This window comes from Nocardia sp. NPDC004260, from assembly GCF_053603155.1.
In genome coordinates, this window is the sequence record NZ_JBSGEZ010000039.1 from 1 (window position 1) to 57080 (window position 57080).

General features: G+C 69.3%; 50 protein-coding genes (1 of these 50 running past the window's edge). 25 read left to right on the forward strand and 25 right to left on the reverse strand.

The window, feature by feature from the left end; genetic code table 11:
* Positions 1-857, forward strand: an 857-nt coding sequence (locus ACWEO7_RS22375; protein ID WP_452425827.1) for an ABC transporter permease, incomplete at its 5' end; no start/stop codon positions are given.
* Positions 858-916: 59 nt separating this feature from the next.
* Here ACWEO7_RS22375 and ACWEO7_RS22380 read toward each other — a convergent pair.
* The 3 genes from ACWEO7_RS22380 to ACWEO7_RS22390 all read right to left on the reverse strand — a co-directional run bounded on the left by ACWEO7_RS22380 (position 917) and on the right by ACWEO7_RS22390 (position 2961).
* Positions 917-1651 carry an anti-sigma factor family protein gene (locus tag ACWEO7_RS22380; protein WP_452425828.1) on the reverse strand — a complete coding sequence of 245 codons (735 nt, stop codon included), beginning with the start codon at positions 1649-1651 and terminating at the stop codon, positions 917-919.
* Positions 1648-2184 (reverse strand): sigma-70 family RNA polymerase sigma factor, encoded by a 537-nt coding sequence (locus tag ACWEO7_RS22385; protein WP_452425830.1) that lies wholly within the window; start codon positions 2182-2184, stop codon positions 1648-1650. The genes ACWEO7_RS22380 and ACWEO7_RS22385 overlap by 4 nt, the downstream gene beginning before the upstream one ends.
* A 132-nt stretch (positions 2185-2316) precedes the next feature.
* Positions 2317-2961 (reverse strand): YqgE/AlgH family protein, encoded by a 645-nt coding sequence (locus ACWEO7_RS22390; RefSeq protein WP_039803016.1) that lies wholly within the window; start codon positions 2959-2961, stop codon positions 2317-2319.
* Between the two features lie 137 nt (positions 2962-3098).
* Between ACWEO7_RS22390 and ACWEO7_RS22395 the strand changes: the two genes are divergently transcribed.
* Positions 3099-3860, forward strand: coding sequence for a lysophospholipid acyltransferase family protein (locus tag ACWEO7_RS22395; protein ID WP_452425832.1), 762 nt, complete (start codon positions 3099-3101; stop codon positions 3858-3860).
* On the opposite strand, the gene ACWEO7_RS22400 is transcribed toward ACWEO7_RS22395, so the two are convergent.
* Positions 3854-4165, reverse strand: a complete 312-nt coding sequence (locus ACWEO7_RS22400; protein ID WP_355071301.1) for a GNAT family N-acetyltransferase — start codon at positions 4163-4165, stop codon at positions 3854-3856. The genes ACWEO7_RS22395 and ACWEO7_RS22400 overlap by 7 nt on opposite strands.
* A 159-nt stretch (positions 4166-4324) precedes the next feature.
* Between ACWEO7_RS22400 and ACWEO7_RS22405 the strand changes: the two genes are divergently transcribed.
* Entirely contained in the window at positions 4325-5914 is a 1590-nt protein-coding gene (locus ACWEO7_RS22405; RefSeq protein ID WP_452425833.1) for an alpha/beta hydrolase, read from the forward strand.
* A gap of 473 nt (positions 5915-6387) precedes the next feature.
* Positions 6388-7506 carry a glycerate kinase gene (locus ACWEO7_RS22410; RefSeq protein ID WP_452425835.1) on the forward strand — a complete coding sequence of 373 codons (1119 nt, stop codon included), beginning with the start codon at positions 6388-6390 and terminating at the stop codon, positions 7504-7506.
* Here the strand turns inward: ACWEO7_RS22410 and ACWEO7_RS22415 are convergent.
* Positions 7503-7853, reverse strand: coding sequence for a winged helix-turn-helix transcriptional regulator (locus ACWEO7_RS22415; protein WP_452425837.1), 351 nt, complete (start codon positions 7851-7853; stop codon positions 7503-7505). The two genes, ACWEO7_RS22410 and ACWEO7_RS22415, sit on opposite strands and share 4 nt — an antisense overlap.
* A 93-nt stretch (positions 7854-7946) precedes the next feature.
* On the opposite strand from ACWEO7_RS22415, the gene ACWEO7_RS22420 reads away from it, so the two are divergent.
* The 3 genes from ACWEO7_RS22420 (at position 7947) to ACWEO7_RS22430 (ending at position 10356) form a co-directional block, all read left to right on the forward strand.
* Positions 7947-8876, forward strand: a complete 930-nt coding sequence (locus ACWEO7_RS22420; RefSeq protein WP_452425839.1) for an NAD(P)-dependent oxidoreductase — start codon at positions 7947-7949, stop codon at positions 8874-8876.
* A gap of 144 nt (positions 8877-9020) precedes the next feature.
* On the forward strand, positions 9021-9809 hold the full coding sequence (locus tag ACWEO7_RS22425) for an ArsR/SmtB family transcription factor (protein WP_452425840.1): 789 nt from the start codon (positions 9021-9023) through the stop codon (positions 9807-9809).
* A 100-nt stretch (positions 9810-9909) separates the two neighbouring features.
* Positions 9910-10356, forward strand: a complete 447-nt coding sequence (locus ACWEO7_RS22430) for a nitroreductase family deazaflavin-dependent oxidoreductase (RefSeq protein WP_355071310.1) — start codon at positions 9910-9912, stop codon at positions 10354-10356.
* Between the two features lie 2 nt (positions 10357-10358).
* Here the strand turns inward: ACWEO7_RS22430 and aroQ are convergent, their stop codons facing one another.
* Complete coding sequence (gene aroQ, locus ACWEO7_RS22435; RefSeq protein WP_452425842.1) at positions 10359-10814, reverse strand: type II 3-dehydroquinate dehydratase; 456 nt, start codon at positions 10812-10814, stop codon at positions 10359-10361.
* A gap of 50 nt (positions 10815-10864) precedes the next feature.
* On the reverse strand, positions 10865-11464 hold the full coding sequence (locus ACWEO7_RS22440) for a hypothetical protein (protein ID WP_452425844.1): 600 nt from the start codon (positions 11462-11464) through the stop codon (positions 10865-10867).
* Positions 11465-11966: 502 nt separating this feature from the next.
* Between ACWEO7_RS22440 and ACWEO7_RS22445 the strand changes: the two genes are divergently transcribed.
* On the forward strand, positions 11967-13520 hold the full coding sequence (locus ACWEO7_RS22445; protein WP_452425846.1) for an NTF2-like N-terminal transpeptidase domain-containing protein: 1554 nt from the start codon (positions 11967-11969) through the stop codon (positions 13518-13520).
* Here ACWEO7_RS22445 and ACWEO7_RS22450 read toward each other — a convergent pair whose 3' ends face one another.
* The 3 genes from ACWEO7_RS22450 to ACWEO7_RS22460 are packed head-to-tail and all read right to left on the reverse strand — an operon-like array spanning position 13521 to position 16540.
* On the reverse strand, positions 13521-13889 hold the full coding sequence (locus ACWEO7_RS22450; protein ID WP_452425848.1) for a DUF3054 domain-containing protein: 369 nt from the start codon (positions 13887-13889) through the stop codon (positions 13521-13523).
* A 37-nt stretch (positions 13890-13926) separates the two neighbouring features.
* Positions 13927-15015, reverse strand: coding sequence for a lysylphosphatidylglycerol synthase transmembrane domain-containing protein (locus ACWEO7_RS22455; RefSeq protein WP_452425849.1), 1089 nt, complete (start codon positions 15013-15015; stop codon positions 13927-13929).
* A gap of 4 nt (positions 15016-15019) precedes the next feature.
* On the reverse strand, positions 15020-16540 hold the full coding sequence (locus ACWEO7_RS22460; protein ID WP_450022164.1) for an adenylate/guanylate cyclase domain-containing protein: 1521 nt from the start codon (positions 16538-16540) through the stop codon (positions 15020-15022).
* A 199-nt stretch (positions 16541-16739) separates the two neighbouring features.
* On the opposite strand from ACWEO7_RS22460, the gene ACWEO7_RS22465 reads away from it, so the two are divergent.
* The 4 genes from ACWEO7_RS22465 to ACWEO7_RS22480 all read left to right on the forward strand — a co-directional run bounded on the left by ACWEO7_RS22465 (position 16740) and on the right by ACWEO7_RS22480 (position 20648).
* A complete protein-coding gene (locus ACWEO7_RS22465) occupies positions 16740-18029 on the forward strand; it encodes an AI-2E family transporter (RefSeq protein WP_452425851.1) in 1290 nt (429 codons plus the stop codon).
* Positions 17989-19182 carry a MacS family sensor histidine kinase gene (macS, locus tag ACWEO7_RS22470; RefSeq protein WP_379249350.1) on the forward strand — a complete coding sequence of 398 codons (1194 nt, stop codon included), beginning with the start codon at positions 17989-17991 and terminating at the stop codon, positions 19180-19182. Before ACWEO7_RS22465 ends, macS begins: the two co-directional genes overlap by 41 nt.
* A 45-nt stretch (positions 19183-19227) precedes the next feature.
* On the forward strand, positions 19228-19893 hold the full coding sequence (locus ACWEO7_RS22475) for a response regulator (protein ID WP_450022140.1): 666 nt from the start codon (positions 19228-19230) through the stop codon (positions 19891-19893).
* Between the two features lie 71 nt (positions 19894-19964).
* The gene (locus tag ACWEO7_RS22480) at positions 19965-20648 is read left to right on the forward strand and encodes a DUF1707 SHOCT-like domain-containing protein (protein WP_452425853.1); all 684 of its coding nucleotides are present in this window, start codon (positions 19965-19967) and stop codon (positions 20646-20648) included.
* Positions 20649-20656: 8 nt separating this feature from the next.
* Here ACWEO7_RS22480 and ACWEO7_RS22485 read toward each other — a convergent pair whose 3' ends face one another.
* Positions 20657-21769 carry an alkene reductase gene (locus ACWEO7_RS22485; protein ID WP_452425855.1) on the reverse strand — a complete coding sequence of 371 codons (1113 nt, stop codon included), beginning with the start codon at positions 21767-21769 and terminating at the stop codon, positions 20657-20659.
* Between the two features lie 65 nt (positions 21770-21834).
* Here ACWEO7_RS22485 and ACWEO7_RS22490 point away from each other — a divergent pair, with 65 nt between their 5' ends.
* Positions 21835-22203: a MerR family transcriptional regulator gene (locus ACWEO7_RS22490; RefSeq protein ID WP_452425856.1), complete on the forward strand. Its 369-nt coding sequence runs from the start codon at positions 21835-21837 to the stop codon at positions 22201-22203.
* On the opposite strand, the gene ACWEO7_RS22495 is transcribed toward ACWEO7_RS22490, so the two are convergent.
* On the reverse strand, positions 22200-23390 hold the full coding sequence (locus tag ACWEO7_RS22495; protein WP_450022146.1) for a helix-turn-helix domain-containing protein: 1191 nt from the start codon (positions 23388-23390) through the stop codon (positions 22200-22202). The two genes, ACWEO7_RS22490 and ACWEO7_RS22495, sit on opposite strands and share 4 nt — an antisense overlap.
* A gap of 357 nt (positions 23391-23747) precedes the next feature.
* Between ACWEO7_RS22495 and ACWEO7_RS22500 the strand changes: the two genes are divergently transcribed.
* Positions 23748-24215, forward strand: coding sequence for a hypothetical protein (locus ACWEO7_RS22500; protein ID WP_452425858.1), 468 nt, complete (start codon positions 23748-23750; stop codon positions 24213-24215).
* A gap of 836 nt (positions 24216-25051) precedes the next feature.
* Entirely contained in the window at positions 25052-26674 is a 1623-nt protein-coding gene (locus tag ACWEO7_RS22505; protein ID WP_452425859.1) for a DUF2339 domain-containing protein, read from the forward strand.
* 333 nt (positions 26675-27007) lie between these two features.
* Here the strand turns inward: ACWEO7_RS22505 and ACWEO7_RS22510 are convergent, their stop codons facing one another.
* The 4 genes from ACWEO7_RS22510 to ACWEO7_RS22525 are packed head-to-tail and all read right to left on the reverse strand — an operon-like array spanning position 27008 to position 32965.
* Positions 27008-30022, reverse strand: a complete 3015-nt coding sequence (locus tag ACWEO7_RS22510) for an MMPL family transporter (RefSeq protein WP_452425860.1) — start codon at positions 30020-30022, stop codon at positions 27008-27010.
* Entirely contained in the window at positions 30022-30750 is a 729-nt protein-coding gene (locus ACWEO7_RS22515) for an NYN domain-containing protein (protein ID WP_452425862.1), read from the reverse strand. The genes ACWEO7_RS22510 and ACWEO7_RS22515 overlap by 1 nt, the downstream gene beginning before the upstream one ends.
* A complete protein-coding gene (trmB, locus tag ACWEO7_RS22520; RefSeq protein WP_355071330.1) occupies positions 30747-31559 on the reverse strand; it encodes a tRNA (guanosine(46)-N7)-methyltransferase TrmB in 813 nt (270 codons plus the stop codon). Before trmB ends, ACWEO7_RS22515 begins: the two co-directional genes overlap by 4 nt.
* A 59-nt stretch (positions 31560-31618) precedes the next feature.
* On the reverse strand, positions 31619-32965 hold the full coding sequence (locus ACWEO7_RS22525; protein ID WP_452425864.1) for a lipase family protein: 1347 nt from the start codon (positions 32963-32965) through the stop codon (positions 31619-31621).
* A gap of 151 nt (positions 32966-33116) precedes the next feature.
* Between ACWEO7_RS22525 and ACWEO7_RS22530 the strand changes: the two genes are divergently transcribed.
* From ACWEO7_RS22530 to ACWEO7_RS22545, 4 genes are all read left to right on the forward strand, one after another.
* Complete coding sequence (locus tag ACWEO7_RS22530) at positions 33117-33899, forward strand: SDR family oxidoreductase (protein ID WP_452425865.1); 783 nt, start codon at positions 33117-33119, stop codon at positions 33897-33899.
* 69 nt (positions 33900-33968) lie between these two features.
* Complete coding sequence (locus ACWEO7_RS22535) at positions 33969-35102, forward strand: hypothetical protein (protein WP_452425867.1); 1134 nt, start codon at positions 33969-33971, stop codon at positions 35100-35102.
* Positions 35089-36669, forward strand: coding sequence for a hypothetical protein (locus ACWEO7_RS22540; RefSeq protein ID WP_452425869.1), 1581 nt, complete (start codon positions 35089-35091; stop codon positions 36667-36669). Before ACWEO7_RS22535 ends, ACWEO7_RS22540 begins: the two co-directional genes overlap by 14 nt.
* Before the next feature lie 218 nt (positions 36670-36887).
* Positions 36888-38720, forward strand: a complete 1833-nt coding sequence (locus ACWEO7_RS22545; RefSeq protein ID WP_452425871.1) for a phosphoenolpyruvate carboxykinase (GTP) — start codon at positions 36888-36890, stop codon at positions 38718-38720.
* Positions 38721-38859: 139 nt separating this feature from the next.
* Here ACWEO7_RS22545 and ACWEO7_RS22550 read toward each other — a convergent pair whose 3' ends face one another.
* Positions 38860-39624 (reverse strand): hypothetical protein, encoded by a 765-nt coding sequence (locus tag ACWEO7_RS22550; protein WP_452425872.1) that lies wholly within the window; start codon positions 39622-39624, stop codon positions 38860-38862.
* A gap of 39 nt (positions 39625-39663) precedes the next feature.
* Positions 39664-40416: a phosphohydrolase gene (locus tag ACWEO7_RS22555; protein WP_452425874.1), complete on the reverse strand. Its 753-nt coding sequence runs from the start codon at positions 40414-40416 to the stop codon at positions 39664-39666.
* A gap of 103 nt (positions 40417-40519) precedes the next feature.
* On the opposite strand from ACWEO7_RS22555, the gene ACWEO7_RS22560 reads away from it, so the two are divergent.
* Both ACWEO7_RS22560 and ACWEO7_RS22565 read left to right on the forward strand, forming a co-directional pair.
* Positions 40520-41476: a GlxA family transcriptional regulator gene (locus tag ACWEO7_RS22560; protein ID WP_452425909.1), complete on the forward strand. Its 957-nt coding sequence runs from the start codon at positions 40520-40522 to the stop codon at positions 41474-41476.
* Between the two features lie 344 nt (positions 41477-41820).
* Complete coding sequence (locus ACWEO7_RS22565; RefSeq protein ID WP_450017866.1) at positions 41821-42024, forward strand: hypothetical protein; 204 nt, start codon at positions 41821-41823, stop codon at positions 42022-42024.
* On the opposite strand, the gene ACWEO7_RS22570 is transcribed toward ACWEO7_RS22565, so the two are convergent.
* Positions 42025-43470, reverse strand: coding sequence for an aldehyde dehydrogenase (locus ACWEO7_RS22570; RefSeq protein WP_452425876.1), 1446 nt, complete (start codon positions 43468-43470; stop codon positions 42025-42027). It lies immediately after the preceding gene.
* A 209-nt stretch (positions 43471-43679) separates the two neighbouring features.
* Between ACWEO7_RS22570 and ACWEO7_RS22575 the strand changes: the two genes are divergently transcribed.
* Entirely contained in the window at positions 43680-43991 is a 312-nt protein-coding gene (locus tag ACWEO7_RS22575) for a hypothetical protein (protein WP_355071348.1), read from the forward strand.
* Here the strand turns inward: ACWEO7_RS22575 and ACWEO7_RS22580 are convergent.
* Positions 43988-44773, reverse strand: coding sequence for a class I SAM-dependent methyltransferase (locus tag ACWEO7_RS22580; RefSeq protein WP_452425878.1), 786 nt, complete (start codon positions 44771-44773; stop codon positions 43988-43990). The genes ACWEO7_RS22575 and ACWEO7_RS22580 overlap by 4 nt on opposite strands.
* Positions 44774-44888: 115 nt before the next feature.
* On the opposite strand from ACWEO7_RS22580, the gene ACWEO7_RS22585 reads away from it, so the two are divergent.
* Positions 44889-46061, forward strand: coding sequence for a glycosyltransferase family 4 protein (locus ACWEO7_RS22585; protein ID WP_452425880.1), 1173 nt, complete (start codon positions 44889-44891; stop codon positions 46059-46061).
* A 49-nt stretch (positions 46062-46110) separates the two neighbouring features.
* Here the strand turns inward: ACWEO7_RS22585 and ACWEO7_RS22590 are convergent, their stop codons facing one another.
* Positions 46111-46386, reverse strand: coding sequence for a hypothetical protein (locus ACWEO7_RS22590; protein WP_452425882.1), 276 nt, complete (start codon positions 46384-46386; stop codon positions 46111-46113).
* Positions 46387-46457: 71 nt separating this feature from the next.
* Entirely contained in the window at positions 46458-48662 is a 2205-nt protein-coding gene (locus ACWEO7_RS22595) for a hypothetical protein (RefSeq protein WP_452425884.1), read from the reverse strand.
* A gap of 231 nt (positions 48663-48893) precedes the next feature.
* Between ACWEO7_RS22595 and ACWEO7_RS22600 the strand changes: the two genes are divergently transcribed.
* Positions 48894-50129, forward strand: a complete 1236-nt coding sequence (locus ACWEO7_RS22600; protein ID WP_452425885.1) for a polysaccharide biosynthesis protein — start codon at positions 48894-48896, stop codon at positions 50127-50129.
* Between the two features lie 63 nt (positions 50130-50192).
* Here ACWEO7_RS22600 and ACWEO7_RS22605 read toward each other — a convergent pair whose 3' ends face one another.
* Entirely contained in the window at positions 50193-51353 is a 1161-nt protein-coding gene (locus tag ACWEO7_RS22605) for a DUF3068 domain-containing protein (protein ID WP_452425887.1), read from the reverse strand.
* Between the two features lie 204 nt (positions 51354-51557).
* Between ACWEO7_RS22605 and ACWEO7_RS22610 the strand changes: the two genes are divergently transcribed.
* Complete coding sequence (locus ACWEO7_RS22610; RefSeq protein ID WP_452425889.1) at positions 51558-52742, forward strand: acyltransferase family protein; 1185 nt, start codon at positions 51558-51560, stop codon at positions 52740-52742.
* A gap of 19 nt (positions 52743-52761) precedes the next feature.
* On the opposite strand, the gene ACWEO7_RS22615 is transcribed toward ACWEO7_RS22610, so the two are convergent.
* Together ACWEO7_RS22615 and ACWEO7_RS22620 are read right to left on the reverse strand one after the other, a co-directional pair.
* Entirely contained in the window at positions 52762-53181 is a 420-nt protein-coding gene (locus ACWEO7_RS22615; RefSeq protein WP_452425911.1) for a DinB family protein, read from the reverse strand.
* A gap of 198 nt (positions 53182-53379) precedes the next feature.
* On the reverse strand, positions 53380-57080 hold the 3' portion of the coding sequence (locus ACWEO7_RS22620) for an alpha-(1->3)-arabinofuranosyltransferase (protein ID WP_452425891.1). It continues 685 nt past the right edge of the window; the window shows 3701 of its 4386 coding nt (coding positions 686-4386); its start codon lies off the right edge, out of view — the gene reads right to left on this strand; it ends in the stop codon at positions 53380-53382.

Below are 57080 nucleotides of genomic sequence, written 5' to 3' on the forward strand. Positions count from 1 at the left end.
CCCCCGGGGACGCCGTCTCATTTCAGTCCTCGCAGGACAAGCAACAAAAGCGTTCCCCGGAGGTCCCAGCCATGAACGAAGGTAGTGCTATCAGCATGTCCTACGCCCTCGCCGACTCGGCGACCATGCTGCGGCGCAATCTCGTGCGTGCCAAGCGCTATCCGAGCATGACCTTCGGCGTCATTGTGATGCCGACGGTGCTGTTGCTGGTGTTCAATTTCGTATTCGGTGGCGCGCTGGAGAAGTCGTCCGGCGGAAACTACATCGACTATCTCGCGCCGGGCATGCTGCTGATGATTCCGGCGTACATGACGGTCTCGGTCGCGGTGGCGGTCGCCACCGACACGACCAAGGGCATCGTGAACCGGTTCCGCACCATGGACATCGCGCAGTCGGCCATGCTGACCGGTCACGTGGTCGGCGCGCTGATCCAGGCGTTGATCGGCATCGCCGCGATGGCGGGCGTCGCACTGCTCATCGGCTTCCGCCCGAACGCGAACCCGGTCGAGTGGCTCGCCGCGTTCGCGCTGCTCGCGTCGGTGATGTTCGCGCTCACCTGGCTGTCGGTGGCGCTCGGCCTGCTCGCGCCGACCCCCGAAAGCGCGAGTAACTCGCCCTTTCCGCTGGTGATGCTGCCGTTCCTCGGCAGCGGCCTGGTCGCCACCGACACCATGCCCGCCGGTTTGCGTCAGTTCGCCGAATACCAGCCCTTCACGCCGTTCACCGAGACCATCCGTGGCCTGCTGATGGGCACCGAGATCGGCGCCAACGGCATCATCTCGCTCGCCTGGTGCGTCGGGCTCGCGGCGGTCGGGTACCTGTGGTCGTCCTCGATCTTCCGGCGGCAGACGCGCTGAACCGGTCGCCGACGCAGAAATCCCCCGCGGGCAGCGCCTGGCGGGGGATCGCTCGTTGCTCAGACCGTGCCGGTGAGCAGAACCTTCCCGGTATTCGCCGCGCGGATCTCGACCGAGCGGACCTGGTCGGGCTTGCCCTCGATGGTCTGGTCGATGGTCAGCTCGGTGCCGGGGCTCGCGGGCCACTGGCCGAGCTGTTGCTGCTGTCCGTTGACCCGGGTGGCGTACAGCACGAGATTCGGGTTGTAGGGCAACGGCTGGCCGGGGGGATAGCTGCAGGTCATCACGAGTCGCGTCTGGTCACCCGCCGGGATGAGCTTGAAGCTCGCCGAGACCGGAGTCGGCTCGACCGGCGTCATCTGACGTTCGGCGAACGCCTGCTCGCTGGTGCCCGGCCCCGGCGCGGTGTGCGTTCCGGACACCGTGACCGCGATCGGAACCGCGATCGCCACCGCGGCCGCGGCCGAGGCCAGCGCGATGCCGACCGACGTCCACCCGCTGCGTCTGCGGCGCCGCTCGGCCGCGTCGGCCAGCCGCGATGGCGGCGGAAACTCGGGCATCGGCGGTGGCGGTGGCTCCGGCGCGGCGTGCGCGGGCGGCTCGATCATCGTCGTCGCGATGTCGGCATCCACGAGGGCGAGCATGCCGGGCAAGCCCGCCAGCTCGGCCACGGCCGCCCGGCAGTCGGGGCAGCTCGAGAGATGGCTCTCGTACTGCAGACGCTCGTGGCGGGTCAGCGACCCGAGCACGTACGGGGCGTCCCACGTGCTGAAATCGTCGGTGATATCTGTCACTGGTTTGTCACCCCCATCTCCTGTAATGCCAGGCGCAAAGCGCGCATGCCGTAATGCATCCGGGACTTCACCGTGCCCGCGGGGACGTCGAGTTCCTCGGCGATCTGGTGGGTCGACAGTCCCCGGTAGTAGGCCCGCACGATCACCTCGCGATGATCGGCGCTGAGCCTGCCGAGCGCGTCGGCGACCAGCCAGCCGTCCAGCGCGCGGTCGGACTGGTCCGGGGTCGCCCGCTCGGGCGGGTTGTCGGTGCGGAACTCGCGCCTGCTGCGGGCGCTGCGGTGCTCATCCACGGCGAGATTGCGCGCCACGGTGAACAACCACGCCCGCGCCGACGTGGTGGACTGGTCCAAGACGTTCGGGCGTTGCCATGCCCGCAGCAACGTTTCCTGCACGATGTCCTCTGCCCGTCCCGGGTCCCGAACCAGGCCGAGCGTGTACCGCCACAAGGGGCTGGCGTGTTCGCGATAGAGAGCCCGCATCAATTCGGATTGATCGTCGGGCTGTCCCGTCTCGCCACGTTTCTTGCGCACAACTGGATACCTCTCCGCTCGAGTTGCGGGGCCGGTCGGTGGGCGCACCCGATGCGTCACCCATGCTTTCGCCGGTTCAGTTGTCGTGTCTCATGCCGTGTCTCCTTCGATCCTTTCGAGGAGTACACGTGCTCAGTTGCGTTCGAGTTCAATCGGGTGTGTCGCGAGCAGGGACAGCGGGAGCGGCTGGCGGCGCAGTACGTGCGCCCACAGGTCGGGGCGGCCGGTGCTGATCGGATCGGACGGCAGGGCCGATACCACGATCCAGTCGTCGTTCTCCAACTCGCCCTCCAGCTGCCCGAAGGTCCAGCCCGCGTACCCCGCGAAGATCCGGATGCCCTCGACCAGTGGGCCGACCCGCTCGGGGTCGGCGTCCAGGTCGACCAGGACGACGCGTCCGTCGATGCGGCGCAGCCCGGGGACGCCGTCGATCCGGGCGCCCACCCGGACCGTGCCCAGGCACAGCGCGGCGTCCCGTTTCACCGGTCCGCCGATGAACAGCGTGCGTGGGGCCGCGACCGCGTCGGTCCAGCGCGGCAGCACCTCGTGCACGGCCGTGTCGCTCGGGCGGTTCAGCACGACGCCGAGACTGCCCGCCTCGTTGTGCTCGATGATGTAGACGACGGTGCGCCGGAAGGTCGGCTCGACCAGTTCGGTGGCCGACACCAGCAGCGTCCCGGCACGAACCACCTGCTCACCGTGCCGGAAATCGCGTCGCCTGCGGTCGCCGTGCCCGCCGCGAGTCTTCCGATCGTCCGGGTCTTCTGCGCGTGCCACTCCGACATCATCGCAGCTGTTCGCCCACAATGCGCCTTCTGCGGCCCACTTGTGTGTTCCGGATTTGCCGAACGGGTCGCGGACCGGGCGTCGGACGTCACGTTGCGCCACCGCCGCCACATCGTAGAGTCCACGTCATGGAACTGCCCGAGGTGCGCCTCGAGAACAACGCCGCCGTGTACGACTTCTATCGCGAGCACCGCCAGAACCGTCTGAAGGCATGGGGTGCGTACGCCATTCTCGGCCGCCGCTACCATCCGCGCGTCACCTACGCCGACGGCGCGCGCGAAGCGCTCCGCACGGTGATCAGGCAGAACAGGCCGCTGCTGATCGCGATCAACCACCTTTCCGAGAGCGATCCGTACACCGTGGCGGCGGCCGCGTGGCGCAGCGGACTACGCCGGGTGATCGGCCGGGTGCGCGTGCTGGCCAAGGACGAACTGTTCACCGACCCCGATCAGCGGCGCAAGATCGACATGATGGGCGGCATCCCGGTGTTCCGTGGCAAGGACCACGGCCTTCGCGCGGTGAACGCCGCTGGACAACTCATGATGGACGTCTGCGCGGAGCGGATGGCCCGCGGTGACGGCATCGCGGTGTTCCCCGAGGGCACCTGCAACGACGTGGACCCCTCCCGCGTGCAGGCGGTGGGCAGCGGCATCGGGCACATCGCCTTCCGGGCGATGAAACTCGGCGCCGAGCCCGTGCTGGTGTCCATGGCGCTGAGCTACGGTCCGCGCGCGGACCCGGCGGTGCAGCCGACGAAGGAGGAGGCCAAGGGAGCCAGCTTCTACTTCAATGTCCCGGTGCTCGATTTGCCGCCCAGGCCCGGCGAAATCGCCCGGCTGGTGCGCACCGATCTGCAGCAGGCGCTCGACGGCGCTGTCGCGGCCTACTGAGGCAGGTTCAGCCGGTCGCGCGCCCAGTGCGGCACCATCACCAGGTATTCGGGGCGGGTCTCGATGAAGTGGTGGACCGCCCGGCACATGGGCAGCGCGCCGAGCTTGTCGTCGCGGGTGCTGTCGAGGGCGGTCTCGATCAACAGCCGCGCATAGCCCTGCCCCTCGTAGCGCGGATAGATCTCGGTGTGCACGAACGCGCGCTCGGAGGCCGTGTCCTGGTATTCGGCGTAGCCGGCGATCGCACCGTCGACGTAGATCTCGAAACGTTCCAGTGCGGTGTTGTTGCTGACCTCGGTCGACATGGCTCGACGCTACTCTGTGCGCCGGTATCCCGGTAAATCACGCTCACGGCGGGGCGGAATCCCGCCACCGACTTGTCTGTCCGGGCGGCCCTGCGCAGAATGCTCTTGGTCGGGTCCGTCGTCGCGCGCGAGCGGGCAGGCTCGGGGAGGTACCGGAATATGTTGAGGACACCGCGGGTTTCGCGGGTCGCGGCCGCCGTCGTCGCCGCGGGCCTGCTCGGTGGATCGATCGCCGCAGGCGTCGCGGACGCCGCGCCGGGAGTCGCGTTCGGCACGTGCCCCGAGGGTTCCGTGCCCGCCGATCGGGGCGTGCAGTGCGCCGTCGTGAGCGTGCCGATGAACTACGCCGACCCGGATGGCGCGAAGATCGAGCTGACGGTCAGCCGCATCGCGGCTACCGGCCAGCGGGAAGGCGTGCTGTTCGCCAATCCCGGTGGGCCGGGCGCGGATGCGCTGGACTATTGGGCGCGCCGGTTGGACGTGTTCCCCGCCGCGCTGGCCGAACATTACGACCGGATCGCCGTCCAGCCGCGCGGACTGCGTTGGGCGACACCGCTGCGATGCGGCACGAGCACGAAGAACGGGGAGGGGCAGCAGGTCTCGCTCGGCGGCGGCAACCGCGACGAGATCAAGAAAGCCTGTGACGCGGCGCAGCCCGGCTACCTGGACACCATCACCACCGAGAGCACCGCGCGCGACCTCGACGCCGTGCGTTCCGCGCTCGGCCTGGAACGGATCGGCTACCTCGGCACGTCCTACGGCACCTACCTCGGCGCGGTGTACGCGGCACTGTTCGGCGACCGCGTGGACCGGATGATCCTGGACTCCAACGTCAATCCGGACTGGGTGTGGACCGAGGAGTTCGCCCAGCAGCAGGTCGCGGGCAAACAGCGCCTGGACGATCTGTTCGCCTGGATCGCCGACCACGACGGCGAATACCACCTCGGCGACACGGCGTTGCAGGTCTACCGCACCTGGGTCCGGTTGGCCGCAGGCCAGGGCGGCGGTTGGTACGCCAACCTGACCCCGCCGCCCGCGAGCATCGCCGACCTGCCCGGCGTGCTGCCGGAGCCGTTGGCGGAGATCGCCCGGGACGGCTACACCGGCAGCGTAGAGCAACTCGGCAAACTGCAGAATTTGTTGCGCACCTTGGTGAGCGGCGGTGTTTCCGCGCAGGTGCCGTTGCTCGGCGCCACCACCGTGGCCACCTATACCCGCACCTTCTGGCCCACCTTCGCCCGCGCGATGGCCGACGCCGCTGCCGACCCGGCGAACGTGCAGCGTCTGCGGGCCATCGAGGGCGCGACCTCGACCGACCCCACCGGGCGGTTCGTGTTCAGTGCCATCACCTGTAACGAGAACGCCGTGGCAGGCAGGCCGGAACTGCTCGGCGCGGCGGCAGGCACCATCGCCTCCGGCGGCAACGCCATGGACGCGCGCGCCGACCTGGTGCGCTCGGGGATGGCCTGTGGCTACTGGAAACCCGTGACGAAACCGGTGCCGATCACGGGCGCCGGGCTGCGCACCCCGCCCCTGGTACTGCAGAGCCGCCACGACGCGCTGACCAAGTACGAAGGCGGCCCGGCCATGGCCACGGCGCTGGGCGGCGCGCTGGTCGTCGTGGACGGCGGCGACCACGGCACGTTCGGTCGCGGCAATCCGGCGGTGGACGAGGCCGTGCTCACCTACTTGCGCACCGGAAAGGTCGGCATCACACGGGCCGACGAGGCTCCGCTGCCCACACGCTGAGAGTCCGACCCCACGAAAGTGGTTCGTGATCGGTGTCCGACATCGCGAGCTGGGACTCCTGGCGGCGCGAAAGGCCGGTCGGCGGCCTCGGCTCCGAATTCGCGGCCCGGCTCCGCCTCCCGCCAGGTAGGCAACCCGCACTCGCCCCCGTGGCGGCCGAGCCTTTCGCCGGCGGCCGGTGGTCCTCACCACGGTCGCGAACTCGTCATCTCGATCGCGCCGCCGTTGTCCTCGCGCGCTGTCGATCCGGGGTCGATCGGAGCGCGGCGAGCGGCGTGCAGCTCCGAATATTCGTTCCCTGTCGACGCCGGTGCGATTCACGTCGCGCAGTTCAGCGATATCCGCCGGTCGGGACTCCGTTCACCGCTTTCGTGTGCGGACCACGCTTGTCCGAGGTCGGCGAAGGACCACGACGACGGCTGTGGCGGATGTGTCGTGGTGCGACCGGTCCGGTCGCGTCCGAGAATGTGAGGATGACACCCGCTGCGCGAGTCATCCTCGCTCCGGACAAGTTCAAGGGGTCGCTCGCCGCGCCCGAGGTGGCGGCGGCGCTGGCTGACGGTTTGCGGCGGAGCGCGCCGGACACCGAGATCCGGCAGCTGCCGGTCGCAGACGGCGGTGACGGCACGGTCGAGGCGTTCGTCGCGGCGGGTTGGGCGCGGGTGGAGGTGACCGCTCCGGGGCCGACGGGGGTTCCGCGTCGCACATCCTATGCCCGGCACGGTGCGACCGCGGTCGTCGAACTGGCGGCCGTGGTCGGACTGTCGATTCTGCCCGTGGGTCGGCTGGACCCGTTGGGCGCGAGCACATATGGGCTCGGCGTGGTGTTGGCGCATGCCATGGAGCACGGCGCGAGCGACATCGTGCTCGGTCTCGGTGGCAGCGCCTCCACCGACGGCGGCGCGGGCATGGTGCAGGCGCTCGGCGTCCGTGTCCTGGATGCCGACGGACAGGAATTGCCGAGCGGTGGAGCGGCTTTGGCCAAGGCCGCGAGTCTGGACCGCTCTGGCTTGCACCCTGGTGTCGCCGGTACGAAGATCACGCTGGCCTGTGACGTCGACAATCCGCTCCTCGGGCCGACCGGCGCGGCGGCGGTGTACGGGCCGCAGAAGGGCGCCGGGCCCGCCGAGGTCGATGTCCTCGAATCCGCTCTCGCCACTTGGGCGCAACTCGTCGGCCCAGAGTTCGCGCGGCTGCCCGGCGCGGGCGCGGCGGGCGGTACCGGTTTCGGCGCGCTCGCCGTGCTGGGCGCGCGGGTCCGCAGCGGTATCGAGGTCGTGCTCGAACTGCTCGATTTCCCCGCCCTGCTCGCTACCGCCACCCTCGTGGTCACCGGTGAGGGATCGCTCGATCGGCAGAGCTTGCACGGCAAAGCGCCGGTCGGCGTGTGCGCGGCCGCGCGTAAGGCCGACGTCCCGGTGGTAGCCGTGGCGGGCCGCACGCTGCTCACGCCCGACGAGATCCGGGCCGCGGGCTTCGCGGACTGCTACGCGCTCGCCGCTCTGGAACCCGACCCGGAACGGTCGATGGCAGAGGCGGCGTCGCTGCTCCGACGCGTCGGCGCGCGGATCGCCGACGACCGGCTGGATTAGCTCGCCGACGCCAGCGTGCCGGCGGCCAGTTGGTGCTTGTGCCGGTCGCCCCATTCCTCGAGCGGGCGCAGCGCCACGGCCAACTCCTCGCCGAGCGGCGTGAGCGAGTACTCCACTCGGGGCGGGACCTCGGGATAGACCTCGCGGTGCACCACACCGCTGGCCTCGAGCTGACGCAGGTTCTCGGCGAGCACCTTCTCACTGACTCCGTCGAGCAGCTTGCGGATCTGGCCGAAGCGCTGGGGCCCGATGCCGAGCACCCACATCAGGTGCATCTTCCACTTGCCGCCCACGACATCGATCGCGACCGTCATGCCGCACACTTCGTGATCCGCGTCACTGTTCATGCCCACCGCGCTCCTCTGACCTCGTTTCGAACCCCGAGGTAAGCAACCGCACCTCCACGTTCGGTCTTCCCGACTCTACCTGCGGGAACGACGATGAATTCCGGCGCCGAAGCAAGTAACCGACGAGAATCGAAGGGACACATCATGTCCGAACAGACCACCGCCCGCGCTGTCTCCGTCGTCGGCCTCGGGCCGATGGGGCAGGCGATGGTCCGGGCCTTCCTGGCCGCGGGCGTCGAGGTGACGGTGTGGAACCGCAGCCCCGAGAAGGCCGACGCCATGGTCGAAATCGGCGCGAAGCGCGCCGCGACCGTCGCCGCCGCTCTCGATGCCAACGAAGTCACCGTGCTCAGCCTGACCCACTACGCGGCGATGTACGACGTGCTCGGTCCGGCGACCGGCCACCTCGACGGCAAGGTGATCGCGAATCTATCCTCCGATTCGCCGGAGCAGGCCCGAAAGGGCGCGGCGTGGGTCCGCTCGCACGGCGCGCAGTTCCTCTCCGGCGGCGTCATGTCGGCGGGGGACAACATCACACATCCAGCGTCCTACATCTTCTACAGCGGCCCGCGTGCGGTGTTCGACGCCCACGCCGAGCTGCTGCGCCCCTTGAGCCCGCAGGAATACCTCGGCGCGGACGACGGCCTGGCGCAGATCTTCTACCAGGGGCTGCTGACCATCTTCCATCCCTGGTTGCTCGCCTTCGACCAGGCCACGGCGATGATCGATCGGTCGGGTCACGACGTCGCGGCGTTCGTCCCGTTCGCGATCCGCTCGGCCGCCGCATTCCCCTACTTCATGGAGGAGCACTCGGTCGCCAACAAGAACGGCGGCTGGGCGTCATTGGCCAGTCTGAAGATGATGGAGGCGGGCGCGCAGCACGTTATCGACGCGAGCGAGGAAATCGGCGTCGACGCCGTCCTCTCGCACACCGCCCAGGGGCTGTGGCGCAAGGCCATCGCCGCCAGCGAGCGGGCCGGAAAGCCTATTTCCACCTACGCCCTGCTGCGCGACCCCGCCTGACGTCGCGGAGTCGGCCGGGTCCTCGCACTGTCGGCGCGAGGACCCGACGGGGGTCTTCTGCTTTCCCAGGGTTTGATATGCAGCCTTGTGGTTGCCTATTGTGTAGATAGGCAGCCGCAAGGCTGCATGTTGGAAAGGTGAGCGATGGACGAGGTGTTTCGGGCGCTGGCCGACCCGAGCAGGCGGCGGCTGCTGGACAGCCTGAATGCCCGCAACGGGCAGACGCTGCGGGAGTTGTGCGCGGGGCTGGCGATGGCCCGCCAGTCGGTGAGCAAGCATCTCGCGGTGCTGGAGGCGGCAAATCTCATCACCACCCGGCGAAGTGGCCGGGAAAAACTGCACTACCTCAATGCCGAGCCCATCAACGCCATCGCCGAACGCTGGATCGACCGGTACGACCGCGAGCGCGTGAACGCCCTCGCCGACCTGAAGAGAGCACTGGAGGAACAATCCATGGGTGACAACGCATTCGTCTACACGACCTACATCAAGACCACCGCCGAAAAGCTCTGGCAAGCGCTGACCGATCCGGCGTTCACCAGCCGCTACTGGGGCGCGAGCTTCGACACGGACTGGCGTCCCGGATCGGAAATGACTTGGCGCCAGCAGAATTGGAGCAGCAAGGATCCCGAACAAGTCGTGCTGGAGGCCGAACCGTATCGCCGCTTGTCCTACACCTGGCACACCTTCGACCCGGCCTTCGCCGAGACGTTCGACATGAATCCCGACGACGTCGCCGCCTGGTCCCGCGAACCCCGCTCGAAAGTGACGTTCGAGCTCGAGCCTCGGGGCGAGACCGTCAAGCTGACCGTCATCCACGACGGCTTCGAACCGAACAGCCAAGTCCTCGAAGGAATCAGCACCGGCTGGCCCAGCATCCTCTCCAACCTCAAAACCCTCCTGGAAACCGGCGAACCCCTCCCGGCTCCATAGGCCTCTAGGAAACACGAAGAGAGCAGTGCTCTTGACTTTGTCGCGCCCTTCGTGGAACACTTCTCTCTATAGAGAGCAGTGCTCACAACAAGGAGTAGTCATGGACCTCAACACCCGCTACGTCGGCCCCGCCGGATTCGACGCGGTCTTCAACCGGATCGCCAACCTGCTGCCCAAGCTGGGCATCAGCGTGATGGGGTCGCGGCTGCTCGCGGTGCGCGGGCGCAAGAGCGGGGAATGGCGCACGACGATGGTGAACCTGATGGTGCGCGAGGACGGCGAGCGCTTCCTCGTCGCGCCGCGCGGGCACACGCAGTGGGTGCGCAACCTGCGCGTGGCGGGCGGGGGCGAGCTGCGGCTCGGCCGCAAGGTCGAGGTGTTCACCGCCACCGAGGTGCCCGATGCCGACAAGGTGCCGCTGCTGCGCCTCTATCTGCGGAAGTGGGGGTGGGAGGTCGGCAAGTTCTTCGAGGGCGTGACCAAGGACGCCACCGATGAGGAACTCGCCGCCATCGCGCCGGGGTTCCCGGTCTTCCAGCTGAAGTGAGCTCAGCGCGAGCGGGCCAGGAATTCGATGGCGGCGGCGTAACCCTGGATGCCCATTCCCGCGACCACGGCGGTCGCGATCGGAGAGATGTAGGAGTGGTGCCGGAACTGTTCGCGTGCGTGCACATTGCTGATGTGCACCTCGACGATCGGGAGTTCCGGGATCACCAGCGCGTCGCGGAGCGCCACCGAGGTGTGGGTGAGGCCGCCGGGGTTGATCACGATGCCCGACTCGGCGCCGCGCGCCCGGTGGATGCGATCGATCAGCGCGCCTTCGGAGTTGGACTGGAAGGCGACGATCTTCCGGTCGAACTTCGCCGCGGTCCGTTCGCACAACTCCACGACGTCCTCCAGCGTCGCCGACCCGTACACCTCCGGCTGCCTGGTGCCGAGCATGTTGAGGTTCGGGCCGTTCAGAACCAGGATCGGGCCCGGCGTCGCGTCCGCGGTCACAGCCATGCACGGCAAGATACCGCGTCACACCGCGCCGCCCGACCGGGCCCGACCGGCTACAGCCCCTGCGGGCCTTCCGAACGCAGGTCGTCGACCTTCCGCATGGCTTCGCGCAATTCCTCGAGCCACGTCTCCGCGTGTTTGCCCGCCAGTTTCACCGTCCAGGCGAGCGCGTCGGCGCGAGAACGGGCGACGCCCGCGTCGACCAAGGTGTCGAGCACCTTTCGTTCCGGCTGACGCAACCGGGTCATCACGGGCACGGCCAGGTGGGTGAACAGAATCCGTTCCCCGTCCACCGAGACGCCCCAGGCCACATTGCGCCGGTAGCGGTGCTGCGCTTCGTTCGCGATCTGCATCCGGGCGGGCCGGGTGGACTCGCGGAACCGGGCGACCGCTCCCTCCTTGGCCGCGCGGGGAACGTCTTCGGTCGAGGCTTCGGAATCGTCGGCGTCCGGCTTCTTCTCCGGCTGCGGAATCGGCAGCTCACCGATGACGACGATTTCGTCCCGGTCGATCTCGATCACCGGCGGGCCGGTGAACCAGTCGCTCGGCAATCTTCCGGCGAACCAATCGGGTACGTCCGACGGGTCCGGCAGGTCGGCTTGCTGCCAACCGCCCGTTCGTCCGAAACCCCGGCCGCGGTGTGCGTTTCTCATGGCGGGTCACCTACTTACTGTGGTGCGTTGCTTTCAGTGATTACAAGATTACGTCGCAAACTACGCGGGGGAGTTGCGCTCAGTGCGAACAAGGGTCCGGTTGCTTCGATCCGGACCCGTGGGGGTATTTATTGATACGAAACGTCGAGTCGGGTAGTAACCGCGCGACTTTTCGAGAAGGCCGGTACGGTAGCGGCGCCGGTTGCCGCCGACCGGCTGGACGATGATCATGAAAGGCCCCCCGAGATGCATGATCCCGGGGCAGAATTGGGATGCTGAGCATGGGTAACGTCCGCGCTACGGAGGCATCGCGGTCTGGTCTTTTTCGGGTACGGTGGTCTTGTTACTGGAGTGACAAGAGTGAAGAGTGGGCGACATGGACGTGTGGGGATCCCGCCGCTTTCGTGTTCGCGGCGCAATGGCACTCATGGGGGTGGCGGCGCTCGCGCTCGGGATCGGGTCGTGCGGGATACACGAGAAGCAGAATGAAGCGGAAGCGGTCGTGGAGCGCTTCACGGACCTGCTCGACGATCAGGACTACACCAAGGCGGCAGACCTGACGTCGTACCCCATCGCGGCCACAGCAACTCTGAAGCAAATGTTCGAGGGGTTGCATGGCGCCAAGGTCGACTACCGCAAGACCCAGTTCATCGGTCTGGACGCGCAGTCGGCGATCTTCAGCATGGACGTCGAGTGGAGCTTCGGCGAGCGCAAGACCTGGAATTACAGTCTCGAGGGCAACGTCCGCAAACTCGCCATCGGCTGGCGGATCTCCTGGGAACCCGCGGTCGTGATGCCGCAGCTGGCGCACAACCGGACGGTGCGGCTGGTGCGCACCTATCCGACGCCGGCGCCGCGGGTCAACGACATCGCCGGTGAACCGCTGATGACCGAGCAGACCATCAACGTCGTCAAGCTCGATCCCGCCAAGATGCCCGACCCGGTCGCGTCCACCGACGCGCTGGCGAAGGCCATCGAGCCGGTCGCGCCGCTGATCACCGGGCCTGCGCTGATGCAGCAGCTGGCCACCTCGCAGGGCAAGCCGATCATCGCGGTGAACTTGCGCGAGGGGGATTTCGCGATCCTCGAGCCGCGGATGGCGCCGATACCGGGTGTGGTGATGGAGAAGCAGCCACGGTTGATCTCCGCCGACCGCCGGGTCTGGTCGCCGATGCTGGACGCGCTGCGCAAGGTGCAGCAGGAGAGTCAGGAAGCGCATTCCGGGTGGGGCGTGCAGCTGTTCGAGCAGGACGGCCGGTTCATCACGCAACTCGCCGGTCAGCAGGGTCCACCGGGACCGGACATCGCGGGCACGATGGACCAGCGCCTGCAACGTGCCGCCGAGGACGCGGTGGTCAGCGTGCCCACGCAGGCCTCGATCGTGGCGATCCAGCCGTCCACGGGGGCGGTGGTTGCGGTCGCGCAGAACAGCCAGGCCAGTGAGCACGGCTCGGTGGCGTTCACCGGACTGTATCCGGTGGGCGGCAACATGGACCTGTTCCGCGCCGTCGCGGCGTCGGCGAAGAACAAGGCGCCGCAAGATGTCTCGGTGCAGGACGCGGCCGAGGCGGCGACCGCGCTCGGCGTCGGCATCGACTTCAAGGTGCCCGGCCTCGACGAGGTGACCGGTCGCCTGGCCATCGCGGGGCGCAGCGCCGAGCAGGTGCTCCAAGGCGGTGGTTCGGACGCCGTCCTGGCCAGCCCGTACGGCATGGCCATCGCCGCGGCCGCGATCGCGCGCGGGGCCGTGCCGCCGCCGATGATCGAGGCCGGACGCCCGAGCGCCACCGACGCCCGGCTCGACCCGCTGCCGCCGCAGACCGCCGACCGGCTGCGCGGCATGCTGCGCGACGCCACGAACGCCCCGGAACTGGCGAGCGTGCGCCGCTACCGCGACGTCGCCGCGTTCGCCGCGACCGCGGGTCCGGACGGGTGGCTGATCGGGTCGATGGGCGATCTGGCCTTCGCGATCCACATCAACGACGTGGACAGCAAGGACGCGACCGCGCGGATGGCGGCCAGGATGTTGCAGGCGCTGGCGACTCCGGAGCCGTGATCACCGCACGGCTTTGTACACCGCGCGCCAGCCGAGCAGGAACACCGCGAGCACCACACCGGCGACCAGCACGAAGCTGACCGCTGTGCCCTGACCGCTGACCACGCGCAGCAGCATGCCCCCGACCAGGGTGCACGCCCAGATCACGACTCCGGCGGGCCACAGCGGGGTGATGTCGAAGCGCCCGCCGCCCGCGGCGGCGCGCCACCGGAGCGCCACGACCAGCCAGCCGACGACCAACCCCGTCGCGAACGGCCACACGGTGCGCAGCAGCCCGGCAAGCACCGCTTCGTCGTGGCTGCGCCTGCCGATCGCGCAGAAGACGACGACGAGCAGCGCATCGACCACGAAGGGCACCAGTTTCCTCACGCGGGCCAGCGTAACGGCAGCCAGGACGCGGCTTCCGTCACAGCCGCCGCTGCTCGAACTCCTTCTCGAACTCCGCGTCGTCGGCCTGCGGTCTACGGAACAGGAACAGGAACACGATCCACCCGGCGATGGCGACCAGGATGAAGCTCACCATCCGATAGACGAACGCCGCGGCCACCGCCTGCGCGGCGGACAGGCCCGCGGCGGCGGTGAGACCGTAGATCAGCGTCGCATCGACGTAGACGATGCCGCCCGGCGCGAACGGGATCGACCCGACGGCCTTGCCCACGGCGAACGCGAGCAGCAGACCGGCGATGCGCGGATCGGCGCCGACCGCGTAACAGGCCGCGCCCAGGCAGGCCACGTCGGCGAAACGATGCATCAGCGCCCAGAGCGTGACCAAGACGCCGTCGCGCTTGCCGAGCTCAACCGACTCCAGCTGACCGAGCATGTCCTCGATCTTGGCGGCGCCGTGCTCTGGCGGGCGTTTGCGCAGCCGGTTGACCAGCGCCAGCAGGTTGCGCAGCAGCGCGTCGAGCGAGCCGGGATGGCGTGAGACGTGATTGCCCGCCCACACCAGCGCGACGACGGCGGCCAGCGAGAGGATCAGCTTCAGCGGGCCGATCTTCCCGCCGGCCAGCAGCGTGCCGCCGACGCCGAGCAGCGCCAGCCCCACCGCGGCCACCACGCCGGAGAACACCAGCTGCCAGGAGGCGACGACCGGACTGGCGCCCCAGCGTCTGGTCTGCCGGTAGGTGAACGCGGTGGAGAACACCTGGCCCGCGGGCAGGGTCACCGACATCGCCGTCGCACCGTAGACCACGGCGACGGACTTCCGCTGACTCACCGCGACGCCGCCCGCGTTGAGCAACTGCTTCTGCACCCGGCCGAATCCACTCATCGACAGCGCTTGCAGCCAGATCGCGGCCGCCAGCCAACCCCAGTGGATCTCGGTGAGTTTGCGCCAGGACTCGTGCAGCCGCGGCCAGAGGTACACGCCCTCGGCGATCAGCAGGGCCAGCAGAGCGGCGCCGAGCACCCATTTCAACCAGCGGAATCTGCCACGGCGGGGACCCGCCGTGAGCGGCGGCGCAGGATCGTCTGCTCGTTCCCCGTCGGCCGTCACGCGGTCAGCCTAACGAACGCGCCGTTTCGACATCGGTATCGTCGGGCGCGTCGGCCCGTTCTCGTGGCCAGGCCAAAAGCGTTTTCCTGCGTCTGCCGCGCAGCTGTACCTCGTCGCCGGTTTCCCACTGGTCCTGCTCGCTCTCCTCGGCGAAATACAGCGCACTGCCCGAGGCCAGCGTCCGGCCGGGACGTTCTTTGGCCAGCTCGGTGAGCCGGGACGCCTCGTTGACCGGATCTCCGATCACCGTGTACTCGAAGCGGTTGGCCGCGCCGATGTTCCCAGCGACGGCCAGTCCCGCCGAAACACCGATCCCGATGTCCAGGCCGGGAACTTCGCGCAGGGTCTCACGCAGTTCGCGCGCGGCGGCGAGCGCGGCGGTCGGCGCGTCCGGGCGGTCCAGCGGCGCGCCGAAGATGGCCAGCGCCGCGTCGCCGACGAATTTGTTGACGAAGCCGTGGTGGCGGTCGATCACGTCGACCACGATGCGAAAGAACTCGTTGAGCAGGCTCACCACCTCGGTGGGCGGCCGCTCGGCCGCGGTGGCGGTCGACCCGACCATGTCGACGAACAGCACGGCGACGAACCGAGTCTCGCCGCCGAGTTCGGTGCCGTAGTCCAGCGCCCGCTGTGCCACCTCTTCGCCGACGTGCTGACCGAACAGCTCCTGCAGCTGACGGCGCTTCGCCGCCTCCTCCATCATCCGGTTGAAGCCGACCTGCAACAGGCCGATCTCACTGCCGTCGAAGACCTCGACCTGTACGTCCCGCGCCCCGGCCTGGACCCGGTCGATGGCCTGGCTGAGCTGGCGCACCGGGTCGGAGATGCTCGAACCTGTGAGCATCGACAGCGCGAGCGCCTGCATGATCACCACGCCGCACAGCAACAGAATGGAGATGGCCAGCGACTGTGCGGAGAACTTCACGTCCGAGGAGATCTGGGTCACGCACAGCAGCACGATGGCGATGGTGGGCGCGAAGGTGCCCATGCCCCAGGTCATCCCCATCCTGGTACCGACACCGGGAGTGAGGGTGTGGTCGAAGGTGCCCTCGGTCAGCGCTTGGGCCGCCACCGGGCGGAGGATGCGCTCACCCAGCATGTAGGTGAAGCCGAACACGATGGTCGCGGCCATGCACTCGGTGACGATGACCGCGCCCGCCAGCGCGGGAGTGTCCCTGATGATCAGCGCGGCCAGCACGGCTCCGCCGGTCAGCCACAGCGCGAGGTGCAGGATCGCCTGGCGCAGCGGTGCGTGCAGCGCGGCCATCTGCTCCTGGCGGCTCGGCGGTCCGCCGCGCATCTGCCAGCGCATCACCGGGCGCAGCATCAGCGCGGACGCGGCCATGCTGAGCAGGCCGCCCGCCACGAAGACGACGGCCGGGATCAGCAGGCCGGTGCTCCTGGCACCGGTTGGCTCGCCCTCGGGGACGGGTAGTCCGTACTGGATGAAGGCCCACACCAGAACCGCGCCGAAAGCGTTCGCCAGCAGCATCGATGTCAGGTACAGCGGCCAGCGCGTTCGCATGGTCTGTTTGACCGCTTCCAGAGGCGCCGACACGGGGTCCAATCTAGCGTTCCGGTCCGGTCGGCCTGTCCGCGGCGCTGGCCGCCGGTGACGGCGGACAGGCTACGGCAGGGCCGATTAGGCGTACCTCCACCTGCGCTCCGGCCATGCGCGGGCTAAGGACGGACTACGTCCGACAGCGCCCATTAGGCTCACGGAGGTGACCGACCCGAAGCCAAGTCCAGAGCGGAAAATCACGCTGTCGCGGCCCGCCGCGGAGACGGTGCACCCGATCGTCCGGGTATCGGCGGAGTGGGCCTGGCGTCTGCTGGTGCTGTTCGCGCTGGGGCTCGCGGTCACGGCTATCGTGCAGAAGTTGGCGACCGTGGTCATCCCGCTGGCGATCGCGCTGTTGGCGGCGGCGCTGCTCGCACCGCTGGTGGACTGGATGCAGCGATTGGGTGTGCCGCGCTCGGTGGGTGTCTTCGTCGCGCTGGTCGGGTCGATCGGCGTGGTCGCGGGCATCATGACCTTCGTCGTGGAACAGTTCGTCGCCGGTGTGCCGCAGCTGTCGAACCAGTTCACCGACAGCATCCATCAGATCCAGGACTGGCTGATCAACGGCAGGCTGCATCTGAGCAACGAGCAGATCCGCAACGTGGGCGACGCGATCGTCAAGGCGATCCAGTCCAATCAGGACAGCCTGACCAGCGGGGCGCTCACCACCGCGACCGTGATCGGCGAATTGCTGACCGGCGCCTTCCTGACGCTGTTCATCCTGATCTTCTTCCTCTACGGCGGCGATCAGATCTGGGAGTTCGTCACCAGGATCGTGCCCACCGACCATCGCGAGCGGGTCCGCACCGCCGGACGGCTCGGGTTCGGCACGCTGGTCGGGTTCGTCCGCGCGACCGTCGTGGTCGCCGCGGTGGACGCCATCGGTATCGGCGCCGGGCTGGCCATTCTCGGTGTGCCCTTGGCGTTGCCGCTGGCCTCGCTGGTGTTCATCGGCGCGTTCATCCCGATCATCGGCGCGTTCCTGGCCGGATTCATCGCGGTGTTCATCGCGCTGGTGACCAAGGGGCTGGTCACCGCCCTGATCGTGCTCGGCATCATCATCGCGGTGATGCAGCTCGAGGGCCATGTGCTGCAACCGCTGCTGCTGGGGCGGGCGGTCAGCATCCATCCGCTGGCCGTGGTGCTGGCGATCACGGCGGGCGTGGTGATCGGCGGGATCGCGGGCGGTCTGCTGGCGGTGCCGTTCGTGGCGGTGATGAACACGGCGATCCGGTCGTTGCTGGAAGGCCCCGAGGAACTGTACGGGGAGCTGCAAACCGGCGAGGACCATCACGGGCTGTATTCGGCCGAACCGGATCGGCCCGAGCCCGGCCGGTTCGACGTGGCCGCGACGCTGATCGAGGCGTCCAAGAAGCAGGCCACGGAGCCGGCGCAGCGGAAGGCGGAGTCCGATGACGGCGCGCAAGCCGGCGACGGCACGGCGAAGGGCTGAGCTGCGCTCGGCCGACGTGGCGACCACACCGCTGTGGCGGGCCGCGCAGGCGCTGCGGTTGGTCACGCTGCTGTACGCGGTCGGTCAGCAGATCGCTTCGGTGCCGTACTACACGAACCAGCGGTTGAGCTGGGTCCTCATCGCGTTGATGGCGGTGTGGTCGGGCGCTTCGGCGATCATGCTGTCGCAGTGGCATTTCCCCGAAGTGGCGCGGCTGCGCACTTGGGTGGTGATCGGCGATCACGTGGTCGTGATCGGGCTGATGGCGGCGACCCGCCTGGTCGCCGACTACGACTGGTATCACGGGCACCAGACGCTGCCCACCACGCTGTGGGCCACCAACGCCGTGATCGGCGCGGCGATCCTGCGCGGACCGTTCGCGGGCGTGTTGTCCGGAGCCTTGATCGCCGCGGTGTCGCTGACGGTGCGCGATCAGTGGGGTGAGGACGTGTGGGCGGACGCGACGGTGCCGGTGCTCGTCTCGGTGGGTCTCGCACTCGGCTTGGCGGCCAACACCGCGCGCCGCGCCCAGGACCAGCTCGAGCAAGCCGTGCGCCTGACCGCGGCGGCCGAGGAGCGTGAACGGCTGTCGCGCGAGGTGCACGACGGGGTGTTGCAGGTGCTCAGCTACATCAAGCGCCGGGGCAGCGAAATCGGCGGACCCACGGAGGAATTGGCCTTGCGCGCCGGTGAGCAGGAGGTGGCGCTGCGCGTGCTGATCACCGAGCAGGCCGATCACCGGGACGCGGGCGGAGCCGAGGTCGACCTGCGGCCACTGCTGACCGCGCAGTCCACGCCGACGGTGTCGGTGTCCACGCCCGGCGATCCGGTCCGGGTCGGCCGCTGGATGGCGAACGAGATCGCCTCGGCCGTGGCCACGGCGTTGTCCAATGTGGAGCTGCACGCCGGGCCGGATGCGAGAGCATATGTGTTGCTGGAGGACACCGGCGACGAAGTGGTGATCAGCGTGCGCGACGACGGCGTCGGCATCCCGCCGGGAAGGCTGGCCGAGGCGGAAGCCGAAGGGCGCATGGGAGTTTCCCGGTCCATCGTGGGGCGGATCGCGGCCCTCGGCGGCAGTGCGGACCTGCTCACCGAGATCGACGGCGGGGTCGGGTTCGGCACCGAATGGGAATTCCGGGTGCCCAGATGAGCGAGCGTCGGCGAGGCGCGGGCACGAGCGAAGACGGAGGCGCTGATGGCGGACCAGACGGCCGGGTCCATTTCGGTGATGGTGGTGGACGACCACCCGATGTGGCGGGACGGCGTCTCCCGCGATCTCACCGAAGCCGGATTCCGGGTGACGGCCACGGCCGACGGTGTCGCCGCGGCGAGCAGGCGCGCCGGGGCGGTGCGGCCGGACGTGGTGCTGATGGACATGCAGCTGCCCGACGGCAACGGGGCACAGGCGACGGCCGAGGTGCTGCGGGTGTCGCCGCAGAGCCGGGTGCTGGTGCTCTCGGCATCGGCCGAGCGTGACGACGTGCTCGACGCCATCAAGGCGGGCGCCTCGGGTTACTTGGTCAAGAGCGCGTCGGCGGCCGAGCTCATCGACGCGGTGCGCGCCACCGCGGCCGGTCAAGCGGTGTTCACACCGGGGCTGGCCGGACTCGTGCTCGGCGAGTACCGGCGGATGGCGACCACGCCGGTGCGCCCCGACGAACCGCACCGGCCCGCCCTGACCGAGCGCGAGACCGAGGTGCTGCGGATGGTGGCGAAAGGGCTGTCCGCCAAGCAGATCGCGACGCGGCTGGGACTGAGCCACCGCACCGTGGAGAACCATGTGCAGGCGACGTTACGCAAACTCCAGCTGGCGAACCGGGTCGAATTGACTCGCTACGCCATCGAACAGGGGCTCGAGTAGTCCGGAGGATGCGCTCGAATCAGGGATCGCCCTGATGCGGTGGTGGCCGTCCGCTGGGTAACCTCGATCGCATGGGTGGGCCCGAATCGGTATCGAATGCGGTCGGCTCCGGCGGCGCGGTGGGCGACCGGGAACTGCGCGTGTCGGACGCCGAGCGGGAACACGTCGGTCAGCTGCTACAGCGCGCGGTCGGCCTCGGCATGCTCTCGCTCGGTGAGTTCACCGAGCGGATGGACACCGCGCTGGCCGCCAAGACCCGCGGCGAATTGAACGCCGTCCTCATCGATCTGCCCGGCGTCCGCCTGGTGGGGCAGCCCGCCGCGCCGCCGTCCACGTTCGTGAACTCCTCGCCCGCCTTCACCAGACCCGCGTCCGGCTCGAACGGCGCGAGCAACGTGATCCGTTCGCGGTTGTCCGGGGTGAGCCGCCGCGGCCCGTGGCAGGTGCCGCCCACCCTGTATCTGAACAACTGGTTGTCCGGGGTCACCCTGGACTTCACCGAGGCGATCATGTCGACCCAGGTGGTCGAGCTGCGGGTCGACGACTTCGCCGGTTCGATCAATCTGATCGTGCCCGCGGAGGCCACCGTCGACCTGAACGGGCTGGAGCTGATCGGTTCCAGCGTGAACAACAAGGTCCGCACCGGGCCGCCGCTCGGCGCCCTGCACCTGGTGGTGCACGGCAAGATCCGATTCGGCTCGGTCACCGCGAAGCATCCGTTCATCGCGCAGTGGCGCCGGTTGATGGGTCGCTGACCGGCTGGTCAGCCCGCCGTGGGAGTCAGGTCGAGCGTCGGGTAGTCGGTGTAGCCCTCCGCGCCGCCCACGTACATGAGATGCGCGTCGCGCACCGGGTTGAGTGGTGCGCCGGTGCGCAGCCGCTCGACCAGATCGGGGTTGGCCAGGAAGGAACGGCCCAGCGAGATCGCGTCCGCTCCGCCCGCGAGCAGGCGCTGCGCCGCTTTCCGGCCGCCGTCCTCGGGCAACGGGACGCCCCAGCCCAGATTCGGGTTGGCGATGAGGGCCCCCGGCCACAGCGCCCGAATCCGTTGAAGCAGGGGCTGATCGGGATCGGCGAAGACGTAGTGCAAGTAAGCGAGGCCCTTGCCGGCCAGCGCCGAGACTAGTGCGGGGTAGATGTTCTCGGTGTCGCCCTCATCGATGCCGTTGACGGACACGCCGGGGGAGATCCGCACGCCGACGCGCTCGGCGCCGATCGCGTCGGCGATCGCCTCGACCACCGCCACGGTGAATCGGATGCGGTTGGCCACCGACCCGCCGTAGGCGTCGGTGCGCTGGTTGGTGTTCTGCGCCAGGAATTGGTGCAGCAGGTAGCCGTTCGCGCTGTGCACCTCGACTCCGGCGAATCCCGCCGCGATCGCGTTTTCTGCCGCGGACGCGAAATCGGCAATGGTGGCTTCGATATCGGCGGTGGTCATCTCCAGCGGGACGACGGCATCCTGCGCGCCGCTGGGAGTCTGGATGGGCTCGGGTAACGGAACCGGCGAGGGCGCGACCGGGTGCAGCCCGCTGTTGTCCGGATGGCCGACCCGGCCGCCGTGCTGGAGTTGCAGGAACATTCGCCCGCCCGCCGTCGCGACGGCGCCGGTCACCGCTCGCCAGCCCGCCACGTGCGCGTCGGTGTAGATGCCGGGAATGTCGGCGTAGGTCTGGCCCACCCGGTTCGGCGTGGTCGCCTCGGCGATGATCAGGCCGGCGCTCGCGCGCTGTGCGTAGTAGGTCGCCATGATCTGGGACGGCGTGCCGTCGGCCGCGGCGCGGTTACGGGTCATCGGCGCCATCACGAGGCGGTGCGGCAGCACCAGGGAGCCGAGGGCCACGGGCTGGAAGAGAGCGGAAGCCGCTGCGTTCGTCATGCTGATACGGTAAAACTTGACAGCGATGTGAGATTCAAGCCCGAAGGCGAAAGGCCAGGTGACGGATGCGAATCGGGGAACTCGCCCAGCGCACCGGCGTGAGCGAACGGTCGCTGCGCTATTACGAGGAGCAGGGCATGCTGGCCTCCGACCGCACGGGCGGCGGTCACCGCGACTATCCGGAGCGCGCGGTGGACCGGGTCATCCACATCCAAGAGTTGCTCGCGGCAGGACTCACCAGCAAGAAGATCGCGCGAATTCTGCCCTGCATGCGCGACGCGGACGGCGGTCCCAACGAGTACGCCACGCCCGCGCTCGTCGACGAGTTGCACACCGAGCGCGAACGGATCACCCGCACCATCAATGATCTCCTGCGCTCGCGCGAGGTGCTGGACGAGGTGATCGAACGAGCCGGGGAACGACCGGCGGGCTAGGTGTTGACCCCGATCCGGCGGGCGAACGCGCGCAGCGGCACCTTGCGGTCGTGGTCGAGCAGTTCGGACACGATGTGGCGCGGCAGCGACTGGTATTTCAGCCAGTCCGCGCCGCCCACCCGTTCCGCGGTGAGCAAGGCGTCCAGCGCGCGCTGGTGCCGGCCGGTGCGGGTCAGCGCGACCGCCGTGTCGGCGAGGTGCCGCGCCCGGGATGCCTGCGGGAGACTGCCGTTGACCGGCATGTCCTTGGCCGCGGCCAGCGCCTCCGGGTAGCGCTCGGAGGAGATGTTGACATCGACCGTCTGCATGACGACCTGGGAAGGGCCGAAATAGGTCTCGTAATCCTGCCGGTCCGTGCCGATCCGCAGGGCCACCTCGCTCGCCGCCTCCACCAGGGACAGGGCGTCGTGCACGTCCTGGGCCCGGCCCGCCGCGGTCGCGCCCTGCAACACCAGCGAGCCGTAGGCGGACAGATGCGCGGGCGTGACGTCGCCGGAGGGCTCCAGGGTCGCGGCCGCGTTCAGCGCCACGCCGCGCGACTCGTCGTAGCGGCCCTGCACCAGCAACTGCCAGGCCACCGAACCGCGGATGGTGGCCAGCAGTAGGGGATCGTTGCCCAGCTCGGCGGCGGCGAGCGCCTGCCGGATGGCCAGGAACGCCGGATCGGTCTGGCCGAGATGCACCAGCGTGCATCCGGTTACCCAGTACATCCGGGCCAGCAACTCGTTGGCGGGTGCGACCGAACCGTTGCGCGCGGCGTGCACGGTGGCGCGCAGCTGGGTCAATCCCGGCGGAAGGATCGAGGTCAGCAGCTCGTAGCGGCCCGACCAGTAAGCGCCCCAAGCGTATTCGACCGAGCGCCGTCCGTCGTCGAGGCTGACCGCCTCCTCTTCCCTTGTCTCGCCGAGCAGGTCGTCTACCGGCGTCAGCGCGCGGCGGATGGCCACGATGCCCGCGTCCGGATTGGTGGACGGCACGCCTTGGCGCTTGCCGATCAGATCGGCGATATCCACGTCCAAGGCGCGCGCGATCTTCTGCAAGCTGGCGATGGAGGCGGTTTGGCGGCCACCCTGCTCGAGTTTGCGCACCAGATCCACGCTGACCCCCGCCTGATCGGCGAGCTGGCGCTGCGTGAGCGCCTTCCCGCGGAACTGGCGGATCCGAACTCCGATCGACGATTCGTCCATACCCAAGTCCTTTTGTTAAATCTGGGTTTCAGAGTACGACGCTATGTTATCTGCGACTACCGAAGTGGGACATTGCGTACGACTCGTTCGCTGCTGGTTGGAATACCGTTGCCTTTCTGCAACTTTGACTACAAAGGGCGGCGGCAATGAAAACCATGCCGAAGAACACCTTGCAGGCCGGGCGCGCCGATCGCGCGTGGCGGCCTGGTGCACAGACCACGCGACCGGCGCGCCACAGCGCGATTCGACCGGTACGCCAGGTCAGCGCTCTGCCCGCGAACGCTGGAACACGGATGCGCGACCAGCGCGGGTTGCTACCCCGAAAGCCTCTCGTTTCGACCGAATTCGGCTACTGCGATGCGGAGTAAAGCGATGTTCGAGGGCTGTCACGACCCCCATGAAGTCGCGCATCTGCTGCGGCATACCTACGGGCTTCCGGTTCAGTTGCTGGCCGGACGCCCGACGATAACCACCGGCTCCATCATGGGCGCGGTCGTCATGCCGCCGGAACTCGGTCGCAAGGTGCTCGTCCAATTGGACCGTAACCACACCGCACCCGTGATCGCCGATCCGGGCGAGCGCACGTGGACCTTTCTCGTCACGCCGCCGAGCCCAGCTCGGCCGGTCGAGGTCGCGGTCCGGCGCTGTCTCGCCGGTCACGGGGTCACCGTGGTTCCCGGCGGTCGCATCATCCTGCTCCCCAGCTCCGACTCGGCACTGGGCTGGCACTGGGCAGGCGAACCTGCGCCGGGCGTCCTGCGCATGCCGCCGCGCACCGCGGTGATCGAGGCGGTGCACGAGGTCGTCGGGTTGCGCACCCACTGACCACTCGGCGCGACCGGTCCTCATCCGACTGCTCCGGGTGAGGGCCGGTCGGGCGGGTAGAACCCGCCTGTCTACCAGGGGTAACTACTCATGCTCGCGCGCGTCGCGGTGACCAGCATGAAGTCATGACTACCTCCATCGATCCGGCGTTGCTCGCGCGTCTCTCCGGCGAGTTCACGACGCTGGGGACGCAGCTGGGCGTGCTCGGCCGGGATCTGCGTGTGCTACATGAGCAGGTCGTCGCGGATGCGGGTGTCCCGGTGCGTCCGGCCTCATCCGACACGCCGGGAGCGCCCGGGAACGAGGTACCGCGCGGGGCAGCGTCCGGCGAGGCGCGCGATTCGATCGCGCAACCGTCGGCACACGGCGAGACCGGCGGACGGGCGTTCGGCGATGCCACGGAATCCGGTGCGCCCGCACGGCCGGTTGCGGGATCGTCGAGTGGAATCGGAGGGTCTGTCAGCGGTGGGTTCGCTGGATCGTCGTCGCGTGCGGCCGATGCACACGCCAGCGGTGCGTTCACTGGGTCGTCGTCGCGTGCGGCCGATACGTTTGCCAGCGGCGGGTTCGCGGGATCGGGAAACGCGGCGTCCGGTGCGATACCACCGATTACGCCGCCCTGGCCGGGACAATCGCCGACGGCCGGTGTTCCGGTTCCCCCTCCGCAGCCCGCATACGTTCCGCGTTTCGCCCCACCGCACGGCGGTGCGTGGGGTGGCGCTCCGTGGCCGCCGAACGCGCGGGGAACGATGCCCGGAGCGGTGCCGCCTCGCCCGCCTATCCCACCGCGCGCGGGGCCACCGGTGCCGCATACGCCGTGGTGGCAGCGAGACGGGGTGATCAGCCGGATCTTGGCGCTGGCGGGTGTCGCGGTGACGTTGATCGGCGTCGCGATGCTCCTGGTTCTGGCCGCGCAGGCCGGATTCTTCGGGCCGGTGCCGAGAGTGATTGCGGGAGCGGTCTTCTCGGCTGGGTTGTTGGCTGCGGGTATACGAGTCTTCCAGCGGACCGGAGGGCGGGTCGGCGGTATCGCACTGGCGGCCACCGGCATCGCGGGCGCCTATCTCGATGTCGTCGCGGTGACCGCCATCTACCACTGGCTGCATCCGGTACTCGGGCTCGCCGTCGCTTTCGGTGTCGCCACCGCGGGCGTCGGTTTGGCGATGCGGTGGCGCTCGCAGCCATTCGCGGTCCTGGTGGTGCTCGCCGCGGCGGCGCTTTCTCCGGTGATGACCACGCGGGTGGTACTCCTCGCGTTCCTGATCGTGTTGCAATTGGCTTGCCTACCGGTGCAATTGACGCGCAACTGGCCATACCTGCACGTGACGCGCACATTGCCCGCCGCACTGGCGACGTTCGCGTTCGTCGCGGGTGCGGTTCTCGGAACTCCCGCCGCTGGAGAGCGCAGTTGGGTGCTCGTGGCCGCGGTGGCGGTCGCGTCGGTCGGAATCACCGGGACGATCGTCGTCGTCCGGCACCGGCCGGCCGATCTCACCGCCTCGCTGACGATGGCGGCAGCGCTCGTGCCGATGCTGCTCGCCCCGGGGATGTATTCCGAACGGCACATCGCGGTGTCGGTAGCGTCGATCGCCGCCGCGGTGCTCCTGCTCCTCGCCGCGGTGAGCATGGCGCCGAAAGTGAACGAGTTGGTACGGATCCCGGGGCACACGGCCCTCGCGGCCGCCATCGCCGGCTCGATCGCTGCGCTCGAGGCATGTGTCGGCGCTACCGAGACGCGGACCTTGCCCACGGCTCTGCTGCTGGTGGCGTTGGCCTTCCTCGGCGTCGCGGGCCAGCGGACGTCCCGCCCGGCGGCTGGCCTCGGCGCGGCGTTCGCGGTGCTCGGCGGCATGGCGCTGCTGAATGTCGCGAGCCCGGAAGTGCTTGCCTCGGAACATCGGTCGGAGGCGAACCTCGGCGTGGCGACCGTGCTCGGCGCGACGCTGGCCCTCGCGGTGACCGCGGTGGCGATGTGGTGCGCGCGGCGATTGCCCGGACCTGCCGCGGGCAGCGCGTGGCCATGGATCGCCGCGAGCGTCGCCGGACTCTACGCGGTGACCACGACGACGGTCTCCCTCGGCGTCGCGACCGGAACGCCGAACGGGTTCCTCCTCGGCCACAGCGCCGCGACCATCCTGTGGATGGCAGCCGCGACCAGCGCTCTCCTGTTCGGATTGCGCGAACTCGCCGACGCACCCGCGGTCGCCAAACTCGCCTTGGGTTCCGGATTACTGGTCACGGCAGCCGCACTGGCCAAGCTGTTCCTCTTCGACCTGGCCACCCTGGGCGGCTTGGTTCGCGTCGCCGCCTTCCTCGTGGTCGGCATTCTGCTGCTCTTGGCAGGCACCCGCTATGCCCGCGCCTTCGCCGACGCGGGAACGGGGAGCGCACCTGATGGCACCGCAACGACTGTCACGAAGCGAACGGAAAAGCCCGACGACTCCGGTCGAGCGAGCTGACTTACTCATGACCCGGTCTTCGCAGTGGCCCAGATCGTCGCCACGCTCACCGGGAACGTACGAACGCGAGAGATCGCTGCGCGATCGCTTGCACCGCGTGAGCGAGATCGGCACCGTGTTCGCCGCCGAACACTGGGCTGTGAACTGGGCCGAGTGCTGCGCGGCTACGAACAGGCGAACGCGTGCTCGAGCGCCTTCGTGCTCTGCTCGCAGGACAGCTCGCGCGGCAGGGTCTGGCCGATGGTGCTACGCAGCGCGCTGAGCGGGAACCGCTGGGCCATGGTCGATTTCAACGACTACTGTGCGGCGGCTTCTCGTTGCCGTGGCGACCGCTCACTCGCGGTCGCGGCGGCGCAATAGTTCGTTCACGCTCACCGTGCGACCGTCGCCGCCGTGGTGCCTGCCTTCCTCGGGAGCCCGGCCGATGTGGCGGCGGGAGGAGCGCAGTTCGGCCATCCAGCTCTCGATGCTGCTGCGGTTGGTGGTGTCCGGTCCGTTGTACGGCTCCGCGGGGGCCTCGGGTTCGGGTGCGCGGTGCGCGGGGCCGTCGGAAGCGGCCGGAGCCTCGGGCGGCAGGTGGCGCGCCGGACCGGGCGCGTCGGGTCGCTGCTGTGCGAGATCGACGGTGTGTTCCTGCGAGATGCCCATAAGCGGGCGTGGTTCCGGTGCGTGGGTCGGGCGCGGGGCGGGTGGCGTGATCGGTGAGACGGCGGGTCGCGGGCTGTGCTCGGGCAGGGTCACCGACGGCACACCGGCGAGCGATGCGTTCGGGTCCTGCGGCAGGCCGGAGGGCGGCACCGGTCGCGACGGGTGCACGGGCGGTGACGGCGGCCGTTGCTCCGCCTGGCCGGGCGAGCGAGGATCGTTCGGAACCTGCGAAATCCGCCGCGGGCGAATCGGTTCACCCTGCGGTGGTGTGGGATTCCGTGGTGGTTCCGTGCGTGGCCTGGCCGGCTCGAGCGGCGGCGGCGCGGGGGCCGGCGGCGGTGCGGGCGACGGAGGTACCCGGTCCAGCCGCCTGGTCGGCGCCTCGGCCTCGATCTCGGCGACCGTGCGCGGCTTGCGCCTGCGCGGCACTTTGTTGGCAGCGGTGACGGCGGGGATCTGCATGGTCACCGGATCGGTGATCGGCGTGGTCTTCACCAGGTCGACGACATCGCTACCGCCGACGCGCTCGTCATCGAGGATGGGCTCACCGAGCCCGACCTTCTCCTGCACCTTCTTCATCCAGGCAGGCGCCCACCAGCAGTCGTCGCCCAGGAGCTTCATGGTGGCCGGGACGAGCAGCATGCGCAGCACGGTCGCGTCGATGAACAGCGCGGCGATCATGCCGTAGGCGATGTACTGCATCATCACCAGGTCGGAGAAGGCGAACGCACCGGTGACGACGAGCAGGATCAGCGCGGCCGCGGTGATGATCCGGCCGGTCTGCGCGGTGCCGATCCGCACCGCCTCGGTGGTGCTCGCGCCTTGGGCGCGCGCCTCGACCATGCGCGACATCAGGAACACTTCGTAGTCGGTCGACAGGCCGTAGATGATCGCGATGATCAGCACCAGCACCGGCGACATGATCGGCTGCGGAGTGAAATTCAACAGCCCCGCGCCGTGGCCGTCGATGAAGATCCAGGTGAGGATGCCGAGCGTGGACCCGAGACCGAGGGCGCTCATCAGCGCGGCCTTGATCGGCAATACCAGCGAGCCGAAGGTCAGGAACATCAGCAGCGTCGTCACGAACAAGACGAGCGCGATCATCAAAGGCATCCGGCCCAGCAGCGCGTTGATGCTGTCCTTCTGGATCGTCGGCTGACCGCCCACCAGCATGGTGACGCCGTCGGGCAACTCCAGCGAGCGGAGGTAATCGATGGTCGGATCGGCGTCCTGCGAATTGGTCAGGGTGACGGACGTGTTGTAGATGGTCTTGTCGTTGGGAGCCGTGCTGGGCGGATAAGCGAATTCGCCGGCCAGCCCGGGCGCTTTGCTCGCCTCCTTCACCACCTTGGCTACCTGGGGAGCGCGGCTGGGATCGTCGACTAGGAAAACCAGTTCGATCGGATCCGATTTGCGCAGCGGAAAGATCGTGTCGAACTCTTTCTGCGCCAAGCGGGTCGGATTGTCCGGCGGCAGATACCGCTCGTTGATACCGCCGAAGCTCAGATTCTTGACCGGGATGATCAGCAGCAGCAAGAGGATGCACAGCGGGATCGCGATCTTGAGCGGGTGCTTCATCACCCAGCGGGTGGAGCGCCCCCAAATGCCGTTCTCCACCTCATCCGCGGTCTTGGTCTGGCGGAACCGCTTGAGGCCGAGCAGGTCGACCCGCTTGCCCAGCACCGACAGCATGGCGGGCAACACGGTGATCGAGGTCAGCGCCGCGAGCGAGACCGTCGCGATGGCGCCGTAGGCCACCGATTTCAGGAAGCCTTGTGGAAACAGCAACATGCCGCCGAGGCTGGCGACGATCATCGTGGCGGAGAACACCACCGTGCGGCCCGAGGTCATCACCGTTCGGCGGACGGCCGTTCTGGTGTCGTATCCCTCGGCGAGTTCCTCGCGGAAACGACTCACTATGAACAAGCCGTAGTCGATGGCCAGCCCCAAGCCGATCATCGAGACGACCGGCGAGACGAACGAATTCACCTCGGCGAACTCGGTGATGAACCGGACGATGCCCCATGCGCCGATCACAGTGAGACCGCCGACGATCAGCGGCAATCCGGCGGCGACGATGCCGCCGAAGACGAAGAACAGCAGCACGGCCACCGCCGGAATGGCGAGGATCTCCATGCGCTTCTGGTCGTCGGCCATGGTGTCGTTCAGCGTGCCCGCCACGGCCTGCAGACCCGTCACCTGCACATCCACGCCGGGAATGAAGAAGACGTTCTTCACCTTCCGGTAGTTGCGCACCATCTCGGTGTCGTTGTCGCCCTTGATGGCGACGGAGGCGAAGGCGTACTTCTTGTCCTTGGAGCCGAAAACGGAGGCCTGGACCGGAATGTTCGCGTTGTTCCGCCAGTAGACACCGTTGATCTGGGTGATCTCGTCGGGATGCTCGCGGGGCAGACTCGCCAGATTGTCGAGGATCTTGCCGCTGAATTCCGGATCGTCGATGGTCTTGCCGTCCGGCGCCGTGTACAACACGATGACGTCGGATTTGTGATCTCGTTCGAACGCACCGTCTTTGATTCGCGCCGCGCGCGCCGACTCCGAGGTCGGATCATCCCACCCGCTGGAGCTGAGGTGGTCCTCCAACCCGAGGCCGTAGCCACCGAGAGCCAGAAGACCGGCCACGACCACGCCGATGACGGCGAATCGCAGCCGGTATACCAGATCGCCCCAGCGTGTGAACACTAAGCGACTCCTTGGGCGGGGCGAGAGGTGAGCAGTGCCGACAGCGGCCGGAACGGCTGCAGCCAGGCACCCTCGTCGGGCAGCGAGTCGAGGCTCACCCGGGGCAGCGGTTCACGGAACACGCCCGGTATGTCCTCGAGGTCGATGAATTCGAGAGTATCGGATGTGACGGCCCAACTCGCGTGCTCGCGGAAGCCGAGCACCTGAACCGGCACTCCTTTGGCGGCGAGCGCCTCCAGCGGTTCGCGAAACGCCTGGCCGTCGGCGGAGGCGACCATGATGCCCGCCAAGCCCGCTCCGCGGCTGCGTAAGGCGATATGCGCCAGCATGTCGGCGTCGACGTCGGAGTCCTCGTCGATCTTCGGTTTGGCGAAGACCGCGTAGCCGACGTTGCGCAGCGCCTCCACCCAGGGCCGCACGACGTCGGCGGTGCCGGGCGCGATGTTGGTGAAGACGGTGGCCTCGGGTTCCACCCGATGCACCGCGCCCACCGACAGTTCCGCGGTCCGGGCCAGCAGCCAGCGGCCGAGCGCGTCGAACCGCGGTCGGTAGGCGGCGGTCGGACGACCGCCCAGAATGGCGCCGAGGCCCATGTCGAGGTTCGGGGCGTCCCACACCAACAGGACGCGGCGCACGTCCGGCCCCGCGCTGCCCAGACCTTCCGCTCCGCCGCCGTGCACCTCCCCGGCAACATCGACTACTTCGTGGGCCATTTCACTGACGCTCATCGGTCGATCTTCCCCCATATGAGCTCCGTGATGGCGCTACCGGCGCGATGTGCCTTGCCCTCGAATTTCGTGACGGGCCGCTCGAAACCGATCGGCGCGGTGGCGCGATGCTCCGCGCTGACACCGCCCGTCGCCTCGTTGAGACCCGAGAGCAGGGGCTCCGCCATGCCGACCGCGTGGATGTGCTCGGCATAGCCGGCGTGGTCGGTGGCGACGTGCAGCACACCGCCCGGCTTCAGGCGGTTGGCGATCAGCGCGACCGTAGCGGGTTGCAGCAGCCGCCGCTTGTGATGGCGCGCCTTCGGCCACGGGTCGGGGAAGAACACTCGGACGCCGGTCAGCGACTCTTCGGCAATCATGTTTTCCAGTACGTCGACCGCGTCGCCGCGCAGCAGGCGGATGTTCTCGATCCCTTCGCGCTCGACGCGCTGCACCAACTGCGCCAGGCCGGGCTGATACACCTCGATGCCGATCAGGTTCAGGTGCGGTTCGGCCTGCGCCATGACGGCCGTCGCGGTGCCCGTGCCACAGCCGATCTCGATGACCAGCGGAGCGTCGCGGCCGAACCAGGCGGCGGCGTCCAGCGGCTCGTCGGCGACCTCGCGGCCGATCGAGGGCCACATCCGGTCCCAGGATTGCTGCTGGGTGGCGGTCAGCGCGCCCCTGCGCGACCGGAAGCTGGTGACTCGTGGGTACAGGCGGGAGCCGGTCTTGTGCCTGGGCCCGCCCTCGGCCGGAGCCGAAGCTGTGGACGGCGGGCCCGGAACTGACTCGGCAGTATGGTTCGCGGCGTCGTTCACGGCGTCCATTGTCCAGCATCCGGCGACCAGTGCGGCAAGCGGTCGTGCACGGGCCGCTGAGCAGGAGGTCAGGCGGCGCGCGCGGGCGCGATCCTTGGCTCGGTCGGCCGTTGCTGACGCAGCGGCCTTCCGAGTGCGACCTTGGCCGCGGTCACCGCCATCTCCAGCAGTCCGCGCACGCCCGAGGGTGAGGCCGCGACCGACCACACGGTGCTGTCGCCCGCGTCGCTCACCGGTTGCCCGGCGAGCCGGTCGGCCAGCCAGTCCAGGCTGATCGGCGTGGACAGCGGCAGCAGCGAGAAGTGTTCGCTGAGCCGGTCGCGAACGTAGGTCACCGCGGCGCCGCCGCGACGGTAGCGGGCCACCTGTCCGTCGATGCCCTCGATGTGGATGACCTGGTCGTGAATGGGTTGCACCACCAGCAGCGGGCAGGCCGGCGTCGTATTGCCGAGCCGCAGATCATCGAACATCGCCCGCAGCTCCGGGGTGTCGAGTACCTCGGCGAGCGGGCGGTCGAGGAAGTCGTCCACCTTCTTGCCCGCCAGCCCGAGGATCGCGCCGACCGGCGTCGCGTTCTCGGCGCGGACGACGAACCGGTGGCCGTCCGGGTTGAGCTCGTTGTCGATCAGCGAGCTCAACGCGGGATACAGCCTGCGCAGGGCGGCGATGACGATGGCGGGCAGACCCGCGAAGGGCGTGCCGTTGAGCCGGTCGAAGACCTGGCGCGGATCGCCGACCGGGGCGCCGAGCACCGCGCCGACGATGTCGAGTTCGGGGGCATAGGTCGGGGCCATCTCGACCGTCCACGAGCTGGCCATGCCGCCGCCGGAGTAGCCCCACACCGCGACGCGGGTTTCCGGGCCGAGCCCGAGGGGGTCGAAGCGCAGGGCGGCGCGGATGCCGTCGAGCGCGCGGTAGCCGGGCTCGCGCGGCGCGCCGAAGTTCCCGTGCGGTCCCTCGTGGTCGGCGATGCTCACGGCCCAGCCGCGCCGCAGCGCGTTCGCGACCAGGAGCCATTCGAACTGGGTGATCGAACCGAGCGCCCGCGAGCCGTGACGCAGCGCGTAGGACGGCGAGCATTTCTCGGTCACGGCGTCCATCGCGGTCTGGAAGGCCAGCAGCGGGCGATCCTCGTCCGGTGCCGCGCCGATCGGAAGCAGGACGGTGGTGATCGCCGCTTCCGGCGCCCCGTGCAGATCAGAGCTGCGGTAGAGTAACTGCCAGGCCGAGACCTGTTGCGGGACAATTCCGAACAGCGCCACTTCGATCTTCCTGCTGCGCAGGATGGTGCCCGGCGCCTTGGCCGCGAACCCTTTCGGCGGTCGATGGAACGGGTCCGTGCTGGGCAGCAAGGGCTTGCGGTCCGCGGGACAGGCGGGCTCCCGGTCGACAGCGCCGATGACATTCGCGGTCATCGCAACCTCCTCATCTTCGAGGTCGGTTGCCGCATGCGAAAGTTCAAGCTGCGCACCGGTTATGGTGCCGACCACTTCTGCAGGGTAAGTGACCGACCGGGCGTCTGGGAACCCCGCGGTACACGGCGTTCCCGGCACTAGACTCCCCGGCATGAGCAGACCGACAGTATTCATCACCGGCGCGGCGGCGGGCATCGGGCGGGCCACGGCCTTGCTTTTCGCTGCGCAGGGATACCAAGTCGGGGCTTACGACATCGATGAAGTCGGGCTGACCAGGCTTTCCGGTGATATCACAGCCAAGGGTGGCGTAGTTAACACGGGTGTACTCGATGTGACGAACGCCACGCAGTGGGCGGAGCGGCTCGCGGAGTTCCACGCCGCGACGGGACGACTGGACATCCTGGTCAACAACGCCGGGATCCTGCGCGCGGGGCCGTTCGAGGAGATCGACATCGCCGCCCATCGGGCGATCGTGGAGGTCAACGTGGTGGGCGTGCTCACCGGGACACACAGTGCGTTCCGGTACCTGCGCGACACGCCGGGCGCGCAGGTGGTCAACCTGTGCTCGGCTTCGGCGATCTACGGCCAGGCCGAACTCGCGAGCTACGGTGCGACCAAGTCCGCCGTCAAGAGCTTCACCGAGGCGCTCGACCTGGAATGGGAGCGCCACGACATCCGGGTGCTCGCGATCTGGCCGCTGTTCGTGGCCACGGCCATGGTGGACGGCGTGACCACCGGGACGACGAAATCGCTGGGCGTGCGGCTGACCGCCGACGACGTCGCGGCCGGGATCTGGGAGGGCACCCGCAAGCGCGCCCGGCTGCCGAAGGTGCACTACGAGATCGGCACGCAGGCGAAGCTGCTCGCGACGGTGGGGAAGTACGCGCCGAACTGGATGGTGCGCACCGCCAACAAATACTTCAGTGGCAGCTGAGCCCGTCGAACCTGCCCGGCGAGCCGACTTCTGACACAATTGCGCACCGTAAAAGGGGGTGTGTGCAGCATGCCGACAGCCACTGATTCCGATGGGCCGCTGCGGGAGCGCGGCGTGCCGACGTCCGCGCACGATCAGCTCGACAAAATGCTCGCCGAGCTGCGCTTCGGCACCGGGCGGGATCCGCAGACCGGGTACGCCGCGGCGGCGGCCGTCAGCGCATGGCGCAAACCGCCGCGCATCCAGGTGACCGGGCGCGCGCACGCGGGGCGGACAACGGTGCTGCACGCGCTCGCGCTCATGTCCGCGGTGGAGACCGATCCGGTGGACCGGCCGGATGCGCCCGACCCCGACCTCGACGCCGACATCGTCGTCTACGTGCTGTCGGCCGCGCCGACGCCCGCCGATGGGAGGGTGCTGGCCACGCTGCCGCCACAGCGCACGATCGCGGTGCTGAACAAAGCCGACGCGATCGGCTCTCGCTGGGGCGATGCCGTGGCCGCGGCCCAGCAGTACGGCAGCCGGCTGCGGATTCCGGTGGTTCCGGTGGTCGCCTCGCTCGCGATGCGCACCAGGGCGGGCGCGCTGACCGGCGCGGAGCTGGACCTACTGCGCAAACTCGCCACCGAAGCCGACCCCGCGTTGCTCCTCGCGCCGGACCTCTTCGTCGCACCGGGGCCGGATGCCGCCGAGCGCGAGGAACTGCTGCGCCGCTGGGATCTGTACGGCGTGGCCTGCGCGTGCACGGCCCTCCGGCACGATCCGGATCTCGCTCCGCAGGCGCTGCTGCAGATCTTGCATGCGGCCAGCGGCATCGACGCGCTCCACCAGTTGCTGCACCGCCGCTACGAACAGGTGTCCGCGCTGCGCGGCGGCGAGCTGCTCGACGAGCTGGCCCGGCTCGCCGCCCGCGCGGTCCCGGAGGAGGGCGGCCGGGCGCGCGACCTCCTGGAGTCCTATCTGTACAGCGACGACGCCGTCTGGCTCGGGCTCTGCGCGGGCCTGGCGGGGCCCGAAGTGGCCCATCTCGCCGCGGGGTATCCCGCCCCCGCGCCTTCCGACGCCGACGATGCGCTCGCCCGTGCCACGCGCTGGCACGCCGTCGTCACCAGCGATATGCCCCCGGCCGCCCGCCGCGCCGCGTTGCGGGTGCACAACGGGTACGTCCGACTATGGGAACGGATGAGCAGTGCCGGTCTCTGAGCCGCCGGAATCGGCGTCGGCGAGTGCGGCTGCCGCGGTGGATCCGCCTTCTCGCACGGGGGGCGACTCCGCCGACGGCGAAGCCGAGCGCCCCGCGGCGCTCGTCCCCGAGCTCGCGGCCGTGGTGGAGCGATGGAATCCGCAGGGTATGGCGCTGCTGCGCGCGGTGCACGACTCCGGTGGCGCTCGTGCGGTAACGGTGATCGGCCCCGCCGACGTCAACACGACCTTGTTGCGCACCGAGTTGGCCCGGTTCGAACCGCGCCTCACGCTGTCCGAGCCCCGCGCCGACGCCGTATCGGAGTCCACCCCGCCCGCCGTGGCGTTGATCCTGCTCGACGCGGGCACCATCATCGGCGCGGACACGCTCGGGGTGGTCGATCGGTTGCGCGCGGACGGCGCCCGCCTGCTGCTCGCCATGAACGGCGTCCACGCCCACCGGGACTGGCACGCCGTGCGGGAGCGCGACCTGGAGTTGCTCGCCGCGTCGGGCGCGGGCGATCTGGACATCGTGCCGGTCTCGGCGCGGCTCGCGGCCGCCGCACGCACCGCGGGCGACGCCGGACTGCTCGATCGCTCCGGTGTCGGCGCATTGCACGCGCGGCTCACCGCGGCAGCCGCCGCGGGCGGTGACCGGCCGGGCGCGGTGACCGGCCGGGTCCTCGCCGACACGCGCCGACGGGTGGCCGAACAGGTGGCGGTGCTGCGTTCCGGCGCCGAAGCGGCTCGGCTGCGCGAGGAGCGCGCCCTCCTGTTGGCCGGTCGCGACGGGGGGCGCGCCACCGCGATGTCCACCCTGCGCGGGCAGCTGCACCTGGCCCGGGTGGACCTGATGACCGAGATCGGCGCGAGCATCCGGGCGCTGCACACGGCCGTGCGCGCCGAGCTGGACCGGCTGCGGCCCGCCGAGCTCGGCGGCTACCCCACTCGGCTACAGCAGTCCGTCACCGAACTGACCGGCGCCCTCGACCACGTCATCGACCAGCGCATCGCCGAACTGAGCGCCCGGATCGAGAGCACGGATCGGGGTTCGCCGACGCGGCGGCGCGACCCGGCCCCTAGGGTCGGCCCGGATCCCGAGCCACGCCACCGGGGTGTCGAAGATCACCTTATGATCGCGCTCGGCGCGTCGGCCGGTGTCGGTCTGGGTCGCTTGCTGGTTGCTCCGTTCTCCCTCGTATCGGCCCTCGACGTCGCGAGCGTGCCGGTAACGTTGCTGCTCGGCGGCGGTGCGGCGGCGTGGGTGGTTCGGGCTCGCCGCCAGCTGGCCGATCGAGCGCACATCCGGCAATGGGTCGCCGACGCGTTGGTCAACGTAAAAGCGCAGCTCGAGCAGCGCGTGGTGACCGCACTCGTGGAAGCGGAGACCACTTTGGCCGATCACGTGGTCCAGGCAAGCACCGCGCGAATGGTCGAGACGGATCGCAGGGTGGCCCGGCTGGAGACCGAATTGCGCCGGATGGCGGCCGAGCAGCCGGGGCAGCTCGCCGCATGCGAGCGCGACGTCCGGATCCTCGATCGCTGGATCTCGCCTGTTGAAACGAACGACCGATTGGGTACACAGTGAGGAACCCGATACCGTACCGGCCGTCACATCGCGTTAACCTCTATTCAGGAACTTGGGCGTCCGCTAAGTCCTGATCTGCCGCCCTCCTGGGGTGCGCGTTCGACCGGTCGGAACGGGCGCCTTCCCGCCAACGGTGGCGCTCGGTGCATTCGCGCTGGTCATGGGCCTAGGGCCAGGCGGCGGAGCATCGAACAGCCGCCCATCTCAGGAGAGTTTTCATGACGTCAGCGACCATTCCTGGTCTTCGTGGATCCGACGGCAAGGCGCCGACCGAGCACAGCGAACTACTCGCCTGGGTACAAGAAGTCGCCGAACTCACCCAGCCGGATCAAGTGGTGTGGGCAGACGGCTCCGACGAGGAATGGGAGCGGCTCACCGAGCAGCTCGTCGCGGCGGGGACGTTCAAGCGGCTGGACGAGAAGAAGAAGCCGAACTCCTTCCTCGCCCTCTCCGATCCCTCCGACGTGGCCCGGGTGGAGTCGCGCACCTACATCTGTTCGAAGACCGAGGCCGACGCGGGCCCGACCAACAACTGGGTCGACCCGACCGAGATGCGCGCCACGATGACCGAGCTGTACCGCGGGTCGATGAAGGGCCGCACCATGTACGTGGTGCCGTTCTGCATGGGCCCGCTCGGCGCCGAGGACCCGAAGCTGGGCGTCGAGATCACCGACTCCGAGTACGTCGTCGTGTCGATGCGCGTGATGACCCGCATGGGCGCCGCCGCCCTGGAGAAGCTGGGCGCCGACCGCCCGTTCGTGAAGGCGCTGCACTCCGTGGGCGCGCCGCTGGCCGACGGTCAGGCCGACGTGCCGTGGCCGTGCAACGACACCAAGTACATCACCCACTTCCCCGAGGACCGGGAGATCTGGAGCTACGGCTCCGGCTACGGCGGCAACGCGCTGCTCGGCAAGAAGTGCTACTCGCTGCGGATCGCCTCGGCGATGGCCCACGACGAGGGCTGGCTGGCCGAGCACATGCTGATCCTGAAGCTGATCTCGCCGGAGAACAAGGCCTACTACATCGCCGCCGCGTTCCCCAGCGCCTGCGGCAAGACCAACCTCGCGATGATCCAGCCGACCGTGCCGGGCTGGCGCGCGGAGACCCTGGGCGACGACATCGCCTGGATGCGCTTCGGCAAGGACGGCCGTCTCTACGCGGTGAACCCCGAGTTCGGCTTCTTCGGCGTCGCGCCCGGCACCAACCGCAGCTCCAACCCGAACGCCATGGCCACCATGGAGGCGGGCAACACGGTCTACACCAACGTCGCGCTGACCGACGACAACGACGTCTGGTGGGAGGGCCTGGAAGGCGAGCCCGATCACCTGATCGACTGGAAGGGCAACGACTGGTACCGGCGGGAGACCGAGACGCTGGCCGCGCACCCGAACTCGCGCTACTGCACGCCGATGGCGCAGTGCCCGATCCTGGCGCCGGAGTGGGACGACCCGCAGGGCGTGCCGATCTCGGCGATCCTGTTCGGGGGCCGTCGCAAGACCACCGTTCCGCTGGTCACCGAGTCCTTCGACTGGCAGCACGGCGTGTTCATGGGCGCGACGCTGTCCTCCGAGCAGACCGCGGCCGCCGAGGGCAAGGTCGGCACCGTACGCCGCGACCCGATGGCCATGCTGCCGTTCATGGGCTACCACGTCGGCGACTACCTGGGCCACTGGATCAACGTCGGCAAGAACGCCGACGCGGCCAAGCTGCCCAAGATCTTCTACGTGAACTGGTTCCGCCGTGGCGACGACGGCCGCTTCCTGTGGCCCGGCTTCGGTGAGAACTCCCGCGTGCTGGAGTGGATCATCGGCCGCATCGAGGGTTCCGCCCACGCCGAGGCGACCGCGATCGGCAACGTGCCGACCGCCGCGCAGCTCGACCTGGAAGGGCTGGACGTCGATCCCAAGGACGTCGACGAAGCGCTCGTCGTGAACGCCGACGAGTGGCGCAAGGAGATCCCGCTGATCGAAGAATGGTTCGAGTTCGTCGGTGACAAGCTGCCTTCCGGCGTGCGTGACGAGTTCGAGGCGCTCAAGCAGCGTCTGGGCTGACACTCCACCCAAAGTAGCATTCGCCCGCACCATCCGGCAGATGGTGCGGGCGATTTGTTTTGCGCGACAGACGTTTCCGTACCGGCTCGCCGTCTCCGGCCTGCATGACGTGGATCATGGCTGCCGAGGACGGGGGCGGTTACAGGATCCCGACGGCTTCGAGTTGATCCAGGATTTCCGACACTCGTGTGTGAATAGACCTCATGCCGGCGACGAGCGGCACATCGTCATCTGTGTCCGGAACATTGACGACGACGGTCGCCGCGAGCCGGTTGTCGAATGTGAGCTGAGACTGTGTGAACCCGGGGCGAAGCCTCAAACGGAAATGTTTGAAAACGGCTCCCGGTACGAGTTCGTGGACTGCCAGTCCTGGAATATCCACGACTTCGTAGTCATCCGATGGTGCGAAAATCAGCTCGGTCCTGAAGGAGTTGGTGACGAGCACCCGGCGGTGTGCGTCGCGGTCGACGAGTTCGCGGAGAAGTCCGAGTGGGTGATGCGTCGGCTGCGGATCGTTATATGGCTGATGGCGGAGAATTATGGCTGTGGTCGTGGCGTCGAATATTTCCGGAACGCATATCTCCTCACCCCTGCTGTCCGTGCTGCTCAGCAAGATCGGGAAATGCTCCGCGTGCGGGTAGACGGCGTGGTCGAGCGCGGCCCTCGAGTTGGTGAGCGCGTCACCGGTGATCAGTCCCCACTCGTCGGGCACCTCGGATACGCTCACCGCGGCTACCTGGCAATCGATCTCGTTCTCGTATTCCGGGCTCGGGGAAAGGTCGACCCGGACTTCGACCTGATTCGCGTCCTGGTATTCCGAGATCATGCGTTCGAGGTCATTGATGTGGTGTACCGCGCGAGCAAGCTTGTGCCGTGCGCTTGCGATGCCGGTGACACCGTTCATAACATCGAGCATACCGATCGGTCTGACGGGGCGGCTTCGTTATTCGGCGAACGGGGACATTCGGATCATGGCCAGGAAACCCGCCCTGTTGAGCCAATGAATCCGGCCTTTCGGCATCGCCTTCGCTTCCGCTCGGAATGCGGCGACGACATGCCGTGCGAACTCCAGTCGCGGGTGTCGCCGCAGCAGTTCGGCGACCCACTCGCGGTCCAGTTCCGCCAGTCGCGTCCCGAGTACGTCCACCGAGGCTCCCGCGGAGACGAAGCCGCCGGGGTCGCCGAGATTATCGGCGACCCCGGGCGTGATGTGGGCGGCGATGGCCGCGCCGATCGCTTCGGCCCGTTCCGGCGGCGCACCCGCGCCCAGTGCGACGGCGGCCGCCCGCTCGCCGCCGACCACGGCGAAACACCGTCCGGGCGTGGGATGTTCGAGTTGCAGGTCGTGCAGTAGACAGGAGACGTAGACGAGTTCGTCGTCGTAGGCTGCGCCGTCGAGATCCGCCAGGACCCGTCCGAAGTAGTAGGTCCGCAGCGAATGGTTCAGCACGTGCGGCGACAGCGACTCCCGCGCCTCGGTCTCCGCCGCGACCGCGAGCTGGGAGTCGGGTAACCGCAGACCGGCGAACTCCAGCCTCCCACGCCCCCGCCTGCCCAGTGCCAGCCGGAGCCGGTTGGGCGCCATGGCGGGCAGCGTGCGGGCGGTCGCGACGGCCAACGCGCGGCGTTGCTCTTTCGACAGAGCGCCCCCGGTGCGGGTGGCCCATGCCCAGTCGAGGCCCGTCGGTGCGGCCACGATTCCTCCTTCTGGTCGGAACTCGGTGTGCACTGAAGTCAAGCGTGAGTCCGGATCCGCGGCGAGTGGCGGAAATGACAGTATTGCTCGGATTCGTGCCAAACTGGGGACGATGAAGCAAGTCGTGGCGCTCGCGCTGGACGGGGTGATGGCCTTCGACCTGGCCTGTGCCGTTCAGGCGTTCCGCCACGGGCCGGGTAAGACCGGCGAACCGTACGGGTTCGAGATGCGGACCTGTGGGGTGCGTCCCGGGCCGGTGTGGACACCCAACGGCTTCGAATTGCGCGTGGAGCACGGGCTGGAGGCGTTGGCGGAAGCCGATGTCGTCGTCGTGCCCGGTATCGGTATCCCGACACTGCCCACCCCACGGGAGGCGCTCGCCGCATTGCGCGGCGCGGCCGCGCGGGGCGCGACCATGGTGAGCATCTGCGTCGGCGCGTTCATTCTGGCCGAGGCCGGGCTGCTGGACGGACGACGCGTGACCACGCACTGGGCCTACTGCGACGAGTTCGCCGAGCTGTATCCGGCGGTGCGTTTGGACCCGACGGCCCTCTACGTCGATGACGGTGACGTGCTGACGTCGGCCGGGCTGTCGGCGGGTCTCGATCTGTGCCTGCACATCGTCCGCCGCGAGCTGGGCGCGCACGCGGCGGCGGAGCTGGCCAGGTGGAACGTGACCGCGCCGCACCGGGAAGGCGGTCAGGCGCAATACATTCCGGACGCGCCCGCCGCGCGTACCGATGGCGGTCTCGCCGCGACGCTGGCCTGGGCGGTGGCGGAACCAGCTGCGGCGGTGGATGTTTCGGCCCTGGCCGCGCACGCGCTGATGAGCGAGCGCACCTTCATCCGCCGTTTCAAGGCGCAAGTCGGCACCACGCCGCGGCGGTGGCTGGATGCCCAGCGCACCGTACGGGCGCGCGAACTTCTGGAAACCACGCGTTTGCCAGTGGAAGTCGTCGCGGTGAAGGCCGGGTTCGGCAGCGTCACCGCGCTCCGGGCGCACCTGCGTGCGGCGACGGGCGCGACACCGGCCGCGTATCGCCGGTCGCTGGGCCGGTGAACGCACCGGGATGAAGTGCCCGGTACGGCGAATAGCATTGCGGGGGCGATGATTCCGTTGTGCCGACCCCGGCACTCGGGACTCCGGCGGTCGGATTGGTGTCCCGCATCACACTCGAGCTCGCGAAATTCCCACGGACCGATCGGTTTAGCCGGATGGGAAAGGGGGTAATGATCTTGTCGAGAGATTTCGTGTATTCGTAACCTATGCTTGGCGTGTTCTTCCTTCCGCATCACCCAGTCGGATTACTGGCGGTTAACTGATCGACTGAACGACTTCCCTACCGATATCGGACCCGCGATGCCGCGGCGCACGGCGAGATCGACGCGAGAGGTGGATGGAGCATGGCCGATCCGGAGATGACGACGTCGGTTGCCCCGATGGTGGCCGAATTCGAGTTCGAGACCGTGAGTACGCCGCTGCGCCGGGCCGCGGGACGGCTGCGCGCGGTGCTGCCGCCCGGGTGGCGCGTCGAGATCGTCGACGCACCACCCCGGCGTTACGGCAACCGTGCTCCGCTGCTGCGGGTGGTCATGCCGCCGGAGTGATCAGCCGGTCCAGCCGAGCGGCATGAGCAGCGACTTCTGCTCGCAGAACGAATCCAGACCCTCCGGGCCGTTCTCGCGGCCGAGTCCGGAGGCTTTATAACCGCCGAACGGCGAACTCGGATCGAACGCGTACCAATTGATCGCGTAGGTGCCGGTGCGCACCCGCGCCGCGATCTCGGCGCCGTGTTCGATATCGGTCGTCCACACCGAGCCCGCGAGACCGTAGACCGAGTCGTTGGCGATGGCCACGGCCTCGTCCTCGGTCTCGTACGGGATGACCGACAGCACCGGCCCGAAGATCTCCTCTTGGGCGATGGTCGACTTGTTGTCCACGTCGGCGAAGATCGTCGGCTCGACGAACCAGCCCCGGTCCAGCCCCTCCGGGCGCCCGCCGCCGAGCACGAGTCGCGCTCCCTCGGCCTTGCCCTTGGCGATGTAGCCCTCGACCCGGTCGCGCTGGCGTTCGGAGATCAGCGGACCCAGCTGCACGCTCGGGTCGTTCGGGTCGCCCACCTTCATCGTCTTCACGTGTTCGACCAGCGCGTCGAGAATCTCGTCGTATCGGCTGCGCGGGGCGAGGATGCGGGTCTGCGCGACACAGCCCTGCCCGCTGTTCATCAGGCCGGAGAACGCGAGCACCGGGATATTGGCCGCGACGTCCATGTCGGGCAGCAGGATCGCGGCCGACTTGCCGCCGAGTTCGAGCGAAACGCTCTTGAGCTGACCGGTGGCGATGGCACCGATCTTGCGGCCGACCGCAGTGCTTCCGGTGAAGGTCACCTTGTCCACGCCGGGGTGTGAGACGAGGTACTCGGCCGCGTCGGGCTCGGCGGGCAGCACCGAGAGCACGCCTTCGGGCAGGCCAGCCTCGGTGAAGATGTCGGCGACCAGGTTCGCCGTGAGCGGAGTCAGCGGGGCGGGCTTGAGCACGATGGTGCAACCGGCCAGCAGGGCGGGCGCGAGCTTGTTGACCGCGAGGAACAGAGGGACGTTCCACGCGGTCACCGCCGCGACGACGCCGCGCGGCTCGCGGGTGACCCGCGTGGTGCCGAATCCACCCACCCGGGTCTCCGACCACGGGAAAGACTCCGCCAGGGCCGCGTAGGCGTCCAGTGCGGCGACCGCGGGCAGCTGGTTCAGCGTCATCGCGATCATGTGCGGTGCGCCGACCTCGGCGGTCAGCGCGGCGAGCAGATCGGCGGAACGCTGTTCGATCAGCCGGGCGGCGCGGGTGAGTACCTCGGCTCGCTCCTTCGGAGACGTGGTGGGCCACGGTCCGTGATCGAAGGCGTGCCTGGCCGCGGCGACCGCGGCGTCGACATCGGCCCGGCTCACCGCGGGGACGCTGCCCACCGGCTCGACCGTGGCCGGCGAGATGACCTGGATGCGCTCGGCGGTGGCTGGCGCGGTCCAGCGGCCGCCGATGAACAAGCTGTCGTAGTGCATGAGAACACGTTACAGTTTTGCCCCCGCATTGTCTGTAACCTGTTCCAGTTTTGTGGCGCGACGGCGGCCTGGCCGGTGTGAATTCCGACCTCTCGGTTCGCTTTTCGCAGAACGCACTATTGCGTTCTGTTGCTGGAGGGGGGATGCTGTATCGACATATCAGCTCGCTCCATTACCGAATCGTTACCGCAAACTGGGGAGTCCGAGTCATGGCGGTGCAAGTGATCGGCCGGTCGCTGATGACCAGTGATCAAACCGAGCATCAGGCTAAGAGTGTCGGCAGCGGCGGGTGGGTGGTCTCCTTCCTACCTGGACGCACCCTGACGATCGAGCAGGCGACGGCGGCTATGCAGGCCGCGGAGGCGGTTGCCGCCGTAGGGATGCTGGCCGACCTGGTCGGGCTCACCACGCTCGAGACCGTCGGGTTGGCTATGCGCGAATCGCCGTGGAGCGAGCCCGTGCACGCTCCCTGCGGGAAGCGGCACTGGCGCCGCGGATGGCTGGAGCCTTACTTCGGCTAACTTTTGGTTGCCACCACGACCAGATTGCTAACAAGTAACTCACGCACCATCGGCACCCGGATCAACCACCACGCCCAGCGGGGGTGGTAGCGCGGGAAGACCGTGTGCACCTCGGCCGGAGTACGTTCCGCCCAGCGCAATCCGTCAGCGGCCCGCACCGCGAACAGCGACGTCCCGAACCTGTTCTTGGGTTCGCGCCCGTGCTTGCGCCGATACCGCCGGGCGGCGTACTCGCCACCGAGGTAGTGCCACGGCCCGGTCTCGTGGCCGCCGAACGGGCCGTGCCACACCGTGTAGGAGAGCACCATCAGTCCGCCCGGCCTGGTCACCCGCACCATCTCGTCGGCCATCACCCACGGCTTCGAGACATGCTCGGCGACGTTCGACGAGAAACAGATGTCGACCGCGTCGTCGCGGAACGGCAGCGCCATCCCGGACCCGCGGACCGCGCCCGCCACGGAAAGGCCCGCGGCGTGCATCTCCGTCGGGTCGGGCTCCACCGGAATGTAGCGAGCCCCCGTACGGGCGAACTCGTCCGCGAAGTAGCCCGGACCGCCGCCGACGTCGAGTATCGTCGCCCCGTCCAGCGACCGGCCGGTGAGATCGGCGTAGAAGTCCGCGATCAGCGCCGCGCTGTCGGCGGCCAGACCCCCGTAGAACAGGGCCGGGTCGGTCTGCTCGAACCGGAAACTGCCGAGCAGTCGCAGCGACCGGCGCAAGGTCGCCCGGCGGGCGAACCGAGGCGAACTCCTGCGTGTCGGCGTCTTCGCGGCTTTGAGCACGGCGCCGAGTCTCGCACAACCCCGATGCCGGCCTGCTCGGGCGGGTGCTCGGGATAGGGTGTAGCGCGACATCCGACATTCCCACCGGGACCTACTGACCGAGAGAAGCTCCACCGTGCGCGAAGTCCTCCTGCTCTGCTGGCGCGACACCGGGCACCCACAGGGCGGCGGCAGCGAGCGGTACCTCGAGCAGGTCGGCGCGCAACTCGCGGCGCGCGGGGTTCGAGTAACCCTCCGTACCGCGCGCTATTCGGGGGCGGCGCGGCGCGAACACGTCGACGGCATCACCATCAGCAGGGCGGGCGGACGCTACACGGTGTACCCGCGGGCGCTGGCCGCGCTCCTGCTCGGCAGGATCGGTCTCGGCCCGTTGCGCGGCGTGCGGCCGGACGCGGTGATCGACACCCAGAACGGCATACCGTTCTTCGCCACCGCCGTCACCGCGGCCCCGTCGGTGGTGCTGGTGCACCACGGTCACCGGGAGCAGTGGCCGGTCGCGGGCCGGCTGGTCGGCCGCGTCGGCTGGTGGATCGAGTCGTGGCTGTCGCCCCGCGTGCACCGCCGCAATCAATATCTGACCGTTTCACTGCCGTCGGCGGAAGAGCTGGCCACCCTCGGTGTGGACCGCTCCCGAATCGCGGTGGTTCGCAACGGGGCCGAACCTGTTCCAGTGGACGCACCCACCGGCGCCGCGGAAACCCGCACTCCCACACCAACTGTCGTGGTGCTGTCCCGTCTGGTGCCGCACAAGCAGATCGAGGACGCGCTCGCGGCCGTGGCCCGGCTACGCGACCGCATCCCGGGTCTGCGCCTCGACGTGATCGGCGGCGGCTGGTGGGCGGACAACTTGCGGGACAACGCCCGCGAACTCGGTATCGCCGACGCCGTCACCTTCCATGGGCACGTGGACGAGCGCCGCAAGCACGAACTCCTCGCGCGCGCCTGGGTGCACGTGCTGCCTTCCCGGAAGGAGGGGTGGGGGCTGGCGGTGATCGAGGCGGCCCAGCACGGTGTTCCGACGGTCGGCTACCGCAGCTCGCGCGGGCTCACCGATTCCATCGTTGACGGCGCCACCGGAATCCTGGTCGACGACGTCGCCCAGTTGGCCGACGCCGTCGGCGACCTGCTGGACGATCCAGGCGCACGCACGGTCATGGGGGAGAAAGCCCGCGCCCGCGCGCGCGAATTCTCTTGGGAGCAAACCGGAAACGGAGTCTACGAAGTACTGGCGGCGGCCGCCCGCGGCGAGCACACGAGCGGGTTGATCGCGCCGCGAACGGTGGACTGAAATCGGCGGAGCCGGCGACCGGTATCCGGGCTTCGCGCCGCTCGCCAGGTCACACGACTGAGGCTGCCTCGGGCAGCGGGCCTCTGCCGGTCGAAGCCGTCAGCAGGGTGGAGCCGTCGCCAGTGGCGAGTGCGATCTTCGGTGCCGGCACTGTCGCCTTTCGAGCACCTGGCCGGGGCAGGGTGAAGGCGGCGTCGGCGGCGATGCCGAGGCTGTGCACCGCGAGTTCGAACGTGCGCGCAGGCAGGTATGCAGACAAGCGGATGCCGAGTCCGCCGATCACCGTGATCAGCCGATCCTCGACGCTATCGAGCTGAGCGAGCACATCGCGTGCTAGGGGTTCGAACAGTGGCACTTACCCGAGGCGTCGGGGCCCGGCAGTCCCGGTGACGTGCGTCAGTTCCGTGATCTCGAGCGGAATCGTGCGCCGAGAGCGGTGAGTGAGCCTGTGACGAGCACCGCGACCCAGAGCAAGTGCGCCGCGGCGGCGACGGAGCGTTGTGTGGTCGTCGAGGTACCGCGCTCGACGACACCGGGCACGCGATACAGCGCGAGGTCCGCGTCCTCATAGACCTGTTCGACCTGCGCGAGAGTCGACGCCGATGCGCCGAGCGGTCCAGGGGTGGTCCGTTCGACGAGGATCCAGCCAACGCCGAGGCGGGCGAGGTCCGCGGGCGCGCCGCCGTGGAGCAGCAGGTTTTCCACTTCTCGTGCGCGGGCGCCTTCACCGGAGACGGTGCGTCCGCGCACCGGGAGTTCGCCCGTCTGCAATACGTCGTTGGGCAGCATGCGCGGGGCGGGGTCGAGCACGGGAGCCGCGCCGCCGTAGCGGAACTTGCGGAACATTCCGCCCGGCAGCACCGCGACGTCGCCCGGACCGTCCATCCTTGCGGCGACCTGCTGCCAACCGCCGGGATAGTGCACGGGACGGACGGCTCCACCGACGCCCCAAGCGAGGTCGTAGAGCGGCAACACCAGAAGCGCCACGAATACCGCTGTGACCGTTGCCGTCGTGGCCGGAGACACCGTCGCGGGCCGGTCGGTCGTCGCGTCCGCGCGGGAAAGACGCCGAGCCGTCACCGCGCACCCCGCTGCCGCGCACAACGCGAAAGCGGGCATGGCCAAGGCCGCGTACTTCTGGGTATCGCGCAGTAGACCCGCGCCGGGAACGTGGGCGACCAGCCATTCCAGTGCGTGCATGCCCCACGCGGTCGCGCCGAGCGCGGGGAACAGGATCGCGATCACGGCGAGCAGCAGCAATGCCCGGCGGACGTGGCGGTTGTCGGGATCGGGGCCGCCGGTGGCGACGGAGCGCACGCCCAGCACGACTATCGCCAGCAGCGCCAGCGTGCCGATCGCTGCCAGCGGTGTGGTGCGCGAGTCCGGTACCGCCTCGGCGTTCCAGATCCCGCCGAGACCGGCGAGGCTCCCGAGCGTGCCCAAACCGGGTTCGGCCCGCGCGGCGAAGGCCGCGATGCCCGCGGGATCGGATGGCTCCGCGCCCGCGCCGGACAGCGCGGTCGCGGCCAGCCATGGCGCGGAGGCGGCCAGCCAGAGGACGAACGTCGCGGCGAGTTGACGTCGATGGACCAAGGCGAAAGCGGTCACGCCCGCCAGCAGTGCTCCGGTCGGGGTGAGTCCGGCCGCGGCGAGCGATACGGCCAGGGCCGCCCAGGTGGATGCCGTTCGGACGGTCGCGCGCGGCGCCGCCGCGACGCTGAGCCGATTCGACCCGCCTCTGGCCGCCGTGCCGGTTGGTACGGAGTTGCGCGGATGTTCGGCTGAATCGGCCGGCGCGGTGCCGTCGGAACGATGGGAGGAGCCGGGCGCGGCTGCCGCTACCGCGCTGGAGTGTCCGGGTGAGTGACGCGGAGCCAGCGGTGGTTCGGCTCGGCCGGTCGACCCGGTGCGCTCACGGGCCTCGGTCGGTGCGACTCCCCTCGCACGATCGGACACGTGGTGCGCATCCGCTGGGACAGCCGTTTCGGAAGGCGGGCCGTTACCGGTGGTGTCAGCTGGCGCTTCGCTGGGGTGATCGAATGCGTCCGGGGTGCCCAGCGGTTCGGCGTGGGGGGTGGACTCGGTGGTGTCGGCCGAGGCGGGTGCGTCCGACAGGATCCGTCGGCGTCGCTTCGCGGTGGCCGTACTTCGAAGGCGGTAAGCGGCCAGCGCTGTCCACGGCAACGCCGCATAGCCAGCGAGCAGGCTCCAGTGTCCCTGGAGCAAGCGCTCGGCCACGTATGGATTCCACAACGCGACCGTCGCGGCGACCAGCTGTGGGCCGAGCGACGCGCGCAGCAATTCACGCGCGAGCGTCGCCGCTCCGTACGCCGCGGCCCAGAGCGCGACCAGCAGAATCGCCTTGACCACCAGCCCGCCGTCCGCGAACGACGTCAGCGCCGCGAGCAGAGCGTCCTGCGGCACCGCCCGCGGCGCGGCGTCGCCCAGACCGAGCGCCGCATCGGTCGGATAACTGCGCGGCGTGCTCACCGCGTCCCGCAACAACAGATACCCCGGCGCGAGCAACGGCCCGGCGACGAGCAGCGCACCGGCCGCGCTGTATGCCGCGACCACCGCTCGAGTCCGACTGCTCCCGCTCACGCCTGAGCACTGTACGTCCCGACCACCACCGCCGCCGATCCAGCGGGCTCGGCGCGGGAATGTCACGGCTGAATCCGCGGTGAACACCGTCTGACCTGGATGATGTGTTGCCGCGCGGACGAGCAAGACCAGGGTGGCTGATGCATCGAAGACTGCGGGATGGGGGCGAGCGCATCGCCTGTCCCACGGTCCGGCGGGGCGCGACAGCTGGCGGGCCGTGCGAGTGGGACCATGGGCGGCGTGTCTGCTGTCCGTCGGTTTCCTGTGGTGGCGGATCTGACGTGGGTGACGGCCGGTGCGATGACCGCGAACGTCGCCGGGTATCTGCTGCAACTGCTGGCCGGGCGGTGGCTGGGCGTCACCGGGTACAGCGAGTTCGCGAGTCTGCTCGCCGTCCAGCTGCTGTGCGCGGTGCCCGCGCTGGCGTTGCAGAACGTGGTGGCCAGGGAACTCGTTCGCGGCGCGGGAACGGCGGCGCTGCGCGGGTTGCAGTGGCGCTGCGCGGTGATCGTCGCCCTGGTGGCCGCGGTGCTGGTGCCGCTGGTCGCCGTCACGCTGCACGTCGGGGTGGCCGCCACCGCGGCGGCACTGGGTGCGGCGCCCGCGCTGGTGCTGTTGTCCGGCGAGCAGGGCGTGCTGCAAGGCAGCAAGCGGTTTCGAGCGCTGGGAGTCGTGCTCGGCGCCGCCGGGGTCGCCCGAGTCGCGCCCGCGCTGGTAATCCTCGCGCTGGGCGGCGGTACGACGATCGCGCTGTGGGCCGCCGCATGCGGCATCGCGACGGCGGCAGTGCTGGCCAGGATCGTCGCCGGTGCGCCGTCCGAGCGCGCCCGAAACGAACCCGGCGAGGTCTCCCCGCCCGGTGTGCTGCCGGTCCTGCGGGCCGCCCAAGTGCAGGCGGCGATGATGGCTCTCTCGTCGGCGGACCTGATCGTGGTCCGGATCGTGCTGGACGACGTGGACGCCAGCCGTTACGCCCTCGGCACCATCGCCACGAAGATCGCCTTCTGGCTGCCGCAGGCGGTCGGTGTCGTGCTCTACCCGCGAATGGCGCAGCCGACGCACTCGGCGAGCGCGATCCGGGCGGCGCTGGCGGTGCTCAGCGGCATCGGTCTCGTCGCCGTGCTCGGGGCCGCGCTGGCCGCGCCGCTCGCCCCGCTGCTCGCGGGCGAGGACTACGCCCCGATCCAGGGCCTGCTGTGGTTGTTCGCGTTGCACGGCGCGCTGCTGGCCGTGCTGCAAGGCGCGGTGCTCTCGGCGATCGCCGTCGACCGCACCTCCCTCGCACTGGTCACCTGGCTGGGCCTGGTCGTCGAAGTCACCCTGATGCTGTCGCTGGCCCGCTCGATTCCGGCGCTGATCACCACGGCGGTATCGGTCGCGGCCACCACCACCGTCGTGGTCGCCGTCATGGTCCTGCGCGCGGCCGATCACACGGCGCGCCCCGAACCGCTGCGCCCGGTCGGCTGACCGAAACGAATTCGGCTCCCCAGCCGGAGGGCGGGGGAGCCGAATTCAGGAACGCTCAGCCGGTCAGGGCTGCTTATCGATCCGAATCTGTTCGGTCGGCGCATCGTCGGCGCCGCGGTTGATGCGCGGTGCGGGGCTGGTCGGAGCCGAGCCGCCCGGACGCTGGAACGGGGCGCCGCCCGCCCGCGCTGGCGTCGGAGCCGAGCCGCCGCGAATGCCGAGAACCACACCGACGATCAGCGCGATCACACCGAGGACGCCCAGGATGATCGGCAGGATCCGGCCGTACAGCGACAGCTTGTCGATGTTCTCCTTGGCCACCGACAGCTGTGACTCGACCGTGTTCTCGTCGAACACCAGGTGCGACTTCAGCGCGGTGACCTCCGGCTTGTCCGCGGTGCGCGAGTAGTAGAGGTGCAGCGCCTCGCCGCCCTTGACGACCGTGCCGGTCTGCGGCTCCACCCACAGGTCACGGGTGTTGGTGTAGTAGCGGGTCATGGTCACCGGGGTATCGCCGCCCTCGACGCCCCACTTGGCGGCGGGCAGGCTCAGCCGGTTGGTCGGCGCCTGGACGACGTCCCAGAGGCTGGTGGCGGGCACCGACATCTGGAAGTGGTAGACCTTCGTGTTGTTGATCTCGGTCTCTTCGATGAAGTTCGCGTCGAAGGTCTTGCGGACGTTGAGATCGAAGTACGGGTAGGTCTTCTTCTCGGTGCCGATCGGGAATCGGTACTGCAGACCGGTGTGCTGCACCGGCTCCGCGATGCTCTGGCCCTCCAGGTTCGCGGTCACCGCGATCGAGCCGTTCGGCACGGTGCTGACGGGCTCACCGGTGACCCGGTCGATGGTCACCCGGTCGACGGTCGCGGTGAGCAGGCCGGTGTCGCCCTGCTTGTCGATGCGCCGCAGCGTCTGGCCCGCCTGCACCGTCATCTGGTGGGCGTCGGCCGGGTCCTCGACGGTGAGGAAGCGCTGCGAGACCAGCGGGACGTTGGCGTCGACCTTCGCCGAGCCTTCCGGAGCGGTCAGCGACTTGGCGTCGAGAACCAGGCTGTCCTCACCCTGCTGGTTCGTCGCGATAGTGGTGATCTCCAAGTCGAGGGGAGTTTTCGCCAGTTTGTCGACGGTGTAGGTCGGGATCATGATTGCGGCGACGATCAGCAACGCGCCGAGACCCACGAGCAGGCAGGCCACCGTCCTTCTGGTACCGGCACTCAGTGCCATGCAAACTCTCCTCGTCGTAGAACACAGGTCGCTCCGGCGAGTACTGCGGGCACGCCGCGGCACTCGTGAGCCCCGACACTAACAGTCCGATGTCGTACTATGCGGCGTCGAGGCCGGAAACGGCCGAGAAATCGCCCGAGTCTAGCGCGAAATCTGAAACGTCGGGTTATCAACTGTGGACCTGCCGAGGCAGACTGGAGCCCGATGACCGCAACCCTGCCCAGCACCGCGCCCGCGACCGAACGGGTGCGCTCCCGCGCGTTCGTGCCTGCCTTGGAAGGCATGCGCGGTATGGCCGCCCTCGGTGTGCTGCTGACCCATGTCGCCTTCCAGACCGGCGCAGCGGGCACGCCGGTCATCGGACGGGTGTGGGGCCGGTTCGATATGGCGGTGGCGGTGTTCTTCGCACTGTCCGGTTTCCTGCTCTGGCGTCCGCACGCGGCGGCGGCGCGGGGACTCGACAGCGCCCCGCCCGTGGGCTACTACCTGCGGCATCGCGCCGCCCGCATCCTGCCCGCGTACTGGGTGGTGGTGTGCGCGGTCCTGGTGCTGCTGCCCAGCGCCGCCGGAACGGCCGGCCTTCGGGTCTGGGTGTCGAACCTGGCGCTGTTGCAGGTATTCGTGCCGCTGACGCTCACCGACGGCCTCACGCAGATGTGGAGCCTCTCGGTGGAGGTGGCCTTCTATCTGGTGCTGCCGTTGCTGGCGTTCGCGCTGGTGCGCCTGCGCGGACCGGCGGCGCGGTGGCGGGTGCCGGTGCTGGTCGCGGTCGCCCTCGTCAGTCTCGGCTGGAATTTCATTCCGGTCCCGACACCCGACGCGATCCACGCGGACAACTGGCTGCCCGGATATCTGCCCTGGTTCGCCGCGGGCATGCTCCTCGCGGAGCTCGCCGAACATAGCGTTCGGCTATCACGCTGGTGGAAAGTCAGCGGGAATCAGCCCCTGATGTGGGCCGTCGCGGCGGTGGTCTTCCTGCTCGCGGCTACCGATCTGGCCGGTCCTGCGGGTCTGACCCGGGCCGAACCATGGCAGTACGCGGTGAAGATGGGGCTGGGCGCGATCATCGGCTTCGCGCTGCTCGCGCCGCTGGTGCTGCGGGACCCGGAGGGACGCGGGCACCGCTGGCTGGAGTCGCCCGTGGCCGCGACGCTCGGACGCTGGTCCTACGGCATCTTCATCTGGCACCTCGCGGTGCTGTCGATCGTGTTCCCGGTGTTCGGCATCCTGCCCTTCCAGGGCGACTTCGGTTACGTCTTGGTTCTCACGCTCGCCATCACCCTTCCGGTCGCCGCGGCCAGCTATGCGCTGGTGGAAGAGCCGGTGCGGCGCTGGGCCCGCCGCCGGGACCGGGTGCGGCGGAACTCCGAACCCGAGCCAGCGCCCTGATCGGCGGCCCCGCGCGAGGTCAGCCGTCGAGTTGCCGGTGGATGTCCATCAGGTGGTGGCGCAGCTCGTGCAGGGTGTGCACCGCCAGCCAGCGCAGGGAGCGATCCGCGGGTTCGGGGTAGAGGAAGACGAGGGTGCGTTCCCAGTCGTCGTCGCCGAGTCGTTCCAGCACGTTGGCGAACAGCAGGGCGGCGTCGCGGATCTGGCGGGCCACGTCGGCGGGGTGCTGCTGGGCGTAGCCGTCGTGCTCGACTCGTTCGTCCCGGCCCATCGCGGTGCTGGGCGGGTTGTCCGAACGGCGAGCGGCCAGCACGCGTTCGCGCTGGGCCAGCAGCACATCCCGGACGTGGCAGGCGTACTCCAGCGGCGACCACACATCGGGCTTGCCGCGTTCGCGCAACTTGACGCTGTCGGCGCCGAGCAGGTCGGCGTATTCCACGGCGTGCTCCCGCGCCAGCGACGGCACGTCGGCCGCCGAAGCCAAGTCGTAGACGAAACCGCATTCGGCACAGGTGTTCACGCATGGTCACGTTAGCAACGGGTGCCATTGCGGCGCACGGCGAATGGGCGTCTTGTCCAGCGGCGCCGCCGCGCGTTCGCGCGGGCCGAGGTCGCCGGCTGGTGCGCGGGCCGGAGGTCAGTGCTCTCCGGTCGACGGATCGGTTTCGTCCGGCCGGATCGCGCCGGGCCGATCGGCGTGTTCCGGCCGAGGCAGCGCCGCGATGCCCACCGCGATGATCGCGAGCACCGCGGGCAACTGCACCAGCAGGGAGCCACCCATATAACGGTCGGGCGAACGCCACGGGCCCGTGGACAGCGCGGCAGCGGACAGCATGGTGCCCCCGCCCGCGACGACGACGAGCGCGCGCGGTGTGACGTACCGCGTGAAACGCGTCGCGGCCAAGGCGATCACCGTGGCGGCACCGCCCACCGGACCGGCGATCACGGTGGCCGCGCCGGTGAGCCCGATCGCGCCCATCCAGCGACGGCCCCAGGTGCTGGGCGCTTCGATGCTCGAATTCGCCTGGTCGGTAGGCACATTCGCGGCGGAGGGCCGCGCGCGGCGGGGAACGGCAAGCACCGCGAGCGGCAGTAGCAGCAGCAATCCGCCGAAGATGGCGAGGCGATACCACCGGTCGACCGGGAAGGTGATCGTCACCGGGCCGGTGGCATCGGCTGGCAGCAGCCAGGCTTGCTGCCAGCCGTCGAGCACCACGGGTTCGAGCACGCGCCCGTCCGCGCTGGCCGCGCGCCATCCGACATTGGTGCTCAGCGGCAGCACGAGCAGCCGGTCGCCCGCGCTCGTCGGCGGTGCGGCGGCGGTTTCCGACCCGGTTCGGTTCAGGCGCAGCCGATCCACGAAGAAAAGGTCGGTCGGACCGACCGCCACGTCGGCCCGGCCCTGCGGCAGCGCGAGTTCCGGTGTGTCCGCCTCGTCCGTGCACACGCGGGCGGGAACCGGCGCACCGGACCGCAATTCGCCGACGGTGGCGGTGACCGTGGTGCGCAGCGTCCGGCCGCCCGCGTCGATCGTCGGGCCGAGTGCGCACGGGACGGTGATCTCGCGGTCCAGCGCGGCGGCCTCCGGGTAGTCCGGTCCGAGGACCATCACCTCGGCCAGTCCGGGCGGCTGGGTCTGGACGAAACCCAGCGCGGTCTTGTCCAGCACCGGCCGCCAGGTCCGCATGCTCAGCTCGATGCGGTCGGTCACCGTGGGATGCAGGGAGATCCGCGTCGGCGTGCCCCGGCCGTCGTCGTCCAGCTCGCGCACCTGCGGCCCGTCGCCGAGGTTCACCGTCACCGAGGTGGGCGCGGCGGGCAGACCGCCGAGCGAGGGAGTCAGTTCGAGGCCGGTCACCAGCGTGGGCTCGGGCAACTCGAGGGTGAGCGTCGGCCTGCCCGCGGTCGGCTCGCGGACCGAGTCCTCCGGTGCGGTCCAGCTCGTGCGCGGATCGCCGTCGGTCGCGGCGAATGCGGCCCCGCGCAGGTCGCCGACGTCGGCCTTGCCGCGGGCCACCGGCCTGGCGTGGTCGGTGAGCAGCGCCTCCAGCGCCGGACCCTGCCGGGTGCGGACGGTCAGTTTCGGGGCGACCGACATCGGTTCCGGGACGGTCAGCGTGCGCTCGAACGCCCCCGGTTCCTCCGGGGCCAAGGCGAGACCTTTACTGCAACGCACCCGGTCGGGCGCGTCGAAACAGGCACTGCGGCCAGGGAATTCCTGACCGAGATCCCATCCACGCACCGGTGCGCCCGCGGGAGCCGACGGCACCACGGTGCGATGCCTGATGTCGACGCGGACGGGCGCGTTGCGCGTCGAGTAGTCGTCCAGCGTGAGCTCGCTGATCCCGAACTGCCCGCCCGAGGAACCGTTCTCGGTGCGGATCGCGGTGATCTTCAGCCACTCGGTGCGGCCTGCGGGGAGCGAAACCGAGACCGGCGCACCGGGTTCGGGCACTCGTACCGAGACGGTGCCGTTCGCGGTGCGCACCTCGATCCATTTGACCGGGTCGCCGATTGCGGCCGAACTGGTGGTCAGGTTCAGTTGCCCGGCCTTGATCGGGTGATCGAGATCGAGCCGGAGCCATTGGCCGAGGGCGTGCTCGGTGCCGTTGCTGATCCACGCGGTGGACGGATCGCCGTCGACGACGGCCGCGGTGGAACTTCCCGGGGCCGCGCCGCCGAGCTGGGTGGCGTCGGCGGCCGAGCTGGACGCGGTGACGGTGGCGCCCGACCACTCGCCGCGCACCAATTCGGTACCGGGCACCTGATAGTCGGGGACCAGGTTGAAGGTGCGGCGCGCGTCGTCGGGTGCGCGCAACGCGGAGTTGTGGTTGTCCACCCTGCCGAAATCGGCTTCGCGATCCATCGGCGTATCCGTGACCGTCACCGGGCCGAGCGGCAACCCGGCCTCGGTCGCGTCGGCGGCGAGCAAGGCGGGTGTCCGGGCGAGGACGGGATCGCGGCGCATCCGCTCGAGCACTTCGGGGCCGCCCTGGATGACCGGGACGTCTCCGAGCGGGACGGTGTACGCGCCGGGGAACGCCTCCGGCGCGCCGGTGCCGCTACTCACTTCCGCGGGTGTCCCGTGGCCCGGCGCGTCCACCCGGTAGATCTCGATCGCCGGGTACGGCGGGCGCAGGTCACCATCGGCCACCAGGTCGTCGGCGATCACCACCGATTCGATGGGGTTGCCGAACCCGGCCACCTTGTGCAGCCCGGGCGACCCGTCGAGCGCCTGATGGGCCAGCATCGGCCGGGTCGAGCGGGAGGTCTCCGGATCGAGGTCGTTGCGCAGGACGACGACGCCGATCCCTTGGGCGCTCAGCGTCGCGGCCAGTCCCGCCGATGGCCTGCCATCGGCGATGAGCCGCTGCACCGAATCCATCGCGCGGATGGTGCCGGGCGGGTTCAGCGGCACCGCGTCGCGGATCGCCCACGGCGTTCGGGCCAGCGCTTGCAGTGGTTCGTCGCGCGTGAGTCCCCAGACCTGACTGCCGAAGGGCGCGCCGGGCACCACCAGGGCGCGCGTATCGGCGGCGTTGTGCTCGAGCCAGTCCGCGGTCTGCTGCCAGTACGCGGGTACCCGGTCGTAGGCGCCGCGCGGGGCGAGTTTGCCGGTCCAGGCCAGCGAGGTGGACAGGGCCAGCGCGGTGAGGATCAGCGCCGCGATCGCGACCGCGCGGTCCCGCTCCGGGTGCGCGAAAGCGCTCCGCCAAGACTTCAGCGGTACCGAGGCGGGCAGCGGAACCCGGGCCAGCAGCTGCGCCAGCCCCAGCACGAGCGGGATGCGGATCAGCGGCTCCAGCTTGTGCACATTGCGCAGCGGGGCCCCGCCGGAGTCCAGGAAGACGCGCACCGACTGCGCGAACGGTCCGCTCAGTTCACCGACGAACCCGGCGCTGATGCCGACCAGCCCGACGCACAGGATCAGGACGAGCCTGCCGCGATACGGCATGGACCGCAGGGCCAGCCCCGCCATGCCCGCCGCCGCGACCAGCCCGGTGGCCAGCACCGCCGCGGGCTGGGTGACCAGCACCGCGCCCGCGATGCGTTCCGGCGAGACGAACGGCGTCCAGCTGTCGGTGCCGCGCAGCACCTCGCCGAGCGAGGCCCACTGCGTGGTCACGCCCGAGGACTCGATGTAGTCCAGGAACGGCGGACTCACCTTGCCCAGCAGCAGCAACGGCACCGCCCACCAGAACGTGGCCAGCACCAGCAGCGGAATCCAGGCGGCGGTGAAACGCCACCAGCGGCGGCTGGGCCGAGAGGAGCCCGATCGAGCGCCGTCGGACGCAGTCCGCCCGCGGCCGATCGCCGGCGAGGCAGTCGCCCACCACA

Bases quoted from the DNA above. Each gene is read 5' to 3' on its own strand.
- ACWEO7_RS22565 (WP_450017866.1), top strand. From the start codon at position 41,821: ATGGCCGATCCGGAGATGACGACGTCGGTTGCCCCGATGGTGGCCGAA.
- ACWEO7_RS22395 (WP_452425832.1), top strand. From the start codon at position 3,099: ATGGAACTGCCCGAGGTGCGCCTCGAGAACAACGCCGCCGTGTACGAC.
- macS (WP_379249350.1), top strand. From the start codon at position 17,989: ATGACGGCGCGCAAGCCGGCGACGGCACGGCGAAGGGCTGAGCTGCGC.
- ACWEO7_RS22610 (WP_452425889.1), top strand. From the start codon at position 51,558: ATGACCGCAACCCTGCCCAGCACCGCGCCCGCGACCGAACGGGTGCGC.
- ACWEO7_RS22490 (WP_452425856.1), top strand. From the start codon at position 21,835: ATGCGAATCGGGGAACTCGCCCAGCGCACCGGCGTGAGCGAACGGTCG.
- ACWEO7_RS22575 (WP_355071348.1), top strand. From the start codon at position 43,680: ATGGCGGTGCAAGTGATCGGCCGGTCGCTGATGACCAGTGATCAAACC.
- ACWEO7_RS22460 (WP_450022164.1), bottom strand. From the start codon at position 16,540: ATGCGAACGCGCTGGCCGCTGTACCTGACATCGATGCTGCTGGCGAAC.
- ACWEO7_RS22500 (WP_452425858.1), top strand. From the start codon at position 23,748: ATGCGGAGTAAAGCGATGTTCGAGGGCTGTCACGACCCCCATGAAGTC.
- ACWEO7_RS22415 (WP_452425837.1), bottom strand. From the start codon at position 7,853: ATGAACAGTGACGCGGATCACGAAGTGTGCGGCATGACGGTCGCGATC.
- ACWEO7_RS22550 (WP_452425872.1), bottom strand. From the start codon at position 39,624: ATGAACGGTGTCACCGGCATCGCAAGCGCACGGCACAAGCTTGCTCGC.
- ACWEO7_RS22525 (WP_452425864.1), bottom strand. From the start codon at position 32,965: ATGACCGCGAATGTCATCGGCGCTGTCGACCGGGAGCCCGCCTGTCCC.
- ACWEO7_RS22440 (WP_452425844.1), bottom strand. From the start codon at position 11,464: ATGAGAAACGCACACCGCGGCCGGGGTTTCGGACGAACGGGCGGTTGG.
- ACWEO7_RS22425 (WP_452425840.1), top strand. From the start codon at position 9,021: ATGGACGAGGTGTTTCGGGCGCTGGCCGACCCGAGCAGGCGGCGGCTG.
- ACWEO7_RS22475 (WP_450022140.1), top strand. From the start codon at position 19,228: ATGGCGGACCAGACGGCCGGGTCCATTTCGGTGATGGTGGTGGACGAC.
- trmB (WP_355071330.1), bottom strand. From the start codon at position 31,559: ATGGACGCCGTGAACGACGCCGCGAACCATACTGCCGAGTCAGTTCCG.
- ACWEO7_RS22410 (WP_452425835.1), top strand. From the start codon at position 6,388: ATGACACCCGCTGCGCGAGTCATCCTCGCTCCGGACAAGTTCAAGGGG.
- ACWEO7_RS22600 (WP_452425885.1), top strand. From the start codon at position 48,894: ATGGGCGGCGTGTCTGCTGTCCGTCGGTTTCCTGTGGTGGCGGATCTG.
- ACWEO7_RS22480 (WP_452425853.1), top strand. From the start codon at position 19,965: ATGGGTGGGCCCGAATCGGTATCGAATGCGGTCGGCTCCGGCGGCGCG.
- ACWEO7_RS22405 (WP_452425833.1), top strand. From the start codon at position 4,325: ATGTTGAGGACACCGCGGGTTTCGCGGGTCGCGGCCGCCGTCGTCGCC.
- ACWEO7_RS22570 (WP_452425876.1), bottom strand. From the start codon at position 43,470: ATGCACTACGACAGCTTGTTCATCGGCGGCCGCTGGACCGCGCCAGCC.
- ACWEO7_RS22545 (WP_452425871.1), top strand. From the start codon at position 36,888: ATGACGTCAGCGACCATTCCTGGTCTTCGTGGATCCGACGGCAAGGCG.
- aroQ (WP_452425842.1), bottom strand. From the start codon at position 10,814: ATGGCTGTGACCGCGGACGCGACGCCGGGCCCGATCCTGGTTCTGAAC.
- ACWEO7_RS22530 (WP_452425865.1), top strand. From the start codon at position 33,117: ATGAGCAGACCGACAGTATTCATCACCGGCGCGGCGGCGGGCATCGGG.
- ACWEO7_RS22535 (WP_452425867.1), top strand. From the start codon at position 33,969: ATGCCGACAGCCACTGATTCCGATGGGCCGCTGCGGGAGCGCGGCGTG.
- ACWEO7_RS22605 (WP_452425887.1), bottom strand. From the start codon at position 51,353: ATGGCACTGAGTGCCGGTACCAGAAGGACGGTGGCCTGCCTGCTCGTG.
- ACWEO7_RS22430 (WP_355071310.1), top strand. From the start codon at position 9,910: ATGGACCTCAACACCCGCTACGTCGGCCCCGCCGGATTCGACGCGGTC.
- ACWEO7_RS22400 (WP_355071301.1), bottom strand. From the start codon at position 4,165: ATGTCGACCGAGGTCAGCAACAACACCGCACTGGAACGTTTCGAGATC.
- ACWEO7_RS22495 (WP_450022146.1), bottom strand. From the start codon at position 23,390: ATGGACGAATCGTCGATCGGAGTTCGGATCCGCCAGTTCCGCGGGAAG.
- ACWEO7_RS22515 (WP_452425862.1), bottom strand. From the start codon at position 30,750: ATGAGCGTCAGTGAAATGGCCCACGAAGTAGTCGATGTTGCCGGGGAG.
- ACWEO7_RS22485 (WP_452425855.1), bottom strand. From the start codon at position 21,769: ATGACGAACGCAGCGGCTTCCGCTCTCTTCCAGCCCGTGGCCCTCGGC.
- ACWEO7_RS22420 (WP_452425839.1), top strand. From the start codon at position 7,947: ATGAATTCCGGCGCCGAAGCAAGTAACCGACGAGAATCGAAGGGACAC.